This is a genomic window from Streptomyces sp. NPDC048275, from assembly GCF_040652275.1.
In the GTDB taxonomy this organism is placed as follows: Bacteria; Actinomycetota; Actinomycetes; order Streptomycetales; family Streptomycetaceae; genus Streptomyces.
This window is the reverse complement of record NZ_JBEZLR010000021.1, coordinates 55,000-109,015: the sequence shown is the minus strand read 5'-3', so window position 1 is coordinate 109,015 and position 54,016 is coordinate 55,000. Positions and strand designations below refer to the sequence as shown.

Below are 54,016 nucleotides of genomic sequence, written 5' to 3'. Positions count from 1 at the left end.
GTCGGCCAGGATGAACCGGCGGCGCGCGGTCGCGAAGTAGCGGTACGCCACGTCGATGGTGATGCCCTGCTCGCGCTCGGCGCGCAGGCCGTCGGCCCGCGCCCTCGCCGACCCGCTTCGGCGGGGGCGCACGTCCGCCGCAGGGAATTCCCCGAAGCGCCGGACTTCTCGATCCAAGGAGCATGCGCGCATGGACCTACCACAGCAGCGGCAGAGCATGGCGGAGCGGTACCGGGACACGGCGGACCAGCGCGAGGACATCCGGCGTCGGCAGGTGGAGGCCGGCACGCGCTTCGCCGGTGACAGCGAGGAGCAGCTGCGCGCCCGCGCGGAGCGGCTGCTGAGCAACGGCGAGGTCGGAGCGGAGACACTGCCCCCGATGCCGCCCGCCGGGAGCCCGGTGCGTCCCGCCGTCGTCTTCGAACGGATCCTCGGCGCCGCGAGTGAGCTGCAGAGCGTCAACTTCCTTGCCCGCGGGGCGCGCGCGGCGCGCACGGTCGCGCGCATCTCCGTCGTCGAGGACGGACGGCGGGCGGGGTTCGGCACCGGGTTCCTCGTGGGGGAGCGCTTGCTGCTCACCAACAACCACGTGCTGCCCGACGTGGCGACGGCGACCGGGTCCTTCGCGGAGTTCGACCTCGAACTCGACGTCGACGGGGTCACCGAACCCGTCGACACCTACGACCTCGACCCGCACGCACTGTTCGTCACCGACGCCGAGCTCGACTACACACTCGTCGCGGTCGCTCCGGGCTCCGACGGGAGGAGGCCAGGCTCGGTGCACGGCCGGCTGAAGCTGATCGCGCAACAGGGGAAGATCGTCATCGGTGAGCCGGTGAACGTCGTCGGTCACCCGGACGGGCGGCCGAAGGAGGTCGCGGTCCGCGACAACGCCCTGCTCAACCAGTTGCCGCAGTTCCTGCACTACCGCACGGACACCGAGCCCGGGAACTCCGGCTCGCCCGTGTTCAACGACCAGTGGGAGGTCGTCGCGCTGCACCACGCAGGGGTGCCCGACCCCGACGGCGAAGGGTGGATCGCCAACGAGGGGATACGGGTCAGCGCGATCCTTCGGCACCTCGCCGCAGCCGAGCTACCGGCGGAGCAGAAGCCGCTGCTCGCCGAGCTGGGCGCACAGGCGGTGCCGAGCGAGGCGGTAGCGAGGGTGCCTGCGCCGACCGGGGCGGTGCGAACGGACGACCGTTCCGGTGGGCCGGCCGCAGGCGTGTTCCCCGCTCAGGCTGCCGCACCTGCCGCGGACGCCGCCGTGGGCGTTCGTGAACGGCGGGGCCTCACCGGGCGGACCGGCGCCGGTCGGCGGGTGGTGTTCCTGCACGGTCGCGGCCAGCAGGGCCGCGATCCCGCCGCGCTGCGCGCCGGGTGGTGCGGGGGGCTGGCCCGCGGGCTGGCGGCGGCGGGCCTTGCTCCGCTGGCCGCCGCCGACGTCTGGTTCCCCTTCTACGGCGACGCGTTGGCCACCGCGTCGGCCACCCGCGAGGGTGTCGTCCCCGCCACGGCGGCGACGACGGCCGAGGCGTACGCGCCCGTCGATCCCGGCGCCCGCGCGGTGTACGCCGCGCTGCTCGACGAGGCCGCCGAGACCACCGGGATGCCCGCGCAGGAGCGGGAGCCCGTGACGGCGGGTGCGCACGCGACGCAGGGCGTGCCCGCGCAGGAGTCGGGCCTGCTCGGCGGGGCGGTCGCCGCACTGCAACGACCGCTGTCGTGGATCGCGGCGCGCAGCGGGCTCGACGACGTGGTGATCGCGACGGTGTTCCGCGACGTCGCGGCCTACCTCGACAACAAGGGAGTACGCGACGCCGTGCTCGACGCGGTGCTGACCGAGGTGCCCGACGACGGCGAGATCGTGCTGGTCACCCACAGCCTCGGTACCGTCGTCGCGCTCGACCTGTTCACCAGGCTGCCCAAGCGGGCCTCGGTGCCCCTGCTGGTGACCGCGGGCAGTCCGCTCGGACTCGACGCCGTGTACCGGCGGCTGCTCGCCGGCGGACCGGTCCGGCCAGGTCAGGTGGGCGCGTGGATCAACGCGTGGGCGGCGGCGGACGCTGTCGCCATAGGCTGCCCGCTCGGCGACACCTGGCCAGGGGTCCGCGACGTGCTCTGCGCCAATCCGAAGGATCGGGCACACGACATCACGCGCTACCTTGCCGACGCCCGAATCGCAGCCGAGATCGGCCGCGCTGCTCGCCCGTAGCCCGGCACCGGCTGCCACCGGCCACCGGCCCCGGTTCTCGCGCGGTCCTCAGCCGTGGCAGCAGCCCTCGGCGGCGGGGCCGGCGACCGTCTCCAGGCGGCAGAAGCAGGACGCCTCGATCGGTACGTCGGCCATCGCGGCCGCGATTTTCAGCTGCTGGGCCACGATGAGGGCCTCTCCCGCCTTTCCTTGGCGCACGAGGCATTCGTGGAAACCGTGCAGGGCCCACACGTTGCCCGGGTGCTGCACGGCGCGGGGCAGCGAGTCGTCCAGGCCCAGGTCGGCCCGGTAGACCGCCTCGGCCTCGGCGACACGGCCCTGCTCCAGCAGCAAGGCACCGTAGGCGTGGCGGGTGGGCTGCATCCATCCCCAGGGCTCGTCGTAGGGCAGATTGTCGTCCAGCTCGATCGACCGTTCCAGGGCGGCGAAGGCGAGGTCGAGATTGCCTTTGCGGTATTCCAGTTCGCCGTCGAGCATCGCGGCCGCGATCCGGAGGATGTCCACGCACGTGTTGTTGAACAGCATGCGCGACTCCGGGACCCTGTCGGCCGCCTCGCGGAACAGCTCGCGTTCGGCCTCCGCCTCGCCGGTCCGGCCGGTCGCGGAGAGCGCGACGCCTCGGGCGTAGTGCAGCATCGCCGTGGTCGTGCAGTACAGCTTCCGGTCGGCCGGCATCGGCAGCGTCAGGATGTCGGCCCAGCGTCCGAAGCGGATCAGCACATGGACCCGCATGGCCAGGAAGCCCTCGAGCCAGTCGGCCATGGGCGGGCTCTCCACCCGCAGCAGGTCCTCCGGAATGGACGCTTCGAGCTGTGCGGCGGCCTCCAGGGCGGTCCGGGACTGCCCGAGGAACATCGCGCCGTAGATCTTGAAGTGAAAGTTGTGCGAGCGGTAGAGGGTGTAGAAGTTCATCGCGCCCGCGCGCCGACGGAACTTCTCGTCGGCGACGATCGCGTTGTTGTTGTCCGACACCACCCGCCGGTAGTCGCCGCACAGCACGTCCAGGTGCGAGGGCATGTGGTGCAGGTGCCCGGCGTCGGGGACGGCCCCGCGCAGTCGGTCGGCGATGGGCAGCGCCGTCTCGGGAGTCGGCGACATCTCCATGAGGTGGATGTACAGGTGCAGCGCTCCCGGATGGGCGGCGCCGGCCTCGGTGCCGACGGCACGATCGAGGACGGCCTTGGCTTCCAGCGTGCGGGCACCGGCGGTCGGCCGACCCGTCGGCAGGTCCCACAGCTGCCATGGCGTCAGGTTCATCAGCGCGTCGGCGTACAGGGTGGCGACGTCGAGATCGTCGGGGGCGAGGTCGTGGACCGCGCGCATGCGCTCGGCGTAGGGCTCGTTCCACACCGAGCAGTCCTCCACCGCTCGCGACTGGGGGTAACGGGCCCGCAGCGCGTCGATCAGAGCCTGTTCGACCGGGGTGGCGCCGGCGGCCTTGGCGTGCGCCCGCTCGACGGCGGCATGGGTGCGGTCCACGGTCCGCTCCAGGTCCTGGCGGTCGAAGAACTCCCACGGCTTGTTGTAGTTCGGGCCGAGCGCGTAGGCGATGCCCCAGTCCGCCATCGCGCACTGCGGGTCGGCCGCGGCCGCGGCTTCGAAGCACCTGACCGCTTCCTCGTGGTGGAACGCGAACGTCCAGATCAGCCCGCGGTCGAACCACATCTGGGCTTCGGCCGACGATGTCGTGACCGGGCGGCTGTACGTACCGAGATCGTAGTAGTCCATGCCGTACCTCTCCTGAGCGGGCAGTCGTCCCGGACGCCACCGCGGGTCGGCTCTGCGCACCCGGCGGTCGAGCGTGCAGCAGTCGGCACGCCGACCTCGATCATGGCGGACATCCCGAGGGAACAGCCGATACCCACGGTAGTTCTCGCCGACCGGGGCGGACGGCCCGTAGGGCGCTGTTTCAGCCGCCGTACGGGCTGCCCGGGATGCCATCGCCTGCCGCGCCCCCGGAGATATGCCGCCGGCCCGGCGCGAACGCCGGGCCGGCGGCAACGCACAGCGAGACGTCCGGCTCATCCGCTGAGTAGTCTCCAAGACATGCGGATCTCTGTTTCCTCGGACATGGACGAACCCGTGGCCCGCTTTCTTGTGACGGAACTGCGCAGCCGCGGCCACGAGGTGCTGACGCACGGGGCGCTGCGCCCCGGAGAGGACGCACGGTGGGCCATCTGCTCGGAGGCGGCGGCCCGCGAGGTCGCCGCCGGGACGTCGGACGAGGCTGTCGTGTGCTGCTGGACCGGCACGGGCGCGTCGATCGCCGCGAACAAGGTGCCCGGGGTACGAGCGGCCCTGTGCACGGACGCGCATACGGCGGACGGCGCCCGCCGCTGGAACAACGCCAATGTGCTGGCGCTGAGCCTTCGGCTGACGTCCGAGCCGCTGCTCAGGGAGATCCTCGATGCCTGGTTCGCCGCCGAGGCCAGCGACGAAGCCGATGACCGCGAGAACGTCGCCCACATAGGACGGCTCGACCGCGACAGAAACGATCCGTAGCCGAGTTCCGCAGGTACGCGGGTTGCCGGGCCGCACCGTCCACGAGACGTGCACCGTCCACGAGACGTGAACCGTTCTCGTAGCCGTGCCAGGACCGGATGTCGGACGCCCCGACCGGGGTCCTCTTCAGCAGGGATGTGCCGGCGTGGTCTCCAGGACCTCGTCGGCCATGCGGCCGGCGGATTCCTCGGTCTGTTCCGCGATGCGCCGGAAGGTCTCCTCCGCCGAGCGGGCCGGCCAGTCGGGCGGCAGGTGCCGGACCGGGAGACGCGGGTCCGTGCGGATGGTGCCCAGCCACTCGGCGACCAGGCGCAGCCGGGTCCCGAGCGGGTCACCGGAAGCGTTGCCGACGTGAGCGGTCCAGCGTGCGTCGAAGGCGCTGTAGCGTGCGGCGATGGTCTCCAGGCTCCAGGTGTCGCGGATCATCAGGTCGATGTCGGTGGCCGGGTCGGCGTGGGCGTGGAAGAGCTTGACGTGGGCGGTGAGGCCGAGTTCGGCGATGATCTCGGAGATGTCGACATCGCCGGGAGCGATCCACAGGCCGCTGTACAACGGGCCGAAGCCGGACCACGTGAGCCGGGAGCGCAGGTCGTGGCGCTGACGCTGCCAGGACTCGGGCAGGGAGAAGCCGAGCAGGGTCCAGGTTCCGTCCCAGTCGTCGTTGACGGCGCTGGTCCGCCAGAGACGTTTCTGCCCGTCGTGGAGGATCTGCGTCGCGTGCGTGGTCAGGCCGAAGTACATTTTGCGGCCCTGCCGTTGGCGTCGCAGCAGACCCCGGTTGACCATCCGGGTGAGGGTGGAGCGGACGGCCTGCTCTCCGACCCCGACGCGTCCGAGGACGTCGATGATGCTGCCCGAGTACACACACAGGGGACCCTCGTCGAGAACATGGCCGCCGAAGAAGGCGAGCATCAGCGACTGGGGGCGCAGTTGAGGGCCGGCCTCAGCGTCCGCGGAGGTGCGGGGGTGTCTGTCGTCCACGCCGGAAAGGGTACGGCCGCCCGCCGCGGACACGGCGGGCGGCGCGGGCTCAGGGCCGGCGGCCGTCGGCGGGATGGGCCAGGTCATAGGGGCGCGGGTACGGTGTCGGGCGGTAGGACACGTAGCGTGCGGGTACGGAGGAATCGGCCTCTGCGGAACGGGAGTTGAGGGATTCAGGGTCGGTGCCCCGCCAACGGCCCGTCGTGACGCGGTCCTCCAGGGTGTGCAGGGCGGCGGCCAACTCGGCGCTGCTGAAGGTGCAGTGCCCCGGATTCTCGACGTAGGCCTGGCGCAGCAGGGGCGCGGAGCCCGCGGCTGTGACCGCTCGGCGGTGGGCGTTCTCGGCCTGCACCGGGATCAGACCGTCGCCGGTGGTGTGGATGTCCAGTTGCGGCTTGGTCAGTCGGCCGGTGAAGGAGCTCGTACGGCCCATCCGCTGGACGGCGCCCGCGTCGGCGTTGATCCGCGGGGCCCGGTTCAGGGTGCCGAGGTCGCCTTTCAGGGACAGGCCGGCCTTGGCGTACAACTCCTCGACCTCTTTGTAGAGCGGTGAGCGGCCGAGCATCGTGGAGTAGTCGACTCCGGTGTTCCAGGACATGTTGCCGCCGACCCTGCTCTCGGCCTCCTGTCGCCAGGAGAACGCGGGCATCATCACCAGGCCCATGACGGCCTGGAACTGGTTGGCCTGCTGGGTGTCCCAGTCGGTCGCGCCGGGGCGGGGCTGGGAGGGGTTGTTCCAGCCGGGGATGTTGTGCAGGGCGGCGGCCAGGGCGATGCGGGCCCGGCCAGAGGCGGTCTGCTGTGCCTCGGTGACGACTCCGGCCATGGCGCCCGCCGCGTCGGCGGCGGCGCTCTGGCTGACCAGCCCGGTCAGGGGGATGTCCGAGCCGGGGGCGAGCAGGGCTTTGAGGGCGAAGACCGGGTCCAGCGTGCTGTTCCAGTTGGCGACACCTCCCTGGAGCAGACCGCACGTGGCCAGCGACCCGTCGATGCGGCCCGCATGGCGCTCGGCAATGGCGGTGGTGACGAGACCGCCGTAGGAGGTGCCCCAGGCGATGGTGCGGCGGGCCGGGCCGAAGCGGCCGGTGAAGACGTCGAGGGTGGCCAACTGGTCGGGCACCGCGTCGGTCACCGCCCAGCCGTTGCTCGCGTACGAGGAGCCGATGAGCGCGTACCCCTGACCGAGCAGGAGCGTCTTCGTGGCGTCGTCGGGCGCGTTTCGGGCGGAGTTGGGGGCGCCGGCTGGGGTGTAGCCGTGGCTGTAGAGCAGAACCGTGCCGTTCCAGGACTCCGGTACGTCCATCAAGTACGCGGCACCGGACGGTAGTTGCCCCTCGACGTGAGCGGCGGCCTCGGCGGCCTCGGCGGCCTCGGCGGCCTCGGCGGTCTGGGCAGTCGGGGCGAGGGGGGCGGCGAGCAGTAACGCCGCCAGGGCGATGAACGTACGTCTGGGGATGCGGGTGTTCACGCAGCGAGCTCCTTCTTCCTCGGTGGGGGAGAGACGAGGAGGCCGCACGGCCGATGGTGGCGCCGGCTGCCCGGAAAGCAGGTCTCACTCGGTTCGGAGCGATGACACCGCGAAGGTAGGTGTGTAGATTGCTGCCGTCAAGAAGGTGCACAACGTTCTCGGTAAAGGGTCGCCGCGATCGGCGAGCCGCTCGGAGCGGCGACCTCACAGGTGCACGACCCCGGTTCGTTCTCCCGCCCGGAAAATCCGCGCAACCGCTTGTGACGGCTTCCCGACGACCTTGTGACCTCGCCCAACTCCCTCTCTCCCCCTTCCCGTTCTCGTTCTCGTCAGGAGGGCCCATGCGACGGCGCATACTCGGGCTTGCGATAACAGTGGTGACGGTCGCCGGTGCGGCCGGATGCGGGTCCTCGTCCGCTGGGGCAGGTGGTTCAGCGTCGTCGGGCGGGAGCAGTACGACGCAAGTCAAGGTCGGCATCATCCCGATCGTCGATGTCGCACCGCTCTATCTGGGCCAGAAGCAGGGCTTCTTCAGCGACCGCGGCATCGAGTTGACGATGGAGAGTGCCCAGGGCGGCGCCGCGATCATTCCCGGTGTGGTGAGCGGTCAGTTCCAGTTCGGGTTCAGCAACACCACATCGCTGATGATCGCCCAGACCAAGGGGGTGCCGGTCAAGTCGGTCGTGAATGGTGCCGCCACCACGGGAGACACCACGACCGACGTCACCGGAGTGGCGGTCAAGAAGGACAGCTCGATCAAGTCGGCCAAGGACCTCGCGGGTCGCACGGTGGCGGTGAACACCCTGCAGAACATCGGAGACACGACCGTGCGCGAGTCGGTCCGTCAGGCCGGTGGCGACCCCTCGAAGGTCAAGTTCGTGGAGATTCCGTTCGACCAGATGCCGGCCGCGCTGGACGGCGGCCGGGTGGACGCGGCCTGGATGGGCGAGCCGGCGCAGACGATCGCCAAGGCCCAGGGCGCCCGGGTCGTGGCGGCACCGTTCGCCGAAACCGACCCGAAGCTCACCGTGGCGACGTACTTCACCTCGACCAGGCTGACGAAGGAGAACCCCGACCTGGTGAAGAAGTTCACCGAGGCGATGAACGAATCGCTGCAGTACGCCTCCGGCCACCCGGAAGAAGCGCGCCAGATCCTCACCACCTACACCAAGATCGACGGTGCGGTGCTGAAGAACCTGACGCTGCCGAGTTGGCCGACGCAGATCGACATGGGCTCCCTGGAGAAGCTGGCCACGCTCGGTGAGGCGGACGGCCTCTTCGGCGACGGGAAGCCCGACCTGGACGCTCTGTTCTCATGACACCGTCCGGCATTCTTTTCGCTCGGTTGTCGGACCTGCGCGTGCCGTCGTAGTCGAGGCACCGGATGATCTCAAGCACGCGTCATCTCGGCTGCCTTCTCCACCAGCAGGTCCTGTTCAAGTCACCCGGTCGAAGAGGGTCAGCAGGGCATCGGGCGAGTCCGGGCCGGTCAGGATCTGTTCCGTCCAGATGCACTTGCCCGTCGAGGTGTAGCGCGCACCCCAGTGCTGCGACAGTGCGGCGACCAGTTGCAGGCCCCGGCCGCCTTCGTCCGTCTCGGACGCCCGGCGGATCCGGGGTGTGGTGAGGCTGCCGTCGGAGACCTCGCAGATCAGGGTGCGACTGCGCAGCAGACGAAGTGAAACCGGCCCCTTGGCATGGCGTACGACGTTGCCCACCAACTCGCTGACCAGCAGTTCCGTCGTCATGGCCAGGTCATCGAGGCCCCACTCGGACAGCTGCTCCCGGACCAGCTTGCGTGCCTCGCCCGCCGCTTGTGGCTCGGTGGCCAGCGGCCAGGCGGCGACCGACTCGGCAGGAAGCCGGTGCACACGCACGACCAGCAGGGCCGCGTCGTCGGCGGACTGCTGCTGCGCCGGGAGCAGGCCGGAGGTGAGCCTGTCGCAAAGAAGGTCGAGATCGACTCCGCGGTCCCCGGCGAGCAGTTGGGCGAGACGGGCCATGCCCGCGTCGATGTCGCGGCTGGCGGACTCGATCAGCCCGTCGGTGTAGAGGACGAGGAGGGAGTTCTCCGGCAGCGTGAGTTCGACGGATTCGAAGGGCGGGTCCGCGGCGCCCAACGGGGGATTCGAGGCCACTTCGGGAAACTCGACCGTACCGTCGGGGTGGAGGATGGCAGGCGGCGGATGCCCGGCGCAGCCGAGGGCGCAGACGCCCGTGGTGGGGTCGTACACCCCGTAGAGGCAGGTGGCGTACGAGTCGTCGCCGAGCTCGGCGACGACGTCGTTGAGGTGAACGAGGATCTCGTCGGGAGGCAGCTCCAGGTCGGCGAGGGTGTGCACAGCGGTACGCAGCCGCCCCATGGTGGCCGCCTCCGACAAGCCGTGGCCCATGACGTCGCCGATGACGAGGGCGACCCGGTCACCGGAGAGCGGGATGATGTCGTACCAGTCGCCGCCCACATCCATGCCCTGCTGGGCGGGCAGGTAGCGGGCGGCGGACGTGCACGCCGGCAGGGGTGGCAGCGTCCGGGGGAGCAGGCCGCGCTGCAATTGCTGGGCGCGGTTGTGCTCGGCGTCGAAGAGCCGGGCCCGTTCCAGCGCGTGGGCGACGAGACCGCTGATCGCGACCAGAAGTGTGCGCTCCTCGCTGGAGAACGGGCGCGGTTGGTCGAGGGAGATCACGCATACCCCGACCGGGTGGTCGGATGCGATCAGGGGCAGGAACGCCCATGCCTTTTTGCCGCCCGCCGTGGGATGGCCGCTCAGCTGCGGGTAGTGCGACGCGAACTCCTGCGGAGAGGAGAAGAACTGCGGGATACGGCTGAGCATGGCGTCCATGATCGCGCTGCCTGCCGAGACGGGCTGGTTGTTGAAGAGATCGGTGAACTCTTGCGCGTAGCCGACGCTGCCGACGACACGCGTTCGCCCGTCCTCGACGACCTGCACCATCAGCCCCGCCGCGCCGAACGGTGGCAGTACGTGCCGGGCGACCGCGTCCACCACGCCCTGCGCGCCGATCGCCTTGGCGAGCGCCGCTGTCAGTTCCCCTATGCGGGCGGCCCGGTCGGCCTGCGCGCGGGCGGCCGTATCGCGCTCGACGTCCCGCATCAGCTTTTCGTGGATATCGGTGAAGAAGAAGGCCAGGCCGTCAGGGAGCGGGACCAGTCGCAGGTGGCACCAGCGCCGGGTCCCCGGTGCCAGGAAGTCCAGGCCGGTGGGCTTCGGCCGTGCGGCGGTCTCCTCGCAGAGCGCCCGCAGACCGGGGACCTGTAGGACGGTGACGTCCCACAGCAGGCGGCCGACCAGTTCCTGGCCCAAGCCCAGTACTCGCTCCCCCTCCTCGTTGAGGAAGGTGATGTGCCACTGGTGGTTGAGGGTGAGAAAGCCGTCGCTCATATGACGCAGCGCGTGGCTGATCGTGTCGCGAGCGCTGCGGGACCCGGTGGAGTCCCATACGGTGCCGACCACGCCGACGGGCTGATCGGCGTGCGCCAGTTTCACCTGGCCGCGTACCTGGACCCAGCCGATCGTGCCGTCCGGGCGCCGCACCCGGTACTCGGTGCCGTACGGGCGCCGGTCGCGCAACGCCTTGTCGACCTCGGCGGTCACCAACGGCCTGTGTCGTCGGGATGGATGATGTTCAACCATGTTTCCGCCCGCCCGTCGAACTTCTCCGGATCGAGCCCGAGCACGCTCATCGCCGCCTCGTCCAGGTCCACCTCGTCGGTGGCCATGGTCCACTCCCAGGATCCGACGCGTACGGCCTCCAGCGCCTGTTGCAGAAGCGGTCCGGGCCGCAGTTCCCGAGGTGGTGGCTCCTTGGGCAGGAGGGGGCGGCCCAGTCGTACGGCGATCCAGGCGGCGACGGCGTCCAGGAAGGCCCACTGGTCGGGTTCGGGGGCGCGGCGAGCGTCGGTCAGGACGGTGAGTGCGCCCAGTGGACCGTCAGGGCCGGGCAGCGGGACGGTGGCGACGCTGTCGGCCGAGTCCGGGCCCGTGGTCGTCCCGGGGGCCGGTTCCGCCTGCGGGGCCGCGGCCAGCCAGACGCTCGTTTCCTCGCGTACGGCGCGGACCGGTGGCAGGCTTCCGTAATCCGGGACGCGCTCCCAGCGCTCGGTTATCGTCGGGGGCAGCCCGCTGCTTGCGAGGAGGTGCAGCCCGCGCAAGCCCTCGGGCCCGCCCACGTGAACCATGCCGCCGACCCCGCCGAGCTCGGCCACAGCGTGTTCCAGAGCGAGACGGAGCGCCTCGGTCACCGCCACGTCGTCGTCGATCGCACGGAGAAGGGCCATCCGCGGATTCATAAGATGAATATACCGAGAGCGGAAAATCCTGGTGATGTGACGGTGGGTATGTATGTAGTCCAGTCGCCGCTGGGCTATGATCGATCTTGTTGAGCGGCCCGCCGGAACTCCGGTGGTCAGCCTGGCGTTGGTGGTCCAAGGAAAGACGTCCCGCTTCCTGCGGGGAGATGCAGGTGCAAGGCCTGCCCGGCGCTCCATACAGCCCCGCCTCCGGTACTCCGGAGGCGGGGCTTGCTTGTTACTGATGTCGTGGTGCCGCTCGCGTCTGAGCGGACCGCGGCGCACCGGCGGCCTGGCCCTCGGCTCACGCCGGACCCAGTGCCGACCGGGTGCTGCCCTGGGCTTCAGGCCGGCCGTACGGCACTGTGGATCGCCGACGATCCAGCGTAGAAGATCGACTCCTCGCGTATGGACGCCCCCGGGCTCGGCGCGTGGATCATCATGCTGTTGCCGGTGTAAAGGCCGACGTGGCCGACATCGCCGGAGAAGAAGATCAGGTCGCCGGGCTGCATGTCGGCGAGGGCGACCGCTGTGCCGGCGCTCGCCTGATCGTGCACGGTACGGGGGAGTGCGACCCCGGCGGCCTTCCAGGCGGACTGGGTGAGACCGGAGCAGTCGTACGAGTCCGGTCCGGTCGCGCCCCAGACGCACGGTCTGCCGATCTGTCCACGGGCAAAGGCGACTGCCTCCGCGCCCTTCCTGCCGTACCCCGACTCCGAGCCGCTGCCGGTGCTGATGAAAGCTGCGGCGCCGGTTGAATGGGCTGCGGCAGAGGTTGTCAAGGCTGCGTCGAAGCTTGTATAGGCGGCGTCGACGCTTGCATAGGCCGTGTCGACGGTTGTATTGGCCGTGTCGACGGCCATGTCGGCGCCGAGGCCGGCCGGTTGCTGCCACAGCCACTCCTCGCCGGCTTGGCGGGGAGCCTGTTCCTCGGAGGTGCGCCAGGTGTCCTCGGCCCGGGGCTCGATCGCCGGGAGTTGCGCACTCTGCTGTGCGGCGTGCTTGGACAGCAGTCCACGGGCTGTTGCGAGCTTTTGCTGGATCTGTTCTTTGGAGGTCCTCAACGAGGTGTGCGGAGGCTCGATGGCCAACGCGGGCAGGGCCTTTGTGGCCTCCCCCTGATGTGCCTCCTGCGCGACCGGCAGCGCGGCCATGGGCCCGGCGGTCAGCTCCGCCACGGGACCGGTGGGCACCCCGGCGGCGGGCCCGGCGGTCAACTCCGGGACGCGCGAGCCGGTCACTTCCCGTCCACGGCCGGTGCGTTCGTCCTGCGGACGCCCCGCAGGGCCCGTGGGCCGCGCGTTGGCCGCGCGGTTCGGCATTCTGTCGGCCGGCAGCCGGGCCGGCACGGTCGGGCCCAGCCGCGCGCGCCCCACGTCGAACCACCGCTTGGCCACGTTGTTGTCGAGGGCGGGATCGGTGCGCGGGCGCCCGTTGCCGGGTGCAGGATTGCCGCGTTGGCGTGATCCGGTGGTCGTGGCGCGGGTCGCGTTGTAGGTCCCGGTGGCGGTCTCGGCCTGGTTGTAAAGGCTGTTGATCCGCTGCTGGACCTCTTCGCGGCTCGGCTCGTCGTTCCCTGCCGAGGGCGTGGCGCCGGCAGTCCGGGAAGCCTGGGCCTCAGAGGTGAGGGCCGCGGCCGAGAGGGCGGAGTCGCGCATGCCAGGGAGGCTCATGCCTCCAGGACGCGGGGTGCGTTCCGGCGCCATGGGGGGACGTACTCCTTCCGTGCTCCGCCTACCGAGTTGGCTGTCTGGTTCGGGCGAACAGTGTGGAAGGTATGCCCTACAGCCCGTGCCCTGATGGGCAGTTGGGCCGATTCACCCCAAGATCGGTTGGGTCTCCGGCTGTTTTGGGGTGCAGCGGACTCGGCGGAGGTCGCACAACCCGGCGAGGTTCGCCGGAGGGAGTCGTGCGGCCTGCCTGCCAATCTAGCCAACTTGTGTGCCTCACGTGAAGGTTGAAGTGTGAAATGTCCCATATGCATTTCGGACCTGCTGAATTGGGCATGAGGAGAAGGTCTCCGTGCCCCGGCCGGCGACTCCTCGACCCCGCTCTCAAGGCCGCACCGGCGAGTGGGGCAGGTCACCTCGGGATCTGCTGCTCGAACCAGACGACCTTGCCGGTGCTCAGTCTCGTAGCTCCCCAGCGCCACGCGAGTTGATCGACCAGGAACAGGCCGCGGCCGCCCTCGTCGCCCGGCTCGGCGTGCCGCATCCGGGGCACCTGGGGCGAGTCGTCGGTCACCTCGCAGCGGAGCACGTCCGAGCGGAGCAGCCGCAGGGTGATGGGCCGGGAGGCGTAGCGCACGGCGTTCGTCACGATCTCGCCGACCATGAGTTCCGTCGAGTCGAGCAAGGATTCCAGGCCCCAGCGGCGCAGTGTCCTGCGGGTCAACCGGCGTGCCTGTCCCGCGGTCAGCGGGTGGGGGGCCAGGAACCAGTACCCCACGCTGTCCGCGGGGAAGCCCTCGAATCGCACGATGAGCAGCGCGATGTCGTCGTCCCGGACACCCGGGCCCAAGGTGTCCAGCACTTGGTCGCACAGCGGTTCCAGTGAGGAGGTGGCGAGCCTGTGGGCTGCGCCTTGGAGGTGGGTGCGCAGAGCCGCGACGCCTGTACCCACGTCTGTTTCATGGGACTCGACGAGGCCGTCGGTGTACAGCAGGAGGGTCGCTCCGGTGGGCGCGGGCATCTCCACCGATTCGAAGACGACGCCGCCGACGCCGATGGGAGCGCCCGGCGGGACGTGCAGTACCTCCGCGCGGCCGTCCGGGTGCAGGAGTATCGCGGGCGGGTGGCCGGCGTTCGCCAAGAGCAGTCGCCGCGATATCGGGTCGTAGATCGCGTAGAGGCAGGTCGCCATGTGGTCGCCGCCAAGACGCTGGGCCTGCTCGTCGAGGTGGTGCAGGACCTCGTCCGGAGGCAGGTCGAGCCCGGCGAGGGTCTGCACGATGGTGCGCAGCTGGCCCATGATCGCGGCGGAGGCCATGGAATGGCCCATGACATCGCCGACGATCAGGGCGATGCGGTTGCCGGGCAGAGGGATCGCGTCGTACCAGTCGCCGCCGACCCGCGCGGTCTTCGAGGCCGGCAGGTAACGACTGGCCAGTCGGACGCCGGTGGGCTCGGGCAGCGACGACGGGAGCATGGTGCGCTGCAGCGTGTCCGCCACGGCGGCCTCGTGTCCGTACATCACCGCCTTTTGGACGCCGAGAGCGGTGTGCGTCGCGAGCTGGGAGGCGACGAGCAGGTCGTCACCGGTGAAGGCGGCGCGCTCCGGCCGGCGCAGGAGAACGACGATGCCCATGGCGTGGTGGCGGCCGTGCAGCGGGGCGATGATCAGCCTGCGGCCCGGCGGGAGCGTCCCGGGCGCACTCGCCACGGGCCCGAGCAGCTCGGCCACCGCGGGCGCGATCCCCGGTACGTCGCCGAACGCCGGCCCTTCGGTCAGCAGCAGCTGTGCGAGTCGTCCGGTGACCGTCGGGCACACGCACTCGGCCACACCCGAGGGCGGGGGGAGGATCTTCGGCGCAGGCCTCCAGGAATGCTCGGCGTCCGGAGTCGCGGGCGCCCGGTCGATGCTGTGCAGCTGGAGGACGACGGGTGCGGCCGACTTCTCGTCCCCTACCGGCAACGGGTCCCGCAGATGGATGAATATCGCGTCCGCGAAAGCGGGGACGGCCGCCCGGCGCAGTTCCCGGAGAGTCTCGTCCAGATCCATACCGCGGGCGATCCGCCGAGTTGCCACGTCGAGATACCGAAGCCGGTCGGTCTGCGAGCCGGTGCTGACCGGCACCGTGCCCTGCGAAGGGTGTGGTGCCGGAGCTTCGGTGCCCGGCACGCGTCGCCCGGTGTCGGAAGGGGAGGGGGAGGTGGGCGCCATTTTTGGCTGCGTGGTCCGGTATCCGGCACGAGGGCCGGGCGGTGGAGGCGGCTGGGGTGTCTGAGGCGTCCGGGCGTCCCACGAGCCCATGGGTGCGGCGGGTGCGACAGACCTCGGCCCACTCACCGAGCCGTCCGATCGCCGGGCGGCCTCGGCGGGGTCTCCATGGGGGGCGTCGTGCTTCGTCACGCCTTTTGTCCCGTCGAGTGGGTGCCGCGGCCCGTGGTGGTCGATCGTGCGTTCTCAGTCGCGCCTCCTGCAGCAGAGGAAGACCTGTTCCTCGGGCGGGACGTCGGTGGCCGCCGGGGCGAAAGTGTAGGAGGACTCCTTGACGATCTCGAAGCCTCCGGACTCGATGACCTTGCGCAGGTCCTCCTTCAGGTAACCCGACACCCGGATCGTGTTGCCGAGGAACGGGATCGAGAAGTCGTCCACATCGGCTTCGACCATCGAGAGGATGAACAGGCCTCCGGGGGCCAGCAGGTGGCGGACCGTCAGCAATGCGAGGGGGATCTCCGCGCGCGGCAGCATCAGTAGGGAGAAGAAGGCGGCGACGGCGTCGAAGCGGCCCAGGTCGCGAGGGCCACCCGGTCGCAGGTCCGCGAGATCCAGCTGGTGGAACGTCGCACCGGGGACGTACTCCTGGGCGAGTTCCACCATCCCGCCGGACAGGTCGATGCCCACGACCTCGAAACCGGCGTCCGTCAGCTGGCGTGCGGTCGGCACTCCGGTGCCGCAGCCGAGATCCAGCACGCGGGCGCCTGCCTGCAGGGAGCCGATCAGCCATTCGCCGGCGGACACCTGGCCCTCCTTGTGCGGGAAGGCCTCGTCGTAGTGATCGCCGATGGCGTCGAAGGCTTCGGCCTGACCTGTGCGGTCGAGTCGTATGCTCGCGTAATGATCCAGCCCAGTATTCCCATTGGTCATGAAAGTAACCTTTCAGTGGGCATATTGGAGTATTTCACACTCGGATGAATGATTGCGGAGGTCGGACTTCGTCGGATCAGGCACGAATGGTAGCCAGCCGCGCACAGTGCGTAGCCACAGGCCTTTCCCTTTCCTGATCCGCTTGTTCATCCGCAGCAGTGGTCCGAAGTCGCAGGGGCCTGAGCGGTGGGCGTAGTGCGCGGCGTATGGCACGAGACAGGTGCGGGGACGTCGAGGGCCGGGTTGCGGTCGAAGAATCCGTCGGGTTCCAGCCGCAGCCGGGCCCGGGCCACCGGCATGACCGGCCATTCCTCGGGGCGCGGAAAGTGGTGGGAGCCGACCGTGGCCCACAGCACCAGGTCCGTGCCGTCCAGGGACCGGTCCTCCTGCTGCCACTTGTGCACTCCGTCCGCGCCCGGCTCGGCCTGGTTGGGGTACTCGCCGGCGACGAACCGCCGGTCCGGGTCGTAGGCCGTCGCCCACAACTGCCGCCCCACGAACGGGGCGCGGCGGGCGCACACGCTGTCCTCCCGCACCGGCAGCACCGCGGTGTTCTCCAAGTGCACGCGGTACGCGGTCGGTTCACCCATCCGGTTGACGGCCTCGGCGCTCTCCACCCGCCAGTGCAGGGCACGGGAGGGATCGGTGCGCCGACCGCCCTCCGCCTCGCTGAGGATCGGACGCAGCACGGTTCGGGCGGCGTTGCCGTACGGGTCGAGGTCCGGGTCGGTCTCGTGCTCGGCGGTCACCTCGACCAGGCGGTTGCGGGGGCCGTCCACCGCCATGTCTAGGCGGACGGCGAAGAAGTGCTGGTGGTTGGTGACCGCGACATTCGGGGCGACCCGCCGTGCGTACGGGGTCTCCTCGCCCTCCGCCACACCCGTGGCGGACAGGATGCCGGTCATCTTGATCTCCAGCATCACCGAACCGTCCTGGTACAGCGACCAGTAGAAGCCGTAGTCGTAGTTGGCGACGGTGGCGAACGCCGAGATGATCAGTCGGCGGGAGCGGCGCACCTCCGTGCGGCCGGTACGGCCGTCGTGGTGCTTCCACAGGATGCCGTCGTCCTCCTCGTGCACGCATACGGCGTTGGGGATGAGGCGGGGCACGCCGTCGCCGCCGAGCACCGCAGCGTCGAAGTACTGGATGACGCCCAGGCAATCGCAGCCGAGGGCCAGCGAGTTGGTGAGCGGGCCCGCCCCGTACTCGCCCCAGTCGAAGAAGTTCTTGCGGTACTGCGTGGAGGCGGTGTCGAAGTAGGGGACGTACATCTCGTTGACGGCCGCACGCCGGAGCACCTGGCGTGGGCCCTTCCCGGCCGCGTCGAAGGTCAGGTCGTGCAGCACCAGGCCCTCGCGGTGGCTGAAGCCGACCCGCACCGACCAGCCCTGCCAGTCGATCCGCTGACCGGTGACGGTGAAGCTGGGACCGTCCGCCTGGACGACCTCCAGCGGCTTCAGACCCGGCCGCTCAGGCACCACCCCGGCGGCGAACACCCCGGACTCCTCCGACAGCGGGACCACGCCGTGGTCCTCGATGTGCAGGATCTCCATGGCCTCCATGTCGATGATCGGCACCACGCCCTGCACCGGGCGCGCGTAGCCGTTGTCGCCCTCGGACGTGCGGTGCCAGACGCTGCCCCAGGTCAGTCGGCGGCCCGCGTACGCGGGCGGTTCGAAGCCACCGATCGACTCCGGGTCCACCATCACCAGCGACACGTCGTGGATGCCGCGCAGCGCCAGCGCCTTCCGGAAGCGCGGGTCCGCCCGGCATGCGGCCGCGGCCTGGCGGGCCTCCTCGGAGGAACAGCCCGGGCTGCGCACATCCAGCTCCCGCCAGGCGGTGCTCCGCGGCTTGTCGCCGAGTTCGAGATCGACCTCGTAGGCGATGCGGGCCGAGGGGCAGATCACGACCGCGCGGGCGCGCCGGGCCTCGCCGGGGGCCGCACGGCGCGCGTGGTCCTCGTCCAGGGCCACGCCCCAGAAGCGCGCGTCCTCGGCGACCCGGGTGTCGGACCTCAACACCTTGACGGCCAGTGCCAGTTCGGTGGCGGTGAGCGGGTCCAGCGGGTGCGGTGCGGCGACCGGTACGGGTTCGGGGGCGAGGGTGCTCATACGGGGTTCCCTTCCGTGGCGGGGCTCGTTGCGGGGGCGGCAGGGCCGTACAGCACGGTGCCGCCGTCGGCGCGCGGGTCGGAGGCGCCGTCCAGTCGGCCGTCGGCGGAAAGCCGTACGACCTGGGTGTGGCCGGCCAGATCGGTGCGGCCCGGCGCGACGACGACCGGTACTCCCGGCGGGCGCGCGTCGGACAGGGCACCGGGCTCGGCCAGCAGGGTCTGCGTCCCGTGCCCGATGTCGCGGGCGCCGATCACCCAGCGCGGGCGGTCCAGGACGGCGGCCGGGTCGGTGGTGGGATCCATCAGGCCGGGCACCGTCTGGGCGAGGATCTGCGGCTGGGCCCGGCCGCCCTGGCAGCCTGCCGCCAACAGCAGGTCGGCGGACCGTCCGAGCACGGGGCACAGGGTGTGCGGGGGCCGCACTCCCGGGCCGATGACTGCCGGGTGGCCGGGCAGCAGGCTGAACGCCGAGCCGCGGTTGTGCAGCACGACGCCGGTGTCCGGTTCGCAGATGCCGGAGCCGAAGGTCTGATAGACGCTCTGGATGAGGGAGACCGCGAGGCCCGAGGAGTCCACGGCGGTGACCGCCACCGTGTCCCCGGCGGGCCGGATCGGCGGATGCGGAGGCTGCGCGCCCGCGAGCGATATCGGCCGCAGCAGTCCGTCCAGGTCCAGCTCCCCGCCGCGCGGGTCGCCCAGCAGCCGGTCACGGGCGGCTGAAGCGTCCTGGCAGCGGGCCGCCAGGGCGCCGGTCCGCTCCGGCTCGGGGAGTTCGGCGGCCTCGGCCGCGGTCGCCAGTACGGCGAGCAGGGTCGCGCCCTGGCTCGGCGGTGGCGCGGTCCACCAGCGGATGCCGGCCATGTCTAGCACCAACGCCTCGACGCTTTCCGCCCGGTGGGCCGCGAGGTCGGCGGCCGTCAGCGGGCTGCCGGCCCGGCGCAGTCCGTTCGCCAGCGCGTCGGCGACCGAACCCCGGTAGAACGACGACGGATCGTCGGCCAGGTCCCGCAGTACGGCGGCAAGACGCGGCTGGGGGAGTGGGGCACCCTCGCCGAGCGGCGCCCCGTCGCGACCGGTCAGCAGCGCGGTCAGGCCGGGGTCCGCGGAGATCCGCGCGGCCTGCTCGCGTATGGCGCGTGCCAGGCCCGCCGAGACGGTGGCGCCCTCCTCCGCGAGCGTGGCGGCGTCCCGCAGCGCGGCCGCCAGGGCACCCGGAGTACCGTGGGCCGCGGCGAGCGCTGCCCAACCGGCCACCGCCCCGGGAACGGTGACCGTCTGCGGCCCCTGCGCCGGCATCCGCCGGTCCGCGGCGCGCAGCGCCTCGACGTCCACGTCCTGCGCGGCGGCCCCGGCCGACACCACCGCGCGCACCGCGCCGTCCGGGGCATGGACCAGGGCGATCAGATCGCCGCCCAGGGAGCACTGGTGCGGATAGACGACAGTCAGGGCGACGGCCGCCGCCAGGGCCGCGTCCATCGCGTTGCCACCCCGCTCGGCCGCCTGCCGCGCGGCCGCCAGAGCCGCCGGATGCGGGGCGGCCAGAACCAGCCGGGATACGGCGGTGACGGCCGGCGCCGGCCGGGGCACGGCGCTCACGCCTCGTCCCGCGGCAGCAGCACCGTGCGCGACGGGGCGGCCTCGGCACCCTGCAACGGCACCGGCAGGGAGAGCATGTCGTACACCCCGGCCGGGGTGTGCAGCAGGTCGACCACTTCGAGGATCAACACGTCGGCGCCGCACAGCAGTTGGTGGGTCTCCCAGTGGGTGGTGTAGGCGGTGGCCTCGATGCTCAGGTAGTCGATGCCCGCGGTGCGCACCCCCGCCTCGATGAGCCGTTCAGCGCCGTCCGGGGCCAGTCCGACCCACTGCCGGGCCTTCCACGGGCTGCGCAGCACACCCTCCGAGTTGCTGGTCCGCAGCAGTACGCGCTCCTCGTCGCCGAGCCCTGCCGCGTCGAGATCGGCGGCGGTGATCTGCTCCTTCACATGGGTCAGGTCGAGCACCCGCGCCGTGCCGTTGAGTGCGGACAGGTCGAGCCGGTCCACCGTCTTTCCCCCGTCGATGAAGTGGGCGGGCGCGTCGATGTGGGTGCCGGTGTGGGCGCCGATGCGCCAGCGGCTGACATTCGAGGCGTCTCCGGCGGTACGGGACTCGACGATCTCCACCTCGGGGCGGCGGCCCCAGTGGAGCATCCCGGGGTGGATCGGGACGGACACATCGATGGCCTTGGCGAAATCGAGGTTCATGCGTTTCTCCCATTGGATGCGGATATCCTAGAAGTGGATCCAATAATGAGTGCCTGTGGACGCCGGTGGCGGCGTGGGACACTGCTCCACCACCGCGCACCCTCCGACCGCCCCCGAGAAGGGTTTGAGCGACTCCGATGACGCCCCACACAGACGACGGCCCCCTCGTCGACGACATCGCGGCCCGCATCCGCGCGCGGATCATGAACGGTGAGCTGGCGATCGGCAAGCCGCTGCGCCAGGCGGCGCTGGCCGCCGAGTTCGGGGTCAGCCGCACTCCGGTGCGCGAGGCGCTGCGGCAACTGCAGAACGGCGGGCTGATCGAGATGCAGCCCCATCGGGGCGCCGTGGTCCGGGTGCCCGCACCGTGGGAGGTGCGCCAGGCGTACGAGGTCCGCGCCGAGCTGGAGGGACTGGCTGCCCGACGCGCCGCCTCCCGCATCACGGAGCGTCAGCTTGCGGCACTGCGCGAGCACAACGCCGTCCTGCGCGAGGCCGCGGAGCGGGCCGCCGGCGAGGAGAGCGCGGGAAGCCCGGCCACCACGGCCGCCAACGACTGCTTCCACACCGTAGTCTGCGAGGCGGCCGACAACCCCTGGCTGAGCCGGATGATCGGCCGGATCAACGAGAGCTTTCCGCGCAATGTCTCCTCCCTCGCCCTCGCCCACGACGAACGCCACCGGCAGCACAACATCCGCGAGCACGAGGCGATCATCGACGCGCTGACCGCCCGGGACGCCGACCGTGCCGACGAGGTCATGCGCGACCACGTCATCAGCTCCGGCGAACATCTGACGGCCTGGTACGAGCGCCGTTCGCAGACCGTCTTCCACGGCTGAGACATCCGTACGCCACCCGCCGGCGACTCTCACCGGGCCCCACCCGTGAACAGGCGGGCCGGAGACAGGAAGTCCAGATCCGGGCGGGTGGTGCCGCACACGAGGTCGGCCAGCGCCGCGCCGATCGCCGGTCCGAACTTGAAACCGTGCCCGGAGCAGGCCGACGCCACCAGCACCCGCGCCGCGCCCGGCACCTCGCCGACCACGAAGCGCCGGTCGGCCGTCATCGTGTAGAGGCACGTCAGGCTCTCGGTCACCGGGCCCGCACCGGGCAGCACCTGGGCCACCGCCTCGGTGAGCAGGGCGAGTTCCGCGCCGGTCGCCGGCGGACGGGCGGCGTCCGGATCCCAGGCCGGGCCGGTGTCCAGCCCGGCCTTGAGACCGCGACCGTCGGCCGCGGGGAACCCGTACAGCAGTCCCTGCGGCAGGTCCACGGAGAAGCTGCCGAGACCGGAGGGTCCCAGCGGGCCGGTGGGGTCGGCGGCGAAGTACGCGTTGACGATGCGCGTGACCGTCAGATGTGAGGTGAGTGAGGGGACTTGGGCCGCCGTCCAGGGGCCCGTGCACAACACCAGGTGCCGCGTGCGCAGTTCGCCGACGGCGGTGCGTACGACGATCTGGTCGCCGTTCGGTTCCCAGCCGACGACCGGTGTCCGGTCCAGGATCGCGGCGCCTGCCCGTGCGGCCAGCGTGAGTTGGGCTCGTAGCGTTTCCCGCGCGTCGATGATCCCGGCCCGTGGATCGTGCACCGCGCCGAAGCCCGCGGGCAGCCGAAGCCCCGGGAAGATCAGCGCCGCCTCCTCGGGGCCGACCTCCCGGCAGCCGGGGCCGCGCAGTGGATCGGGCCGGTCCAGCGGGGCCGCGTACAACCCGCCGGTGACGTCGATCAGTTGCCTCTGCGCGGCGTCCTCCAGCTCCGCCCATGCCCGGTAGGCGGTGTCCACCAGGCCGTCCCAGTCGGGGTGGGGATAGGCCCGCCGGATCATCCGGGTGGCCCCGTGCGAGGACCCCAGGTCGTGGCCCAGCGCGTACCGCTCCAGCCCCAGTACGTCGAGTCCGCGCACGGCCAGCCGGTGCAGGGCGGCGCTGCCGTGCACGCCGAGGCCGACGACGATCGCGTCATGGCACGGCGAGCCGCTGCGCGCGGCGGGCGACGCGGGAGTGGGAGCAGGAGCGGCCGTGGGGGTCGCGGGTGCCGGAACGGCTGCTGCGGCGGTGGGGACGACGGGAGCGGTGGGAGCAGCGGCGGTGTCGGGGTTCGTGGTTGCGAGGGGGACGGTGGTTGCGGTGGGAGCGACGGCGGTGGTGGGCGACGCGGACCCCGTCCCCGACGGGAAGGCGGCCGGGCGGTCGGACGTGGTCGCCGCGCCCCGCGAGGTCACCCCGTACCGCTGGACGATCTCGCCCGCCGCCTCGACCAGGGCGTCCAGGTCGGACCGGTCGTTGTAGACGTGGACCGAGGCCCGGACCACCTCGGTCAGCCCCCGGGGATCCATGTCCCAGCGGCCGTGCCCCGCCGGCACCGCGACAAGGTGGACCCGGCGGCGGGCGAGTTCGCGCTGAACGTCGGCGGCGTCGAGCCCGTCGATGACGAAGGTGACGATGGCGCCGCCCGCGGCGGGCGGGTCGGTGACGCGTACGCCCGGCAGTTCCGCGAGGCGCTCGCGCAGGCCGACGGCAAGCGTCGACAGGTACCGGGAGACGGCGTCCACACCCAGGGCGCCGGCGTCGGCCAGGGCGGCCCCCAGGCCGAGCCGCAGGGCGTGCGCGGCCTCCCACAGCTCGAACCGCTTGGCGTCCGGCACCAGTTCCCAGCTCCGCTCGGCGGTCCACCGGGCGCCGCGGATGTCGGGGGCGTCCGGGGCGAGCCGGTCCAGGAGCGGGCGGCGGACCGCGAGCAGGCCCGTGCCGCGTGGGGCGCGCAGGAATTTGCGGCCGGTCCCGATGAGCAGATCGCAGCCAATGGCACTGATGTCCACGGGCAGTTGGCCGAGCGACTGCGTGGCGTCCAGGAGGAACGGCACTCCGTGGGCCGTGGTCAACGTCCCGATTCCGGCGACGGGTTCGACCAGACCGGACGAGGTCGGCACATGGGCCGCGGTGACCAGGGCGGCCGGACCGGCACGCAGCGCCGCCTCCAGTGCCTCCAGGTCCACCGCGCCGTCGGGGCCGTTCGGCAGCAGTTCGACCCGGACGCCGTGGTCGCGTTCGGCCGACAGCAGGTGCAGGGCGCTGCTGACATAACTGGAGCGGGCGGCCAGCACCCGGTCGCCGGGGCGCAGCCGTAGCGCGGACACGGCGCGTTGCCAGCCGGCCGTAGCGCTCTCGACGAGGGCGACCTCCTCCGGCGCGGCGCCGAGGAGTGCGGCGGTACGCGCGTAGACGGCCTCCAGGGCGGGGGCGGCCTGCTTGGCGGCTTCGTAGCCGCCGGACAGGCTCTCGGCGCGCAGATGATCGATGACCGCTTCGACGGTGCCGGACGCGAGCAGGGCCGCACCGGCGGCGTTGAAGTGATGGCCGGTGACGCAGCCCGGGGTGCGGGCGCGCTCGGCCGCGACATCCAGCGCGCGGGGAGTCAGGGGAAGGGCCGGAGGCATGGCGGTACCGGTCGTCAAGGGGGCGCTCACAGGGCGATCGTGATGCTCTTGAGCTCGGTGAACCCGTCGACGGCGGCGTCGCCGAGGTCCCTGCCGAGGCCGGACTGCTTCATTCCGCCGAAGGCCACGGCGGGATCGAACTCGTTGTACGTGTTGACCCACACGGTGCCGGCCTCCAGCGCGGCGGCCGTGCGGTGGGCGCGTCGCAGACTTTCGGTCCAGACACCCGCGGCGAGCCCGTAGTCGCTGTCGTTGGCCAGGGCGATCGCCTCCTCCTCGGTGTCGAAGGGGATGACCGTGGCGACCGGGCCGAAGATCTCCTCCCGGGCGATCCGCATGCCGGGGGTGACCTCGGTGAACACCGTCGGCCGCACGAACCAGCCGGGACCGGGCAGCGGTTCGCCGCCCACGGCCACCTCGGCTCCCTCGGCGCGGCCCAGCTCGACATAGCCGGTCACCCGGTCGTACTGCTCCTGCGACACCAGAGGACCGATGTTGATCCCGCCCTCCAGGCCCGGACCGATCCGCAGCGCCTCCACCACGGGGACCAGCCGTTCGAGGAACTCCTTGACGACCGTGCGCTCGACCAGCAGGCGGCTCCCCGCGGTGCACATCTGCCCGGAGTGCCCGAACACCGCTCGGACCGACGCCGGTACGGCGGCGTCCAGATCGGCGTCGGCGAAGACGATGTTGGGGGACTTGCCGCCCAGCTCGAGGGTCAGCCGCTTCACGGACGGTGCCGCCGCGGCCATGATCAGCCGCCCCACCTCGGTGGACCCGGTGAAGGACACCTTGGCGACGTCGGGGTGGCCGACCAGTTCCGCCCCCGTACGCCCGTCACCGGTCAGCACGTTGACCACGCCCTCGGGCACGCCCGCCTCCAGACACAGCGCGGCCAGCCGCAGCGCGGTGAGCGGGGTCTGCTCGGCCGGTTTCACGACGACCGTGCAGCCCGCGGCCAGGGCAGGGGCGATCTTCCAGGCGGCGATCATGAAGGGGAAGTTCCACGGCAGTACGGCGGCGACCACGCCGACCGGTTCGCGCACGCTGTAGACATGCCGGTCGGGACCGGCGGCGTGCACGGTGCCCGCCAGCCGGGTCGGGGTGCCGGCGAAGTGGCGGATGGCCTGGAGGCCGAGGTCCACATCGCCACGGGCCCGCTCGATCGCCTTGCCGTTGTCCAGGGTGTCCAGGACCGCCAGTTGCTCGGCGTCGCGCTCCACCAGGTCGGCGAGGCGCAGCAGCACGTCACGGCGCCGTCGGGGTGGCAGCCCGCGCCAGCGCCGGTCGCGGTGCGCGGCGGTGGCGGCGGCGACCGCGGCGACCACTTCCTCGGGTCCGGCCTGGGCGATGGTGGTGAGCTGTTCACGGGTGGCGGGGTCAAGCACCGGGATCCGCCGCGGCGAGGTACCCGTGGTCCATTCGCCGCCGATGAGCATGGGCTCGCAGTCCGGCAGCCGGGGGAGAGCGGTGGTGGGGTCCAAGGGGTTCTCCTTCTGGGTCGGGTCGCTCGCGTCGTTCACGCACGTCCGCCGGGCCGGTGGGCCGGATCGGGCCACGGCTCACGGACCGCCGCGGAAACGGCCCGGGCGGTGGTCAGGACGCAGCGGTCGAACTCCGCGCCGCCATGCTTCGGGTTGGCGTCGGTCACGTCCCTGCCCCACACGCCGGTCTCACTGACCTGGTCCATGCGGTAGTCCCAGAAGGAGTCGACGTCGACGTGGGAGGTGGCCCGGTCCATCCGCACGAGCTCCGGAGCCAGGTGCAACATGACCGAGGTCTCGAAGAAGTTGGCGTGCATCAGCGCCCGCCCGTAGGTGACGTGCCCGTCGACTTCCGGCCCTGGGTACATCGTCACGTATCCCAACGCCCGTACCCGTGCGTCGCGATGACGGACTCTCAGTTTCTCCGCCGAGACGTCGAGCGCGCCGTTGTTCCAGATGTGTCCGTTGAGCAGGATGAACTGCCGTACCCCCGAGGCGTACAGCGAGTCGATGACGTCCTCGACGACGGCGATCATGGTCTCCGGGCGCAGCGCCACCGTACCGGCGAAGTCGCCGTGCGACGCGGACACCCCGAAGCTGAGGGGAGGCAGGACGGGCACACCGGTCAGGGCGGAGACTCCGTGCGCGACCGCCTCACAGATCCGGGTGTCCACAGCCAGGGGCAGATGCGGGCCGTGCTGCTCGGTGGCGCCCACGGGGATGATGACCGCGTCCTGGCGGCCGGCCGTGGTCTCGGCCTCCGTCCAGGTGAGCTCTTCCCACAGCAGGGGGGCTCCGGTCCCGCCGAGCTGCGCGGCGAGTTCCGCGAGGTCCAGGCCCGTCGGTACGGTCCGTCCGGACATGTGTTTCCTCTCCTCGGGGCCGGCGGCGCTCACCACCGGCGTCGGCTTTTCTCGGGCAGCAGGTCGAGGGCGCGCAGCGGGACGGGTTCGTTCCCGTCGACGGTGGTGACCCACACGGTGGCGTCCGGGCAGTAGTCGCTGATCAGTTCACGGCACACCCCGCACGGAGCGATGATCCGGAACTGGCCGGCCGGTTTGATCTGCACCGAGACGATCGACGCGATGTCCAGCGCCGCGTCGGTCGGCAATGTGCCCCGAGCGGTTCCCATGGCGACCCCCTCGGCGCAGATCGAACTGCGCCGGCAGGACCCCTCCACATGGACGCCCGTGTGGATGCGGCCGTCCGCGGTCCGCAGCGCGGTCGCCACCTCGTGCCGACCCGGCTGCCAGACCCGGGCCAGCAAGTTCTGTGCGAGGGCGAGGAGTTCGGCGTCGTCCGCGCTCATCGACGGCGGGGCGAGCACGGACCTGACGTCGGCCGCGCTCACGCGGGCAGCCCCAGCAGGCGGGCCATGTTGCCGCCTTCGATCAGCGCCCGGTCCTTCTCGTCCTCGACCGCCTTCGCGATCTTCATGCGTTCCAGGTCGAAGTCGGAGCCGGGCCACTCGCTGCCCATCAGGATCTTCTCGGGCCCCAGCCGCGCATAGGCGCGCTTCACATCGCTCATCAGGGTCGCCGACGTCTCCAGGTACACGTGCGGCTGTCGTTCGGCCACGATGATCGCCTCCGGCACGTTCCACACCGCCCCCATGTGCGCGATGATCGTGGGCACTCGGGGATGGTCGCGGGCGATCTCCTCGATGGCCAGCGGCGCGCAGAACGCGTCGTCGAGGGCGTTGACCAGGACCAGCAGACCGCGCCGGGCGCAGGCCTCGAACACCGGGTCCAGAAGTCCGTGGTCGGCGACGTGGTAGCCGTGCAGGCTCGGGTGCAGCTTCAGGCCGACCAGGCCGGCGTCGGCCATCCGGTCGATCTCGTCGATCGCGTCGTCGGCCTGTGGCAGTACCTGCCCGAAGCCGAAGAAGCGGTCCGGGTGCGCGGCGACCAGGGAGCTGATGAAGTCGTTCTCGATGCGCTGGGCGAGCGAGCACACCATCGCCATGTCCACCCCGGCGGCGTCCATCCGGTCGAGGATGCGACGGGGCTCGAACGGCGTGTACGGCGGTGGGGCCTGGCCCTTGCGTGCCCCGGTCAGGTAGTCCGACCTGCCCCGGACGTCCTGCGTGGTGTTGTAGGCGTCGATGATCAATGCGTTTCGTCCTTACTCGCTGGACATCGGACGGGACATCGGACGGGACATCAACTGGAGGCCAGGGGGAGATGGCAGCGCACGGTCCGCCCCGGCGCGATCTCACGCAGCTCGGGTCGGCTCGTACGGCACTCGTCCGTGGCGATGGGGCACCGGGTACGGAACAGACAGCCCGAGGGCGGATGCGCCGGGTCGGGCAACTCGCCCTCCAACACCCGCTGTTCGCGCTGCTCGCCGGGCCGCAGCGCCGGTACGGAGGACAGCAGTGCCCGGCTGTAGGGGTGCGCGGGCGCGGAGAAGAAGTCGTCCCGGGAAGCGACCTCGATGATCTGCCCCAAGTACATGACGGCGATCCGGTCGGCGATGTGCCGGACCACGCCCAGGTCGTGCGAGATGAACAGCATCGTCAGACCCCGGTCACGGACCAGGTCCGACAGCAGGTTCAGCACCTGGGCCTGGATCGACACGTCCAGCGCGGAGACGGCCTCGTCGGCCACGACGAACCGCGGCGAGGACGCGAGCGCCCGGGCGATGCCGATGCGCTGGCGCTGCCCACCGGAGAACTCGTGCGGCCTGCGCGCCCCGGCCTCGGCGCCGAGACCGACTAGGTCGAGCAGTTCGGCCACGGCCCGCACGGCCTCGGCGCGCGTGGCGCCGCGCGCCCGCAGCAGCGGTTCGGCGACGATGTCGGCGATCCTGCGGCGTGGATTGAGCGAACCGAACGGGTCCTGGAAGACCATCTGCAACTCGGCCCGGGTACGGCGCAACCGCCGTCCGCGCAGCCGGGTGAGGTCGGAGCCGGCGAACTCGATCCGGCCCGCGGACGGTTCGATCACCCGGAGCAGGGCCCGGCCGAGCGTGGACTTTCCGCAGCCCGACTCGCCGACCAGGCCGAGGGTCTCGCCCTGGAGGATCTCGAGGTCCACGTCCCGCAGCGCCGGGACCCGGCCACCTGCCCGTCCCGGGTACTCGACCCGTAGTTGCCGTGCGGTGATGAGTGCGGCGGCGGTCATGCGCTGCCTCCCTGGGAGCGGGCCGCGGCACGCGCCGGGCCGGGCAGTACGCAGGCGTCGACGTGCCCGTCGTCGCCGTGCCGCCGAAGCAGGGCCGGACGTTCGTCGCACGCGTCGTGGACGAACGGACACCGCGGCGCGAACGCGCAGCCGGACGGTCGGTCCACGCCGGTCAGCGGACTGCCGGCGATGGTGGGCAGCCGTCGTACGACCGGACCGTCGATCGGCGGTACGGAACCCAGCAGCCCCATCGTGTACGGGTGCTGGGGGCGGAACAGCACCTCCTCGCGCAGTCCCTGCTCCACGATCCGGCCCGCGTACATGACGGCCACCCGGTCGGCGACCTCGGCCACGACCCCCAGGTCGTGGGTGATCAGCAGCACGGAGGTGCCGTGATCGCGCTGGACGCGCTTGAGGACCGCGAGGACCTGGGCCTGGATGGTGACGTCCAGCGCGGTGGTGGGCTCGTCGGCGATCAGTACGGCGGGGTCGTTGGCCAGGCCCATGGCGATCATCACGCGCTGGCGCATGCCGCCGGACAACTGGTGCGGGTAGGCCCGCGCCGCGCGCTGCGGGCCGGCGATCCCGACCTCGCCGAGCAGTTCCACGGCGCGGCTTCGTGCCTGCTCGCGCGGCACGTCGCGGTGGGCGCGGATCATCTCGGAGACCTGGGCGCCCGCCCGGTGCAGCGGGTTGAGGGCGGCCAGCGCGTCCTGGAAGACGACCGCGATGTCCTTGCCGCGGATCTTGCGCAGCTCTCGCTCCGAGGCGGCGGCCAAGTCGCTTCCACCGAAGGCCACTTCCCCGCTGATGTGGGTGCGCGGACCGCGGTTCAGGCCGACCAGGCTCATCGCCAGGGCGGACTTGCCGGACCCCGACTCACCGACCAGCGCCAGGAGTTCGCCCTGCCGCAGGGTCAGATCCACGCCGTCCACGGCCGGCAGGCGGCCCGCCGGTACGTCGAACCCCACGCGCAGGTCGCGGATGTCCAGCACGGTTGCGGGCGTGACACGCTCGGGGGCGTGTTCGAGCGCAGCCGTCATGAGCTCACGGCCACCGCGGCCGTGTGGATCAGGTCGGCGACGCGCTGCGGCCACACGAGCGTCGTGTAGTGGCTTCCGGGCACGTGCTCGACGGTGGCTTTCATCCGGCCGGCCATGTCCCGCTGGGTCTCGGGGCGCAGGGTGCGGTCGTCGTCGGCGACCAGGTACCAGCTGGGCAGGGTGCGCCAGGCGGGCACCCCGCTGGGCTGGGTGAAGATGAGGTTCTCCGCCTTGCGGCCCTCGGCCTCCACCACGGCCCGCTGCTCGGCGGAGAGGTCGGGTCCGATCTCGGCCCAGAACTCCGGGCCGGGCTCGGACTTCCAGTCGCCGTTCGGACCGCGCCGCATGTACTTGGAGATCTCGGCCTCTTCGTACCGTTCGACGATCTCGTTGACCGTCTCGCCCTCGTCGGGCCCGAACGCGGCGATGTAGACGAGGCCCTTGACCCGCGGGTGGCGGCCGACGTTGCTGATGACCGCGCCACCGTAGGAGTGCCCGGCCAGCAGTACGGGCCCGGCTGTCTCCGCGACGGCTTTCGCGGTGTGGGCGACGTCGTCCTCCAGCGAGGTCATCGGGTTGGTGACGGTGAACAGCCGGTGACCGAGGGCGGTGAGCAGGGGCTCCACCGCCGACCAGGTCGTCGGCCGTCCGCCGGCGCCGTGGACCAGCACGATGTCCATGCGGCTCATCCTTTCCGTATGCGCGGGTCGAGGACCGTGTAGAGCAGGTCCACCGCGTGGTTGACCAGGGTGAACAGGAGGGCGATGGCGAGAGCGGCGCCCTGTACGACGGGGTAGTCGCGCTGGAGGACGCCCTGCACCAGCAGCCGGCCGACGCCCGCGTACGAGAAGACCGTCTCGGTGATCACCGAGCCGCCCAGCAGGGAGCCGAACTGGAGCCCCAGCACCGTCACGATGGGCAGCCAGGCGTTGCGCAGCACATGACGACGGATCACCGCTCCTTCGCCGAGGCCCTTCATACGCGCGGTGCGTACGAAGTCGTCGCCGAGCACCTCCAGGACCGAGGCGCGCACGATGCGGGTGATGAACCCGGCCATCGACAGCGCCAGCGTGACGGCGGGCAGGATCAGGTGCTCGATCCAGGGCCACACCAGCTCGGGGCGGTTCTGCAGGATCGCGTCCAGCAGGACGAAGTTGGTGGTCGGGTGGTAGTCGAGCGAGCTGGGCAGTCGGCCAAGGACCGGCAGCCAGCGCAGCCACACGCCGAACACGACGATGGCGAGCACACCGAGCGCGAACCAGGGCAGCGAGAAGCTCACCGTGGCCACGACCCGGGTCGAGGTGTCGATCCAACTGCCCTTGCGCAGTGCGGCGTTCACCCCGGTGGCGACTCCGAGCAGGACCGCGATCGTCATCGCCGCGAGGGTCAGCTCGATCGTCGCTGGGAGAGCGTCCCCGAGCAGGCCGAGCACGCTGTTGGAACCGAAGAACGAGTCCCCCAGCCGTAGATGGACGAGGTCGTTCAGGAAATCGCCGTACTGCGTGAGCAGTGGCTGGTCCAGCCCGAGTGCCTTGGTGACGCGTTCCTCGTTCGCGGACACCTCGACGGCGGACAGGTCGCCGCCGCCCGCCGAGAGCGAGGTCGCGGGTGAGCCGGGCAGCAGGCGTATCGCGAGGAACACCAGGGTGGCCAGTGCGAACAACACGACGGGGATGACCGCGAGTCGCCGTACCACCAACAGGGCGGTGTCCGTGGCCCACTTCGGCAGTTGAATCGGGGGTGCGCCGGTGGACGTACTCATGCCGTCCCCCGCGGATCGAGCGCGTCGCGCAGGTCGTCGCCCACGAAGTTGCAGGCGACGACGAACAGCAGGGTGAGCGTCGCGGGCAGGACGACCAACCGGGGCGCCGAGTAGAGGAACTCCTGTCCCGCTTGGACCATGTATCCCCAGTCGGGCGTCGGCGGTTGGATGCCCAGGCCGATGTAGGACAGTCCGGCGGCGAAGCCGGCCGCGATCGACAGCGTCATGACGACCTGGGCGAGCATCGGTCCGGCGATGTTCGGCAGCAGTTCCCGCACGAGGATGCGCGCGGTGCGCGTGCCGCCCAGCCGACAGGCGACGACGTAGTCGCGGGCCGCTTCACGCGCCGTCAGCGCGCGGGCCAGCCGTGCCAGGCCGGGCGCGAGGGAGACGCCGATGCCGACGATCAGGCTGACCGTGCCGGGCCCGGCGGCCGCCACCAGCAGGATGACGAGCAGGATGGAGGGGAAGGCCAGGGCCAGGTCCACGAGCCGCATCAGGGCCTGCTCGACGACACCGCCCGCATACCCGGCGACGAGCCCGATTGCGGTGCCCACGACGGCGGCCAGCGCGGTCGCCGCGAACGACACCAGCAGCAGGGGGCGCGCCCCGTGCACCAGCCGGGCCAGCTCGTCGCGGCCCAGGTCGTCCGTGCCGAGCGGATGACCCGGGGAGCCGAACGGCAACAGCGCCGACGGGGTCTGGCGCAGCGGGTCGGACTGGACGAGGAGGGGGCCGACGGCGGCGACGAGGAGTACGGCGGCCAGGACGAGCCAGGACAGCACGGCCGGCCAGGACCGGGCGAGCCGACGGCGGTGCAGGGCGACCCTGACGGACGACCGGCCCGCGCCTGTGGCGCCTGCCGCGAACGTCGCGTCAGACACTGGCCTTCTCCATGTAACACCGGTGGTTGGCCAGCGCGCTGGTGTTCATGTCCTTCACCTGCGAGCCACTGACGACGAGGTTGGTGAAGCAGGCCAGCATCGACAGCACCATGTACTCCTCCGCCCAGCGCCGCTGGATCTTGGTGTAGGCGGCGGTGCGCTTCTTGCCGTCCGGGAGGTTCTTGGCCGCGAACAGGTCGTCCGCGAGCGAGTCGACGCCGTCGAGGGTGTCCATGCCGGTGATCTTGGAGCCGTAGATGCCGGTGGGGCCGGCCATGGCGCCGACCATGTCGTTGGCGTCGGGGACGTACGTGTTGCGTTCCCAGATCATCAGGTCGTGGTACTCGTCGTCCGGGTCGAGGAGGCGGCTGAAGTACGTGGCCGGGTCGACGGAGGTGGTCTTCACCTTGAATCCGACGTCGGTCAGGTTCTGGGCGATGATCTGTGCGGCCTTCGGGTGCCACGAGTCACTGGCCGCCATGATCCGGATCGTGCGGCCTTCGGCACCGGCCTCGGCGACGAGCCGCTTCGCCTGGGCGGCGTTCTGGGTGCTGAGGTCGGCGAGCGCGGTGTCGTAGCCGTTCTGGGCGGGCGGGATGGTGTAGCCCTTCGGCTCGCTGCCCATGCCGAAGAACGCCTGGCTGAGGATGGCCTTGCGGTCGACAGCGAGGTTGATGGCCTTGCGCACCTTGAGCTCGGGGATGCGCCGGGCGTCGATCATCATGATCGCGTCGGCGTTGTGCGGGGTGTCGTAGACGGTGACCGAGTCGTCGCCCCGCAGCTGGTCGGCCGCGGAGTACGGCGTGAACTGGGTCGCCGACACGTCGCCGCTGAGCAGCGAGCTGACGATGGCCGACGGGTCCTGGACCTGACGCAGCACCAGCCGGTCGATGGGTGGTCTGCCGAGCCGGAAGCCGTCGAAGGCCTCCAGGGTGATGGCCTGGCCGGAGGTGGCGGAGGAGAAGGCGAAAGGGCCGGTGCCGACGAGGTGCTTGCCGATGTCGGCGCCGTACTTCTCCAGGGCGGCCTTGGAGATGATGCGGCCGCCGATGTCGGACAGTCGGCCGAGCACGGTCCGGTCGGGCTGCTTGAGGACCATCTTCACGGTGAGGTCGTCCTCGGCGGTCAGCGAGGCGACGTTCGTGCCGAGGCTCGCCAGCGGCCGGGTGCCGCCCTTGGGGAGGGTCTTGTCCTCGGGGTCGAACTGCCGGCCGAGGCTCGCCAGGACGTCGGCGGAGGTCAGGGTCGTGCCGTCGTGGAACTTGACGCCTTCGCGCAGGGTGAAGGTGTAGGTCAGCAGGTCGTCGGAGATTTTCCAGCTCTCGGCGAGGTCGGGCGTGGGCTCGTTGGTGTCGAAGGAGATGAAGGTCAGTCCACGGCAGATGCAGTCGACGGCCATCCAGTCGCCCAGCGAGGTGTAGAAGGCCGGGTCGTTGACGGCGCTGGTGGCGTCGACGGCGAGGGTCAGGGTGCCGCCCGCGCCGCTTCCCCGGGCGTCGTCGGCCGCGGCGCCGCAGGCGCTCAGCAGGGTGGGGAGCCCGAAGCCGACTCCCACTCCGAGGAGCCCGGCGCCCCGGAGCATGGTGCGGCGCGAGACCTCGGACGGGGTGGAGCCGGGCGGGAGCGATCCAGGGGACTGGTCCGGCATGTGGGCCTCCTTGGGCACCGATCCTCGGATAATGGATCTAATGTGTGCTGGATTGGATCCAAAAATATGCTCAGCGGTAACGAAATCGTCCTCGTGTCCCGGGAGTTAAAGGCGTGTGAACCGGCGCTGCATCAACTTGGGCCAGACAACAGGGTCATGACCGGGGATCAGTTCGTATCCGCGCTCGGCGGCGATGCGCTTGAGTCGACGGATGTTCTGTACGGTCTGCTCCGCATCGACCCCGATGAAGGCACCGATGGGTCGCTCGTGCTCGATGTTCTCGGTGAGGTCGGCGGCGTCGAACGCGAACACGAAGCCGCCGCCGTCCGCGAGGTCCACTACGAAGCTCTGGTGTCCCGGGGTGTGTCCGGCGGTCAGTACGGCCGTCACCCCGGGGGCGATCTCCACATCGCCCTCGGCCTGGCGCCAGTCGATGCGGGGATCGTCGAAGTCGACCCGGAAGATCGAGTTGCGCTCCACCTCCGGTCGCCCCGAGAGGCCGTAAGCAAGCTCCGCACGCTGCACATGCACCGGCACCCGGCCCGCGAAGTGCTTCAGCCCGCCCGCGTGGTCCGCGTGCAGATGGCTGACGGCCACCGCCTGGATCGCGTCCATCGCGACGTCGGCCGCGTCGAGGGCTTCTTCCAGCGGCTCGCCGGGGCCCGGCAGGACGGGCCGGTAGGCAGGGGAACCGTAGAAGCGGCGTCGCAGCGAAGGGTCCCTGATCAGTGCCGTGTTGAAGCCGGTGTCGAGCAGCACCCAGCCGCCGTCGCACTCCAGGAGAACCGCGGGTACCGGTTCGCGCAGCCGCTCCTCGTACGGGGCGCCGTGCACGGAGACCGACTTGGGGAGTTCCTCCCAGCCGAGCAGCAGCGGCACGATCCGCCGCACGCCGCGCCGTGTCACGAGTGGTCCGGATGGGGGCGCAGGCGCATGGGCATGGTCTGATCGGGACCTTTCCGGAGAGTCGGCCTTCGAGGATCCACAGTCTAGGTATTTGGATCCAATAAGTGGTTGCAGGGAAGTAAACAAGCTGCGGATCGCGGAAGTGGACACGGTCTCGGCCCAACAGGCACTGTCGGGCACGAGATCGACGTCGACGTCGTCCGGCCCGTTCGACTCATAAGTCGGCCTTATGAGGTCATAGATCGACCCCGCCTACCGACTTAGGTTTGCCTTAGTTTAGGCTTCCGGGCGAGTCCCCCTGTCGCCCCTCGAAGGGAACCTGATCATGCCTCGCCCTCTGCGGGTAGCCATTGTCGGAGCCGGCCCCGCCGGAATCTACGCCGCCGACGCGCTGCTGAAGTCCGCAGTGGCCATCGAGCCCGGTGTGTCCATCGACCTCTTCGAGCGGATGCCGGCCCCGTTCGGCCTGATCCGCTACGGCGTCGCCCCCGACCACCCGCGGATCAAGGGCATCGTCAAGGCCCTGAACCAGGTGCTCGACAAGCCTCAGGTCCGCCTCTTCGGCAACGTCGACTACCCGGGCGACATCAACCTGGACGACCTGCGTGCCTTCTACGACGCGGTGATCTTCTCCACGGGCGCGACGGCCGACCGGGCGCTCGACATACCCGGCATCGACCTCGACGGCTCCTACGGCGCGGCGGACTTCGTCTCCTGGTACGACGGGCACCCGGACGTGCCGCGCACCTGGCCGCTCGAAGCGGAGAAGGTGGCCGTCCTCGGCGTCGGCAATGTCGCCCTCGACGTGGCACGCATCCTGGCCAAGACCGCGGACGAGTTGCTGCCGACGGAGATCCCGCCGAACGTCTACGACGGCCTCAAGGCCAACAAGGCGCTGGAGGTCCACGTCTTCGGCCGCCGTGGCCCGGCGCAGGCGAAGTTCAGCCCGATGGAGCTGCGGGAGCTGGACCACTCCCCGAACATCGAGGTCATCGTCGACCCCGAGGACATCGACTACGACGAGGGCTCGATCGCGGCCCGGCGCGGCGAGAAGCAGACCGACATGGTCGCCAAGACCCTGGAGAACTGGGCCATCCGCGACGTCGGCAACCGTCCGCACAAGCTGTTCCTGCACTTCTTCGAGTCGCCGAACGAGATCCTCGGCGAGGACGGCAAGGTCGTCGGCCTGCGCACCGAGCGCACCGCCCTCGACGGCACCGGCAACGTCAAGGGCACCGGCGAGTTCAAGGACTGGGACTTCGGCGCCGTGTACCGCGCCGTCGGTTACCTGTCCGACAAGCTTCCCAAGCTGCCCTGGGACGTCGAGTCGGGCACGGTCCCCGACAAGGGCGGCCGGGTGATCGAGGAGACCGGCGAGCACCTGCAGTCCACGTACGTCACCGGCTGGATCCGGCGCGGACCGGTGGGTCTGATCGGCCACACCAAGGGCGACGCCAACGAGACGGTCGCCAACCTGTTGGACGACCACGCGAACAGCCGTCTGCACACCCCCACCTCGCCCGACCCGGAGGCCGTGGACGCGTTCCTCAGCGAGCGGAACGTCCGCTTCACCACATGGGACGGCTGGTACCGGCTGGACGCGGCGGAGAAGGCGCTGGGCGAACCCCAGGGCCGCGAGCGGGTGAAGCTCGTCGAGCGTGAGGACATGCTCAAGGCAAGCGGCGCCTAGGGCCTGTCCGGCGGATCAGGTCGCAGACGCGGGGTCTGGTGCGCCCATCTGCGGCGTTGTCGTCGGTTGCCGACGCTCCGCGTCGTCGCCCTCCTCCGCCTTGCAGCTGGACGCACCAGACCCCGCTCACCTGGGCTATCAGGCGCCGTTGCTTCCCTGCGACCTGATCCGCCGGACAGGCCCTAGCCCCCCAGACTCCTCCCCGGGGCAGGCGTCACGAACCGGAGCAGGCGTCACGAGCCTTTGAGCGTACGCAGGACCGCATGGGGGAGTGGGGCCGCCGGGTCCGGGACGGCGCCGTTCCCCGTCCCCACGGGTCCGGCGCGGCGGGGCCGCCTCCGCTGTCGGTGGCCCCGGTCTTCCGGGATCGACGATCCCGGCGCCGGCTCGCCGCCACGAGAGAGCGCACCCCCGAACCGATGGTGTAGCGGGTTACACCATCGGCTCGGCGGCGATCTTCCGGACCAAGGTCGATTACCTTGTGGACGTCGACGCGTGGGCCGAGCGCGTCGACGCGCTCGGCCTTGCACCCGCCGCCCACAACCGGGCGCCGGGCGGATCGCTCACGAGGGAGATGACGTACGCAGGTGAACCACACCCCTGTCATCCGCAACCCGGTCCTGCCGGGATCACATCCGGATCCGTCAGTGCTGCGCGTCGACCATGACTTCTATCTGGCCACCTCGACGTTCGAGTGGTACCCGGGCGTCCGGCTGCACACCTCCCGGGACCTGGTGCACTGGCGGCCGTTGGGCGGCGCGCTCGACAGCGGCGCACTGCTGGACCTGACGGGCTGTCCGGACTCGGGCGGTGTCTGGGCCCCGAACCTGAGCCATGCCGACGGCCTGTTCCACCTCGTCTACGCCAACGTGTCGACGTACGCCGGCGGCTTCACCGACTGCCCCAACCACCTGGTGACCGCGCCCTCGATCGACGGGCCGTGGTCCGAACCGGTCCTGCTGCACTCACGCGGGTTCGACGCCTCCCTCTTCCACGACGGTGCCGACAGCTGGCTGCTCAACCTGGTCCACGACTGGCGCCCCGGACACGGAGGCTCGGCCGGGCTGGAAGCCACCCGCTACGACCGCACCGCCCGCCGCCTGGTCGGTGAGCCCGTCACCATCGCGCTGGCGCCCGGGGCCGGCTGGATCGAGGGCCCCAACCTCTACCGCCGTGGATCGTGGTACTACCTGATCACCGCGGACGGCGGCACGGGATACCAGCACCAGGTCACGGTGGCCCGCTCCCGTTCACTGGCCGGGCCCTACGAACGCGACCCGCACGGTCCGCTGCTCACCGCGCTCGACCACCCCGCACTGCCCCTGCAGAAGGCCGGACACGGCAGTCTCGTACGGACGGCATCCGGCCAGTGGTACCTCGCCTACCTCGCCGCCCGGCCCATCGGCACACACGGTCCCTGCGTGCTGGGCCGGGAGACCGCGCTGGCTCCCGTGACCTGGACGCGCGACGGCTGGCCGCGCATCGAAACCGGCCTGCCCCAACTGCACGTACCCGGCCCGGACCTGGCCCCCGCGGCAGAGGATGGGCAGTGGCCGGAGGACACGGGACGGGATGCTCACGAACCCGAAGGAGCCGAGGACGGCTTCGAGCTCTGCGAGCTCGGCCCGCACTGGTCGACCCTGCGTCGCCCCGCGTCGCCCGACTGGCTCTCGCTGACAGAGCGTCCTTCGCATCTACGGGTGCGCGGAGGCCGTTCGCCGCGGAGTCTGGTCGGCCCGAGCCTGGTGGCCCGCAGAGTGACCGCCGCGCGCTGCTCCTTCGAGGCCGTGATGGAGTACCAGCCGCGCGGATTTCAGCACCTGGCCGGGATCACGGCGTACTACAACACCCGGAACTGGTACTTCCTGTACGTCACCGCGGACGACGACGGCAGTGCCGTGGTCCGCCTGGCCACCTGCGACCGGGGCCGCACCACGGTCGACGCCGCACACCAGGCAGTGGTCGAAGACGCCGCACGCGTGCGCCTCGGGCTGGACTTCGAGGGACCGGTCCTGAGTTTCCGCCTTCACACAGACACGGGCTGGCAGCCCTTCGGTCCCCCGCTCGACGCGACCGTGCTGTCCGACGAGAACGCCGAGGAGTTCGACGGGGACGAGATCCGCTCCCTCGGCTTCACCGGCGCGTTCGTCGGCATGTGGGTGTGGGATCTCAACGGTCACGGCCACCATGCGGACTTCGATCAGGCCAGCTACATCTCGCGGGAGAGCGTCGATTCAGTCGTCCATAGTTCGACGCATGGGTGAGAGCAGGGACAAGGAAAACCCAAGGGGTACAGCCATGCCCAAGCTGCGCTTACACAACCTCACCGCGCTCCGGCGGGACCGGGTCCCGGGGCGCCCGCGCGCAGCCCGTCCATGACGAGGTCCAGGAGTCGGGCGGCGCGGGTCTGCCAGTCGCCGTGCGGGTCGATCTGCCACAGACCGGCGATGGCGAGGACGAAGTCGTCGGAGGTGAATCCCGGGCGGATGGTGCCCGCCTCCTCGTTCGCCTTCAGCAGGAGCGTGACGGCCGACTGGATCGGACCGTGTCCCAGTCCGGTCAGGGTGCCGCGCGCGGCGGTGGCGGTGGTGGACGTGCGCAACGCGTCGGCCAGGCCCGCCTTGGCCATGGCGTACTGGGCGAGGCGGGCCATCCACTCCCGCAGGGCCTGGTCCGGCGCGCGGGTCTCCAGCAGTTGGGCCGCGGTGTCGGCGACCTGCTGCATCTCGTAGCGGTAGACCTCCAGGACGAGCGCCTCGCGGTTGGGGAAGTTGCGGTAGAACGTGCCCTGTCCGACGCCCGCCTTCTTCGCGATGACGCTGAGCGGGATGTCCGCCGTTTGTGTCAGTTCCACCAGGGCCACTTCGAGGATGCGCTCACGATTGCGTTGTGCGTCCGAGCGCAGGGGGGCTTCCTTCTTCTGCCGCACTCGTCCTCCATCCGGATCGACGGCCGGAATCCTGCGGGACCCGAAGGCTCCTGCCGGAATCCCGTGGAGCTCCTGTCGGAATCATGGCTGGGCCGCCCTTGCTAAGCGGACAGCTGTCCGTTAGGTTCATTGATAACGGACAGCTGTCCGCTTAGAGCTCACTCTAGCGGTTGGGGCGTTCCGTGTAGATGGCCGGAACTGATCGCCGACCGCATTCTCCCGCACCGTGCAGATTTTTAGGCCGCATCTCCCGTTCGACTTCGACGCGCACCGCAAACGCGAAAGAAGGCTGACCATGGCCCCATCGACGTCCAGTGCCATCACCCTGAACATCAATGGCGAGAAGCACACGCTGCCCGTCGACCATCGCACCACCCTCCTCGACGCGCTGCGCGAGCATCTCGATCTCACCGGTACCAAGAAGGGCTGTGATCAGGGCCAGTGCGGCGCCTGCACGGTGCTGCTCGACGGGCGCCGGGCCGTCTCCTGTCTGCAACTCGCGGTCGCCGCCGAGGGCCGCGTGATCACCACCATCGAAGGCGTGGCCGACGGTGAGCGGCTGCATCCCGTCCAGCAGGCCTTCCTCGATCTCGACGGCTACCAGTGCGGCTACTGCACACCGGGGCAGATCTGTTCGGCCCTCGGGGTGATCGAGGAGCACGCGGCGGGCTGGCCGAGCGCCGTCACCGACGATGTCCGGCCCGAAGCGGGACCGCCACCGCTCACCGCCGAGGAGATCCGCGAGCGGATGAGCGGCAACCTGTGCCGCTGTGGCGCGTATGTGTCGATCGTCCAGGCCGTGGCGCAAGCGGCGCAGACACAGATGGCCGATGCTGAGGAGACGGGGGCATGAGGGAGTTCGGCTACGAGCGCGCTGTCGACGTGTCCGGCGCGGTCGCCCTGCTGGGCGCCGACCCCGACGCGCGCTGTCTCGGTGGCGGTACCAATCTCGTCGACCTGATGAAGAGCGGGGTGGAGCGGCCCGCCCTCCTCGTCGACGTACGCGAACTTCCCCTTGACCGGGTCGAGTCCATGAAGGGCGGCGGGCTGCGGATCGGCGCGACCGTGACCAACAGCGACCTCGCCGCCCATCCCGAAGTCCGGCGTCACTACCCGGCGTTGACACAGGCCGTCCTGGCCGGTGCCTCCGGGCAGCTGCGCAACATGGCCACGGTCGGCGGAAACCTGCTCCAGCGCACCCGCTGCGGCTACTTCACCGACCTGGCGAAGCCCTGCAACAAGCGTGTCCCCGGCAGCGGTTGCCCCGCTGTCGAGGGCGAACACCACAACCACGCCGTCCTCGGGGCCTCCGCGCACTGCGTGGCCACGCACCCCTCGGACATGGCCGTGGCACTCACCGCCTTCGACGCCGTGGTGCGGTACGAAACGGTGGACGGTCCGGGCGAGTTGCCGCTCGCGGAGTTCTATCTGCCGGTGGGTGACACTCCCCATGCGGAGACCGCCCTGCCGCCGGGCGCGCTGATCACCGGCGTCACCCTGCCGGCCGCCCCGGTCGCCGCCCACTCCCGCTACCGCAAGGTGCGCGAGCGCGCCTCGTACGCGTTCGCGATCGGCTCGATCGCCGCCGCGCTCGACGTCCAGGACGGTGTCGTGCGCGAAGTGCGCCTCGCCTTCGGGGCGGTGGCGTCCCGGCCGTGGCGGGCCCGGGCGGCCGAGCGGGAGCTGACCGGGGGACCGGCGAGCGCCGAGGCCTTCGCCGCCGCCGCGGACGCCGAACTGGCGGCCGCGAAGACGCTGCCCCACAACGGATACAAGGTGCCCCTCATGCGCAATCTCGTCGTGGCGACGCTGACCGAACTCGCAGCGGAGGCCGCCCGATGACCTCCACGACAACGACCACGGTGACGAAAGCCGTCGGCACGGCGCGCACCCGGGTGGAGGGCCGCGAGAAGGTCACCGGCGCGGCCCGTTACGCGGGCGAGGTCCCCTACCCCGAACTCGCCCACGGCTGGCTGGTGTTGTCCACCGTGGCCCGCGGACGCATCCGCGCGATCGAGTCCGCCCCGGTCCTCGCGATGCCCGGAGTCCTCGCCGTCCTGCACCACGAGAACGCCCCGCGCCTGAACGGGAACTACATGAATCCCATCGGGCAGCCCGACCCGATCGCCCAGGTCTTCCAGCACGACCGGGTGCCGTACGCCGGCTGGCCGGTGGCGCTGGTCGTCGCCGAAACCCCCGAGCAGGCGCGGGAGGCCGCCGAGGCACTCGTCGTCCAGTACGACGCGGAGCCGCACGACGTCGCGTTCCACCCCGGGCGCCCCGACAGCTACACGACGGAGAGCGCCCCCGCCGTCCAGAAGGGGGATCTGGAGGCCGAACTCGCCGCCTCCGCCTTCGTCGTGGACGCGCGGTACAGCACCCCGGAGGAGCACCACAGCCCGATGGAGCCGCACGCCGCGATGGCGCGCTGGGACGGTGGCCGCCTGGAGGTCGTCGACTCCAACCAGGGCAGCCGGTTCGTGGCGGACGAGCTCGCGAACCTCTTCTCCCTCGACCCGCAGTCGGTGCGGGTGCGCTCCGAGCACGTCGGTGGCGGCTTCGGATCGAAGTCCACCCGCCCCCACTCGGTCCTCGCCGCCATGGCGGCCACGGTCCTCCAGCGCCCCGTACGCGTCGTACTGACCCGCCGTCAGATGTTCTCGCTCGTCGGCTACCGAAGCCCCACCGCCCAGCGGGTCAGGCTCGGTGCCGACGCCGACGGCCGACTGCGCGCGTTCGACCACCAGGCGGACAGCCTCACCTCGACGGTCCATGAGTTCGTCGAGCGGAGCGCCGAGTACGGGCGGGCGATGTACGCCGCCGACGCACACCACTCGGTCAGCCGCGTCGTACGGCTCGACGTGCCGACCCCGAGCTGGATGCGCGCCCCGGGCGAGGCACCGGGTTCCTTCGCGCTGGAGTCCGCGCTCGACGAACTCGCCGAGAAGTGCGGCATCGACCCGATCGCGCTGCGTGCCCGCAACGAACCGGATGTCGGGCCCGTCTCCGGGCTGCCGTTCAGCAGCCGCAAGCTGCTCGCGTGCTTCCAGGAGGGGGCCGACAGGTTCGGCTGGGCGGACCGCGACCCGCGTCCCGGCATCCGCCGCGAAGGGCGCTGGCTGCTGGGGACCGGTACGGCCGCGTCCACCTTCCCGACGCTGTCCGCCCCGTCCACGGCGGCCGTGACGGCCGAGGCGGACGGCACCTTCACCGTACGGATCACCGCGGCGGACATCGGGACCGGGGCGCGGACCGCGCTGACCGTGATTGCCGCGGACGCGCTGGAGGTGGAGCCGGAGCGGATCCGGATGCGGATCGCGGACAGCGACTTCGGCTTCGCGATGATCGCCGGCGGCTCGATGGGCACCCGTTCCTGGGGCTGGGCGATCAGGGTCGCGGCAAGTGAGCTACGCGAGCGGCTCGCCCTGGGCGGCGCGATTGCGCCGGAGGGGATCACCACACGGTCGGACACCTCCCAGGCCGTCGGCGCGCTGACGCAGAAGGAACGGCACGCCTTCGGGGCGCAGTTCGCCGAGGTCGCCGTGGATGTCACCAGCGGGGAGGTGCGGGTGCGGCGGATGCTCGGCATCTTCGCCGCGGGCCGGATCGTCAACCCGCTGACCGCACGCGGGCAGTTCGTCGGCGGGATGGTCTGGGGCCTGTCGATGGCGCTGCACGAGGAGGCGGTCAGGGACCGGGCCACGGGTGGCCATGTCGGCGCCGACCTGGCCGGTTACCACTTCGCCGCCCATGCCGACGTACCGCACATCGAGGCGGACTGGGTGGACGACCCGGACCCGGACGACCCGGTCGGCATCAAGGGCATCGGCGAGATCGGAGTCGTCGGAGCCGCGGCGGCGGTCGCCAACGCGGTCTGGCACGCGACCGGCGTACGCCACCGGAACCTGCCGATCCGCCCCGACCGCGTGCTGCTCGCGGGTACGGACCTCGCGGGCGTGGACGGAGACCGGGATGCTTGACATCGCCGACGAGCTGCATCGGTGGGTCGAGGAGGGCCGGGACTTCGCCGTCGCCACCGTCGTGAGCGTCGGCGGCAGCGCGCCGCGCGGTCCCGGGGCTGCCCTGGCGGTCGACAGCCGCGGCACGGCCATCGGCTCGGTCTCCGGCGGTTGCGTGGAAGGCGCTGTGTACGACCGTTGCGTCCAGGCACTCGAGGACGGCCGGACGGTGCTCGAACGATTCGGCTACAGCGACGAGGACGCCTTCGCGGTGGGGTTGACCTGCGGCGGGGTCATCGAGGTCCTGGTCACGCCGGTGGGCGCGAACGCGCCGGGCCGGCCGACGTTCGCGGCGGCGCTGTCGGCCGCGTCCCGGGGAGCGGCGGCGGCCGTCGCCCGGGTGGCCCGAGGTCCGGTGGAACTGCTCGGCAGGGCGCTGCTCGTCCACCCCGACGGGTCGTACGAAGGAGACCTGGGCGGCCACCCGGACCTGGACCGGGTGGCGGTGGACGAGGCCCGCGCGCTGCTCGCCATGGGCCGCACCGGCACCGTGGACGTCTCGGAGGACGGTGCGCGCTGCCCGGGGGGCCTGACACTGTTCGTCGAGTCGAGCGTGCCGCCGCCCCGCATGATCGTCTTCGGTGCCGTCGACTTCGCCACGGCGCTGGTACGCGTGGGCAAGTTCCTCGGCTACCAGGTGACCGTCTGCGACGCCCGCCCCGTCTTCGCCACCCGGGCCCGCTTCCCCGAAGCCGACGAGATCGTGGTCGACTGGCCGCACCGCTACCTCCGGCGCACCGGGACCGACGACCGCACGGTCCTGTGCGTGCTCACCCACGACGCCAAGTTCGACGTACCGCTGCTGGAGGTGGCTCTGCGGATGCCGGTGGCGTTCGTCGGCGCCATGGGCTCGCACCGCACTCACCGGGACCGGGACCGCCGACTGCGCGAAGTCGGGCTCACCGAGCGGGAGTTGGCCCGCCTCAGATCCCCGATCGGGCTCGACCTCGGTGCCCGTACGCCCGAGGAGACCGCCCTGTCCATCGCCGCGGAGATCGTCGCGGTGCGAGAGGGTGGAACGGGTGCGCCGCTGACCGGCTCCCGGACACCCATTCACCGTGACAAGGGTGGCCGGGGGACCGAAGGGGTCGGGACGCGGGAGGCCGCCTGACTTCTGCGCGACGGATCCCGAACGGTCGTTCTGGTGATACCGCCGGTCACCCGCCGGTCGGCGCGGGCCGGGAGGTCGGGGAGGCGTGGTGGCGGAGCTCGGTCCCGGGGTGTCGGACTGGCAGGTCCTGGTCGTGCCCCGCATCTCTTGAGGGACGCGCCGGGAAGTTCAGGCCCCCGAGGCCGAGCTCGCGAGCCAGTCGTACGCGACGCGCGCCGTGAACTCGGCCTGGCCGCCGCGCAACAGCAGCCCGGCGTCGGCGAACGCCGGGTCATCGGCCTGCGCGGCGACGTACGGGATCGCGATGCAGCGCATCCCGGCCGCGTGCGCGGCGGCGGCGCCCGGTGCGGCGTCCTCGAGGACCACGCAGTCCGCCGGGGCGGCGCCCAGTCGGCGGGCCGCCTCCAGGAAGACGTCGGGGGCCGGCTTTCCGTGCGTGACCTCGTCGGCCGAGACGACGGTCGGCAGGTGGGCGGCCAGGCCCGTGCCCGTCAGGATCGCCTCGATGGCGGCGGGCGAGGAGCCCGAGGCCACGGCCATCGGGACGCCCTCACCGGCCAGCAGTTCCACGAACCTGCGCATCTGCGGGTACACGCGCGTGGAGGCGCGGGCCAGTTCCAGATAGCGGCGGTTCTTGTCGGCCAGCAGGGTGTCGAGCGGGGCCCGCAAGCCGTAACGCTCCTTCCAGAGCGCGAGCGTCTCCCGGGTGCTGATGCCGACGTACTGCTCGTGGTCGTCCCAGGTGAAGTCCCTGACGCCCTGCGCGGCGAGCGTCAGACGCCCGGCCTCGAAGTAGTTCGGCTCGCTGTCCACGAGTGTTCCGTCGAGATCGAAGATGACCGAGGTGCTTTTGAGAGTGCTCATGGGGTCCAGGATGCCAAGGCGCTACCGGTCGCAGTCGATCACCCTTTCGAGGCGCGGCCGATCGACTCCACCAGCGGCAGCACCCGATGCGGGACGCGCTCACGCAGCGCCACCTCGGTGCGGGTGCGTACGACGCCGGGCATGCTGATGAGCGCCTGGATCACATCCTCCAGGTGTGCGTTGTCGCGCGCCACGACCCGCGTGAGCAGATCGCCGCCGCCCGTGATCGAGAACGCCTCGATGATCTCCGGCACGGCGGCGAGCGCGTCGCCCACCTCGTCGAGATGGCCCTGCGTGACCTCGATGTGCACAAAGGCGAGGACAGGGTGGCCGAGTGCCGCGGGGGACAGTGAAGGGCCGGAGCCGGTGATCACGCCGTCCCGCTCCAGCCGGTCGAGCCGGGCCTGCAGGGTGCCGCGGGCGACGCCGAGCGTACGGGCGTACTCGCGCACGCTGGTGCGGGGCTGCTCCAGGAGCAGCCGCAGGATGCGGGTGTCGAGCTCGTCCACGGCCACGGTTCGTCGGTCTCCCTGCCGTCAAGGTGATCTTCAGCGACTGTACCAATGGCTCAGGCCGGCCCGAGACCGCTGAGCCGGTTCACGCGGCGTGGGTGCGGAAGGCCGGACCCACGACGGTCGGGGTCAGGTGCTGGGTCAGCATTTCGGGACGTCGACGTGACTCCAGTGGTCCATTGGCTCCGACCTGGTGATCACACCGTCGAACCGCTGAGCCAATGGTCCAGTAAACATGGCGCCACTTGAGCCAGTGGGTCCGAGGGTGCTGTGATGTGCGTGTCGATGGCGCTGCGGGTCCCCGCGGCGCCTTTTGCGTGCCGGAACTCGTGCACCGGAGCGTACCGAGGCAAAAGGGGCGGGAAACAGTGCTGAAGAGGATGTTCGTGGCTCCGGATCCGGGACGGCTGCGCCTGCGCGGTGCGACCCGGGCCGTCCTCGGCATCGGTCTGGCGGTAGCCCTGTGCGGCCTCGCCGGTATCTCGCTGGTGGGGGCTGTCACCGGTGGCCTCGCGGCGCTGCTCGCCCTCTTCACGGTCACCGACGCGACCGTGCGCGGACAGATGGCCACGACCGCGCTGCTGCCCGTCGTGGGCCTCCCGGTGCTGAACCTCGCGGCCGGCCTGCACGACCATCCGGTGGCGAGGGGCCTTTTCTGCCTCGCTGTGGTGGGCGTGGGGGTGTACGCCCGACGCTGGGGGCCGCGCGGTCACTCGCTCGGCGTGTTCGCGTTCATGGCCTTCTTCGTGACGCAGTTCCTCCACGCGGCACCTGGACAGCTGCCGGAGCTGTACACGGCCGTGCTGCTGTCCCTGGCCGTTTCCTCGACGGTTCGGTTCGGCCTCTGGTGCTACGAACGTCGGCTGCCGCCCGCCGCGATACCCGCTCCGCCGTCCGGCAGGGGCCTGGCTCGGCCGACCAGCCGCCAGGCGGTCCAGGCGACCGCCGCTGCCGCCTTCGCCCTGCTGGCGGGGCAGTTGCTGTCTCAGGAGCGCTGGTACTGGGCCGTCGGCGCCACATGGTGGATCTTCGTGAACACCACGTCACGAGGCGAGACCCTGATCCGGGGTTTCCGTCGGGTGCTGGGCACGGTGCTCGGCATCGGCCTCGGGCTGGCGGTCGTCATCCCGCTACAGGGTGCGCCCCTGCCCACCGCCGCCCTTGTCGCCGTGTGCGTGTTCGGCATCTTCTACACCGCCGCGGTCTCGTACACATGGATGATGCTCGCGGTGACGGTGATGGCCGAACTGCTGTACGGGCTCCTGGGCGTACTGGATCCGCAGCTGGTCGCACTGCGTCTGGCGGAGACCGGAGTCGGCGCCATCGGTGCCGCGCTGGCGGTCCTGTTCGTGCTGCCCATCACCACCCATGCCACCACGGACGCCTGGATAGCGCGGGCCCTGCGCTGTGTCCATGCCTGCACGGCCGAGGCCGCGACCCGCCTGCAGGGCTCCACCACCGCCGACCCGGCCGCACGGGTCGCGGAACTGGAGGTATTGCTGAGCAAGGTCCGGCTCTCCGTCGTGCCCCTGGTCCACCCGCTCAACCCGATGCGCGCCCGTGGCCGACGGGCACGTCACGTCCTTGCCGCACTGGACAGCTGCGCTCACGAAGTGCGTGGGCTGGCCGTCATCGCCGCGGATCCCGTGGCTTCCTGGGATGCCCGACTCACCGCCGCGTGCGAGCGAGTCGAGAGGGCCGTCGAGGCGCTCACCTCGCCGGGGAGTCCGTGGGCCGAGATCCCGGTGAACGCCCGGGCGGCCGTGCTCCCGGCGGAAGAGCCGGCACTCGCGCACGTTCACGGGCTGGAACGGGCACTGGACGAACTCGCCGCGCCGTTGCGCCACTCCCAGGAGTCGAGACTGGTCCGTGCGTGACGTACGGCGCTGAAGCGATCGACACCGGCGCACGCTGATCGTCAACGCCGGTTTGCCGTACGGGCCGCTCGGCGCACGGCGGCACCGCGGCGGCGGTCGTACGGACCACAGGCAACGCTGCCGCGGACGCTGCGCCGAGTGCGGCAGAGCCCGAGGCACTACCGGGGCGCTCACGGACATGCCTCGCGCCCCAGGTGTATCCGCTCAGCCCGATGCGGGCGCATGGGGCGAGGCCCGCGGGCTTCTGGTCCGGACCACAGATCATCCACTGCTACCGTCGGCGCCGAACAGCGCAGGACCGAGAGGGGACGACAGTGGCAGACGGCGGCGGGCGGGAGCAGCGGGCGTTCATCGGCTCGTTCACAGCGGCGGGAGGCCTGGGCGTCCTCACCGCGGCCGTGCACCGAACCAGCGGCGCGCTGACCGTCCTGAGCGTGGTGGACGGCGTACCCGACCCCTCGTACCTCGCGCTGTCGCCCGCGCGGGACATGCTCTACGCGGTCAGCGAGACGGCCGACGGCGCCGTGGCCGCGTACCGCGTGACCGGCGACGAGCCCGAGCCGACGGGGCCCTTGGTGTCGGTCGGCGGCAGCGGCCCCACGCACCTCAGCGTCTTCGCCGGACACGTCCTGACCGCCAACTACGGCTCCGGCAGCGTCACCGCCGTGCCCGTCCGCGGCGACGGCGCACTCGTCGGCGCCGCTTCCAGCGTGCTCCAGCACACCGGCTCGGGCCCGCACACCCCGCGCCAGCAGAGCCCGCACGTCCACCAGGTACAGCCGGACCCGACCGGTCGCTGGGCGGTGAGCGTCGACCTCGGCACGGACTCCGTGCGGATCTGCGCCCTGGACGGCGGGACGCTCACGCTGCACCGCGAGATCGCGCTGCGGCCCGGCTCAGGGCCCCGCCACCTGGCCTTCCATCCGCGTGGCGAACACGCGTACGTACTCAACGAACTGGCGCCCACCGTCACGGTCTGCCGCTGGAACGCAGCGGAGGGCTCGCTGCGGCCCGTCGGTGAGACGCCGGTGCTGCCGGGTGTCCCGGACGGTGACGCCTACCCCTCGGGCATCGTGGTGTCGCCCGACGGCCGCTTCGTGTGGACCGCCACACGCGGCCAGGACGTCGTCTCCGTGCTCACGCCCGACGCGGTGGGCGAGGGGCTGAGGCTGGTTGCCACGGTGCCCTGCGGGGGCACCTGGCCACGCGCGCTGGCACTCGACCCCTCGGGACGCTTCCTGTACACGGCGAACGAGCGCTCCGGGGACGTGACCTGGTTCGCGGTCGACCCGGACACGGGTGTGCCGCGGCGGGGCGGCTCGGTGAGGGTCCCGGCGGCGTCCTGCGTGGTCTTCGGCTGACCCAGGGGGTGTCGTTTGGATCACCCCGGGTCCGCGACGCCTGGCACGCCACCTCGCCGCATCGGACGGTGATACGAGACGTCGTGATACGCGGCAAGGGCCCGCTCCCAAGAGGAGCGGGCCCTTCTGCCTTACCGGAGGCGGCTGGGTCAGCGGACCGGCGCGCCCTGGGGCTGCTGCGGCGCGATGCCCAGCGCCGTCGTGTACTGGGCCAGCGCGAGCTTGCCGATCGCCGGGTACGGGCCGAGCGCCTCGGCAGCGGCGCAGCCGACCTCCTTGGCGGCCGCGTCGAGCAGACCGGCGTCGATCTCCGGGCCGATCAGGTACGGCGCGAGTGCCAGCTGCTGGGAGCCCGAGTTGCGCAGCTGCTCGGCGGTGGCCGCGATCGCGCCCTCCTCGTCGAGCGCTGCCGCCATCACCGGCACGGCGAGCCGCGCGGCGAGCAGCATGCCGGTGATCCCGGCCGCCTGCACGGCCTCCTCGCCGCCCACGGAGGCGAGGATGATGCCGTCCGCGGCCGTCGCCACGGTGAACAGCCGGGCACGGTCGGCGCGCGCCAGACCCGCCTCGGACAGGCGCACGTGCAGCGCCTCCGCGAGCAGCGGGTGGGGGCCGAGCACATCAGCCAGGTCGGCCGCGACACGGCTCTCCATGACGGCCTGGCGGACCCGGCGCAGCAGCGCGTTGTCCGGACCGGCTAGCAGCGGGACGACGACGGCGACGGGGCCGTCGGGCCGGGCCACGTCCGCACCTGCGGCAAGGGCCTGCTCATAGCGGGCGGTGCGCTCCTCGGAGGCACGCGCGAGCACGGACTGCAGCGTGGGGAACTCGGCGTCGTCCCCGTCGAGGTACCCGATGCGGGCGTCGAGGCCGGGCAGCTCGGAGCGTGCGATGCTCACGACCTCCTCGGCGAGGCTGCGCGTGGCCGCGCTGGAAGTGCCCGGCACCGCGAGGACGAGCGCGGGCGCGCCCTCGGGAGCCGCCAGGGGTTCCGGACGGCGGTGCCGCCCGGGCTGGCGGGGTCGCGGCATTCGTACTGGCAGGCCGGACGCGGGCCCAGTGGGGGAGCTCATGGCGCCGCATGTTACTTGTTTCTTGGGCTCCCCTGTTCGGGGAGGGTGCAGGTGAGCGGTATCCGTCCGCTTTTGTCTGATGAGTTACGTGTGGATCAGAAATGATCAGTACCGTGGCACTTGCTCGTCCGGTACGGCGTTGCCTTACGCGGTCCTCTCGGACGTCCCGGTGACGATGTGCAGCATCCGTTCGTCGCGGGGGAGCGTGAATCGGTCGTCGGCCAGGTCGACGGCGATGCGCACGGCACCGTCCAGGGGGTCGCCCGCCGCCGGTACCTGCCGCGCATGCGGCAATTGTCCCGCCAGTTCCTCGCGCAGCGGTACGAGGAGGGGATCGCCCATCTTGAACAGGCCCCCGGTGAAGGCGACTTGGGCCTCGCTGACGTCCGGGCACACCGCAGCCGCGGACTCGGCCATGTGCCGGGCGGCCGCGCGCAGGATGTCCGACGCCACCGGGTCGCTCGCGGCGCACGCGGCCACTTCCGGAGCGAACGAGGCGAGCACGGCGGGCCGGTCGGGACGTGGGTAGAGCTTTCCCGGCAGTCCTGGCACCGGCCCGAATCTCTCCTGCGCCCGCGCCAGCAGCGCCACCGATCCGCCACGGCGCCCGTCGAACGCCCGTACGGCTGCCTCGAGCCCGGCACGGCCGATCCACGCCCCGCCGCCGCAGTCGCCGAGCAGATGGCCCCAGCCGTCCGCTCTGCGCCAGCTCGCCAGGTCGGTCCCGACCGCGATCATGCCCGTACCCGCGGCGATCACCGCGCCCGGCTGCCGACCGAGTGCGCCCGTGTACGCGGTCACCGCGTCGGCGGCCAGCGCGAGCCGCCGCACGCCCAGTTCGCGCCCCAGCGCCGACGGGAGTTCGGCGCGCAGCCTGTCGCCGAGTGTGGCCAGGCCGGCCGCGCCGACGGCGACGGCCGCGAGCTCGTCCACCCCGACCTCGGCCATCAACCGCCCTGCCATCGGGAGCAGTTGCTCCAGCAGGTGGTCGGCGTCGATGCCGCGAGGGCCGGTGCGTACCGGTTCCTCGGACGTGAGCGGACCCACGCGGCGCGTGCCGGGGCCGCCGCGCAGGACGAGCACCACGCGCAACCCCGAACCCCCGGAGTCCACGCCCAGCACTGCGGAGTTCGTCACCGCGGGCGCCCGTCATGACGGCGACGGTGGGGCGGCTTGTTCACTGGTCGCAACTGGCTCCCGTCCTCCCTGCTGACAGGCTCGGTGATCTGGTGGACCGGCTCGAAGACCTCGAACGAGGAGGAAGACTAGCGCCGTGCGGCGGCCGCGTGTGCGGCGGCTTCTTTGTGTGTAGGGCCCTGGTGTGTGCCAGTAGAGTGGCGCGTCGTGGCACCACGACCTTTGCATGAACTCATCGAAGCAGGCTGGGCGAAGGCTCTCGAACCTGCCGCCGGACGCATTGCCGCCATGGGGGACTTCCTCCGGGCCGAGATAGCTGCCGGCCGGACCTATCTTCCGGCGGGGGCGAATGTGCTGCGGGCCTTCCAGCAGCCCTTCGATGACGTCCGCGTGCTGATCGTCGGCCAGGACCCCTATCCCACACCGGGGATGGCCATCGGCTTGAGCTTCGCCGTGTCGCCCGAGGTGCGTTCGCTGCCGGGCAGCCTGGAGAACATCTTCCGGGAACTGCATACGGACTTGGGGCTGCCCAGGCCGTCCAACGGCGATCTGACGCCATGGACCGAGCAGGGGGTGCTGCTGCTCAACAGGGCGCTGACGACGGCTCCACGCAGCCCGGCTGCACATCGCGGCAAGGGCTGGGAAGAGGTCACCGAGCAGGCGATCCGGGCGCTGGCCGCGCGCGGCACGCCGCTGGTGTCGATCCTGTGGGGGCGTGACGCCCGCAATCTGCGGCCGCTGCTCGGAGATCTCCCGGCGATCGAGTCGGCCCATCCGTCGCCGATGTCGGCCGATCGTGGATTCTTCGGCTCGCGCCCGTTCAGCCGGGCCAATGAGCTGCTGGTGAGGCAGGGCGCGCAGCCGGTGGACTGGCGCCTGCCGTAGAGCACTGTCGTCGCAGCGGCCGAGTCTCTTCACCCAACTGACTCCTGGCCTGGTTGGAGACGGCTTGTATGACGTTCGGGGACCGTCCTTGCTCGTGCTGGGGCGGTCTCTGGCTTGCGCGGATCGATCCGTGGGGATCACGCGGTGCGAGACGCCAAGACCTGTCCGGCCGATCAATTCGCAGGAAAGCAGCGGTGCCTGCCACACCCCGCGACTGCGGCATGATCGGCCGGACAGGTCCTAGGGGAATCCGGCTGTAGGGGACTCCGGAGCCTCAGCCGACGACCGCGGCGCGCACGCACAGCACGTCCGGCAGGTGCGAGGCCAGCTGCCGCCAACTGTCCCCGTCGTCCGCCGACGCGTACACCTCACCATTGCGATTGCCGAAGTACACGCCCGCCGGGTCCGCGCCGTCCGTCCACAGCGCGTCGCGCAGCACCGTGCCGTAGTGATCCTCGGTCGGCAGTCCGGCTGTCAGCGGCTGCCAGCTCTTGCCCGCGTCGGCCGTACGGAAGACGCGACATCGCCGGCCGGCGGGCACGCGGTCCACGTCCGCGTTGATCGGGAAGACGTACGCCGTGTCGCCACGGTGCGGATGCGCGGCCACCGCGAACCCGAAGGTGGACGGCAGGTCCGCGCCGATGTCGATCCAGTGGGCGCCCGCGTCGTCGCTGCGGTACACACCCCAGTGGTTCTGCAGATAGAGCCGGTCCGGAGTCGACGCGTCCCGTGCGATCTTGTGCACGCACTGGCCGAACTCCGGGTTCGGATCCGGCAGGAACACCGCGGAGACACCGGAGTTGGACGGTGCCCAGCTCGCGCCGCCGTCGTGGGTACGGAACACCCCTGCCGCGGACACGGCGACCGTCACGGCCAGCGGGTCGCGCTTGTCGGTGAGGATGCTGTGCAGTCCTTCCCCGCCGCCGCCCGGCACCCACTTCGACCGCGTCGGGTGCTCCCACAGCGGGCGCACCAGCTCGAAGGACTCACCGCGGTCCTCGGAGCGGTACAGCGCGGCCGGCTCGGTGCCCGCGTACACCACCGCCGGGTCGGCCGCCGCCGGGTGCAACTGCCACACCCGCTCCAGCGAAGCCCCGGTGTCCTTGGGGAACTTGACCGCAGGCTGCGCCGGTTCGGCCCAGGTCCGGCCCAGGTCGTCGGAGTGGAAGACGGACGGTCCCCAGTGCGCGCTGTCGCCTCCGGCCAGCAGTCGTGGCGTCTCGCCACGGGTGTCGATCGCGACCGAGTACACGGCCTGCGCGTTGAAGTACGGACTCTCGTCGAATTCCCAGGCGCCGCCGCGCCTGCGCCCGATGAACAGTCCTTTGCGTGTGCCCACGGTGAGCAGTACGTCGGCCATGCCGACCACCTCCGCGACGTCGTTGTCCCAGACAACGCCAGTCTGCACCCCGGCACTGACAGTCTCCCTGAACGTGGCATCACCGCAGGCCGGGGGCAGTGTCGTCGATCACCGGCGGCGGGTTTCGCGGCCTGTGTGAGCGCCGGTACGGGGTGGTTGGACTCCTGGCACGGGCGGGTTGCCGGACTCGTTGTGAGCATCGGAGGGACCGCTCCCGTATGTGAGGGCGATGTGGCATGTCCGTGCGGTCGTGAGGAGGATGCCATT

At 71.2% G+C, this 54,016-nt stretch carries 42 protein-coding genes and 1 riboswitch; of the genes, 13 read left to right on the top strand and 29 right to left on the bottom strand.

Features of this window, described 5'->3' with window-relative positions; genetic code table 11:
• Window positions 1-190 precede the first annotated feature (190 nt).
• Window positions 191-2,215, top strand: a complete 2,025-nt coding sequence (locus AB0D57_RS15740; RefSeq protein WP_362072009.1) for a serine protease — start codon at window positions 191-193, stop codon at window positions 2,213-2,215.
• 48 nt (window positions 2,216-2,263) lie between these two features.
• On the opposite strand, the gene AB0D57_RS15735 is transcribed toward AB0D57_RS15740, so the two are convergent.
• Complete coding sequence (locus tag AB0D57_RS15735) at window positions 2,264-3,943, bottom strand: hypothetical protein (protein WP_362072007.1); 1,680 nt, start codon at window positions 3,941-3,943, stop codon at window positions 2,264-2,266.
• A 318-nt stretch (window positions 3,944-4,261) separates the two neighbouring features.
• Here AB0D57_RS15735 and AB0D57_RS15730 point away from each other — a divergent pair, with 318 nt between their 5' ends.
• A complete protein-coding gene (locus AB0D57_RS15730) occupies window positions 4,262-4,717 on the top strand; it encodes an RpiB/LacA/LacB family sugar-phosphate isomerase (RefSeq protein WP_362072005.1) in 456 nt (151 codons plus the stop codon).
• Between the two features lie 126 nt (window positions 4,718-4,843).
• Here AB0D57_RS15730 and AB0D57_RS15725 read toward each other — a convergent pair whose 3' ends face one another.
• Together AB0D57_RS15725 and AB0D57_RS15720 are read right to left on the bottom strand one after the other, a co-directional pair.
• The gene (locus AB0D57_RS15725) at window positions 4,844-5,698 is read right to left on the bottom strand and encodes a PaaX family transcriptional regulator C-terminal domain-containing protein (protein WP_362072004.1); all 855 of its coding nucleotides are present in this window, start codon (window positions 5,696-5,698) and stop codon (window positions 4,844-4,846) included.
• 49 nt (window positions 5,699-5,747) lie between these two features.
• Window positions 5,748-7,166, bottom strand: a complete 1,419-nt coding sequence (locus tag AB0D57_RS15720) for a hypothetical protein (protein ID WP_362072003.1) — start codon at window positions 7,164-7,166, stop codon at window positions 5,748-5,750.
• Between the two features lie 341 nt (window positions 7,167-7,507).
• On the opposite strand from AB0D57_RS15720, the gene AB0D57_RS15715 reads away from it, so the two are divergent.
• Complete coding sequence (locus AB0D57_RS15715; protein ID WP_362072002.1) at window positions 7,508-8,485, top strand: ABC transporter substrate-binding protein; 978 nt, start codon at window positions 7,508-7,510, stop codon at window positions 8,483-8,485.
• Window positions 8,486-8,602: 117 nt separating this feature from the next.
• Here the strand turns inward: AB0D57_RS15715 and AB0D57_RS15710 are convergent, their stop codons facing one another.
• The 8 genes from AB0D57_RS15710 to AB0D57_RS15675 all read right to left on the bottom strand — a co-directional run bounded on the left by AB0D57_RS15710 (window position 8,603) and on the right by AB0D57_RS15675 (window position 20,643).
• Window positions 8,603-10,777: a SpoIIE family protein phosphatase gene (locus tag AB0D57_RS15710; protein ID WP_362072001.1), complete on the bottom strand. Its 2,175-nt coding sequence runs from the start codon at window positions 10,775-10,777 to the stop codon at window positions 8,603-8,605.
• Window positions 10,774-11,460 carry a PAS domain-containing protein gene (locus AB0D57_RS15705; RefSeq protein WP_362071999.1) on the bottom strand — a complete coding sequence of 229 codons (687 nt, stop codon included), beginning with the start codon at window positions 11,458-11,460 and terminating at the stop codon, window positions 10,774-10,776. Before AB0D57_RS15705 ends, AB0D57_RS15710 begins: the two co-directional genes overlap by 4 nt.
• A 356-nt stretch (window positions 11,461-11,816) precedes the next feature.
• On the bottom strand, window positions 11,817-13,130 hold the full coding sequence (locus tag AB0D57_RS15700; protein ID WP_362071997.1) for an NlpC/P60 family protein: 1,314 nt from the start codon (window positions 13,128-13,130) through the stop codon (window positions 11,817-11,819).
• A gap of 57 nt (window positions 13,131-13,187) precedes the next feature.
• A riboswitch (cyclic di-AMP (ydaO/yuaA leader) is annotated at window positions 13,188-13,353 on the bottom strand.
• Between the two features lie 201 nt (window positions 13,354-13,554).
• Window positions 13,555-15,192, bottom strand: coding sequence for an ATP-binding SpoIIE family protein phosphatase (locus AB0D57_RS15695; RefSeq protein WP_362072017.1), 1,638 nt, complete (start codon window positions 15,190-15,192; stop codon window positions 13,555-13,557).
• 405 nt (window positions 15,193-15,597) lie between these two features.
• Window positions 15,598-16,281 (bottom strand): class I SAM-dependent methyltransferase, encoded by a 684-nt coding sequence (locus AB0D57_RS15690; protein WP_362071995.1) that lies wholly within the window; start codon window positions 16,279-16,281, stop codon window positions 15,598-15,600.
• A 146-nt stretch (window positions 16,282-16,427) separates the two neighbouring features.
• Window positions 16,428-18,395, bottom strand: a complete 1,968-nt coding sequence (locus AB0D57_RS15685; protein WP_362071993.1) for a primary-amine oxidase — start codon at window positions 18,393-18,395, stop codon at window positions 16,428-16,430.
• Window positions 18,392-19,993 (bottom strand): gamma-glutamyltransferase, encoded by a 1,602-nt coding sequence (locus AB0D57_RS15680; protein WP_362071991.1) that lies wholly within the window; start codon window positions 19,991-19,993, stop codon window positions 18,392-18,394. The genes AB0D57_RS15685 and AB0D57_RS15680 overlap by 4 nt, the downstream gene beginning before the upstream one ends.
• A complete protein-coding gene (locus AB0D57_RS15675; protein ID WP_362071989.1) occupies window positions 19,990-20,643 on the bottom strand; it encodes a cyclase family protein in 654 nt (217 codons plus the stop codon). Before AB0D57_RS15675 ends, AB0D57_RS15680 begins: the two co-directional genes overlap by 4 nt.
• Window positions 20,644-20,780: 137 nt before the next feature.
• Here AB0D57_RS15675 and AB0D57_RS15670 point away from each other — a divergent pair, with 137 nt between their 5' ends.
• Complete coding sequence (locus AB0D57_RS15670; protein WP_362071987.1) at window positions 20,781-21,482, top strand: GntR family transcriptional regulator; 702 nt, start codon at window positions 20,781-20,783, stop codon at window positions 21,480-21,482.
• A gap of 29 nt (window positions 21,483-21,511) precedes the next feature.
• On the opposite strand, the gene solA is transcribed toward AB0D57_RS15670, so the two are convergent.
• From solA to AB0D57_RS15610, 12 genes are all read right to left on the bottom strand, one after another.
• The gene (gene solA, locus AB0D57_RS15665; RefSeq protein ID WP_362071985.1) at window positions 21,512-24,109 is read right to left on the bottom strand and encodes an N-methyl-L-tryptophan oxidase; all 2,598 of its coding nucleotides are present in this window, start codon (window positions 24,107-24,109) and stop codon (window positions 21,512-21,514) included.
• Window positions 24,106-25,563 carry an aldehyde dehydrogenase family protein gene (locus AB0D57_RS15660; protein ID WP_362071983.1) on the bottom strand — a complete coding sequence of 486 codons (1,458 nt, stop codon included), beginning with the start codon at window positions 25,561-25,563 and terminating at the stop codon, window positions 24,106-24,108. The genes solA and AB0D57_RS15660 overlap by 4 nt, the downstream gene beginning before the upstream one ends.
• 35 nt (window positions 25,564-25,598) lie before the next feature.
• On the bottom strand, window positions 25,599-26,426 hold the full coding sequence (locus AB0D57_RS15655; protein ID WP_362071981.1) for a creatininase family protein: 828 nt from the start codon (window positions 26,424-26,426) through the stop codon (window positions 25,599-25,601).
• Window positions 26,427-26,455: 29 nt separating this feature from the next.
• The gene (locus tag AB0D57_RS15650) at window positions 26,456-26,914 is read right to left on the bottom strand and encodes a cytidine deaminase (RefSeq protein ID WP_362071979.1); all 459 of its coding nucleotides are present in this window, start codon (window positions 26,912-26,914) and stop codon (window positions 26,456-26,458) included.
• Window positions 26,911-27,675, bottom strand: coding sequence for an amidohydrolase family protein (locus AB0D57_RS15645; RefSeq protein ID WP_362071977.1), 765 nt, complete (start codon window positions 27,673-27,675; stop codon window positions 26,911-26,913). The genes AB0D57_RS15650 and AB0D57_RS15645 overlap by 4 nt, the downstream gene beginning before the upstream one ends.
• A gap of 50 nt (window positions 27,676-27,725) precedes the next feature.
• On the bottom strand, window positions 27,726-28,688 hold the full coding sequence (locus tag AB0D57_RS15640) for an oligopeptide/dipeptide ABC transporter ATP-binding protein (RefSeq protein WP_362071975.1): 963 nt from the start codon (window positions 28,686-28,688) through the stop codon (window positions 27,726-27,728).
• The gene (locus tag AB0D57_RS15635; RefSeq protein WP_362071973.1) at window positions 28,685-29,731 is read right to left on the bottom strand and encodes an ABC transporter ATP-binding protein; all 1,047 of its coding nucleotides are present in this window, start codon (window positions 29,729-29,731) and stop codon (window positions 28,685-28,687) included. The genes AB0D57_RS15640 and AB0D57_RS15635 overlap by 4 nt, the downstream gene beginning before the upstream one ends.
• Window positions 29,728-30,411, bottom strand: a complete 684-nt coding sequence (locus AB0D57_RS15630; RefSeq protein ID WP_362071971.1) for an alpha/beta hydrolase — start codon at window positions 30,409-30,411, stop codon at window positions 29,728-29,730. The genes AB0D57_RS15635 and AB0D57_RS15630 overlap by 4 nt, the downstream gene beginning before the upstream one ends.
• 5 nt (window positions 30,412-30,416) lie before the next feature.
• A complete protein-coding gene (locus tag AB0D57_RS15625; protein WP_362071969.1) occupies window positions 30,417-31,493 on the bottom strand; it encodes an ABC transporter permease in 1,077 nt (358 codons plus the stop codon).
• Window positions 31,490-32,377 (bottom strand): ABC transporter permease, encoded by an 888-nt coding sequence (locus tag AB0D57_RS15620; protein WP_362071967.1) that lies wholly within the window; start codon window positions 32,375-32,377, stop codon window positions 31,490-31,492. The genes AB0D57_RS15625 and AB0D57_RS15620 overlap by 4 nt, the downstream gene beginning before the upstream one ends.
• Complete coding sequence (locus AB0D57_RS15615) at window positions 32,370-34,025, bottom strand: ABC transporter substrate-binding protein (protein ID WP_362071965.1); 1,656 nt, start codon at window positions 34,023-34,025, stop codon at window positions 32,370-32,372. The genes AB0D57_RS15620 and AB0D57_RS15615 overlap by 8 nt, the downstream gene beginning before the upstream one ends.
• A gap of 105 nt (window positions 34,026-34,130) precedes the next feature.
• The gene (locus AB0D57_RS15610; protein WP_362071963.1) at window positions 34,131-34,931 is read right to left on the bottom strand and encodes an N-acyl homoserine lactonase family protein; all 801 of its coding nucleotides are present in this window, start codon (window positions 34,929-34,931) and stop codon (window positions 34,131-34,133) included.
• 325 nt (window positions 34,932-35,256) lie between these two features.
• Between AB0D57_RS15610 and AB0D57_RS15605 the strand changes: the two genes are divergently transcribed.
• Together AB0D57_RS15605 and AB0D57_RS15600 are read left to right on the top strand one after the other, a co-directional pair.
• Entirely contained in the window at window positions 35,257-36,621 is a 1,365-nt protein-coding gene (locus AB0D57_RS15605; RefSeq protein ID WP_362071961.1) for an FAD-dependent oxidoreductase, read from the top strand.
• A 587-nt stretch (window positions 36,622-37,208) separates the two neighbouring features.
• Window positions 37,209-38,885 carry a family 43 glycosylhydrolase gene (locus AB0D57_RS15600; RefSeq protein ID WP_362071959.1) on the top strand — a complete coding sequence of 559 codons (1,677 nt, stop codon included), beginning with the start codon at window positions 37,209-37,211 and terminating at the stop codon, window positions 38,883-38,885.
• Window positions 38,886-38,944: 59 nt separating this feature from the next.
• Here the strand turns inward: AB0D57_RS15600 and AB0D57_RS15595 are convergent, their stop codons facing one another.
• On the bottom strand, window positions 38,945-39,550 hold the full coding sequence (locus tag AB0D57_RS15595; RefSeq protein WP_362071957.1) for a TetR/AcrR family transcriptional regulator: 606 nt from the start codon (window positions 39,548-39,550) through the stop codon (window positions 38,945-38,947).
• A 295-nt stretch (window positions 39,551-39,845) separates the two neighbouring features.
• On the opposite strand from AB0D57_RS15595, the gene AB0D57_RS15590 reads away from it, so the two are divergent.
• The 4 genes from AB0D57_RS15590 to AB0D57_RS15575 are packed head-to-tail and all read left to right on the top strand — an operon-like array spanning window position 39,846 to window position 44,680.
• Window positions 39,846-40,403 carry a 2Fe-2S iron-sulfur cluster-binding protein gene (locus tag AB0D57_RS15590; protein ID WP_362071955.1) on the top strand — a complete coding sequence of 186 codons (558 nt, stop codon included), beginning with the start codon at window positions 39,846-39,848 and terminating at the stop codon, window positions 40,401-40,403.
• Complete coding sequence (locus tag AB0D57_RS15585; protein WP_362071953.1) at window positions 40,400-41,392, top strand: xanthine dehydrogenase family protein subunit M; 993 nt, start codon at window positions 40,400-40,402, stop codon at window positions 41,390-41,392. The genes AB0D57_RS15590 and AB0D57_RS15585 overlap by 4 nt, the downstream gene beginning before the upstream one ends.
• Window positions 41,389-43,530 (top strand): xanthine dehydrogenase family protein molybdopterin-binding subunit, encoded by a 2,142-nt coding sequence (locus tag AB0D57_RS15580; RefSeq protein WP_362071951.1) that lies wholly within the window; start codon window positions 41,389-41,391, stop codon window positions 43,528-43,530. Before AB0D57_RS15585 ends, AB0D57_RS15580 begins: the two co-directional genes overlap by 4 nt.
• Window positions 43,523-44,680, top strand: coding sequence for an XdhC/CoxI family protein (locus AB0D57_RS15575; RefSeq protein ID WP_362071949.1), 1,158 nt, complete (start codon window positions 43,523-43,525; stop codon window positions 44,678-44,680). The genes AB0D57_RS15580 and AB0D57_RS15575 overlap by 8 nt, the downstream gene beginning before the upstream one ends.
• 168 nt (window positions 44,681-44,848) lie before the next feature.
• Here the strand turns inward: AB0D57_RS15575 and AB0D57_RS15570 are convergent, their stop codons facing one another.
• Window positions 44,849-45,544, bottom strand: coding sequence for an HAD family phosphatase (locus AB0D57_RS15570; protein WP_362071947.1), 696 nt, complete (start codon window positions 45,542-45,544; stop codon window positions 44,849-44,851).
• A 38-nt stretch (window positions 45,545-45,582) separates the two neighbouring features.
• Window positions 45,583-46,059, bottom strand: coding sequence for an Lrp/AsnC family transcriptional regulator (locus AB0D57_RS15565; protein WP_362071945.1), 477 nt, complete (start codon window positions 46,057-46,059; stop codon window positions 45,583-45,585).
• A 365-nt stretch (window positions 46,060-46,424) separates the two neighbouring features.
• Between AB0D57_RS15565 and AB0D57_RS15560 the strand changes: the two genes are divergently transcribed.
• Complete coding sequence (locus AB0D57_RS15560; RefSeq protein WP_362071943.1) at window positions 46,425-47,933, top strand: FUSC family protein; 1,509 nt, start codon at window positions 46,425-46,427, stop codon at window positions 47,931-47,933.
• Window positions 47,934-48,247: 314 nt separating this feature from the next.
• Window positions 48,248-49,294: a lactonase family protein gene (locus AB0D57_RS15555; RefSeq protein WP_362071941.1), complete on the top strand. Its 1,047-nt coding sequence runs from the start codon at window positions 48,248-48,250 to the stop codon at window positions 49,292-49,294.
• A 149-nt stretch (window positions 49,295-49,443) separates the two neighbouring features.
• On the opposite strand, the gene AB0D57_RS15550 is transcribed toward AB0D57_RS15555, so the two are convergent.
• Window positions 49,444-50,367 (bottom strand): hypothetical protein, encoded by a 924-nt coding sequence (locus tag AB0D57_RS15550; protein WP_362071939.1) that lies wholly within the window; start codon window positions 50,365-50,367, stop codon window positions 49,444-49,446.
• 144 nt (window positions 50,368-50,511) lie between these two features.
• Window positions 50,512-51,504 (bottom strand): BadF/BadG/BcrA/BcrD ATPase family protein, encoded by a 993-nt coding sequence (locus AB0D57_RS15545; protein ID WP_362071937.1) that lies wholly within the window; start codon window positions 51,502-51,504, stop codon window positions 50,512-50,514.
• A gap of 207 nt (window positions 51,505-51,711) precedes the next feature.
• Here AB0D57_RS15545 and AB0D57_RS15540 point away from each other — a divergent pair, with 207 nt between their 5' ends.
• Complete coding sequence (locus AB0D57_RS15540) at window positions 51,712-52,389, top strand: uracil-DNA glycosylase (RefSeq protein WP_362071935.1); 678 nt, start codon at window positions 51,712-51,714, stop codon at window positions 52,387-52,389.
• 274 nt (window positions 52,390-52,663) lie between these two features.
• Here AB0D57_RS15540 and AB0D57_RS15535 read toward each other — a convergent pair whose 3' ends face one another.
• Window positions 52,664-53,749 carry an exo-alpha-sialidase gene (locus AB0D57_RS15535; RefSeq protein WP_362072015.1) on the bottom strand — a complete coding sequence of 362 codons (1,086 nt, stop codon included), beginning with the start codon at window positions 53,747-53,749 and terminating at the stop codon, window positions 52,664-52,666.
• Window positions 53,750-54,016: the final 267 nt, after the last annotated feature.

Bases quoted from the DNA above. Each gene is read 5' to 3' on its own strand.
- AB0D57_RS15740 (WP_362072009.1), top strand. From the start codon at position 191: ATGGACCTACCACAGCAGCGGCAGAGCATGGCGGAGCGGTACCGGGAC.
- AB0D57_RS15735 (WP_362072007.1), bottom strand. From the start codon at position 3,943: ATGGACTACTACGATCTCGGTACGTACAGCCGCCCGGTCACGACATCG.
- AB0D57_RS15730 (WP_362072005.1), top strand. From the start codon at position 4,262: ATGCGGATCTCTGTTTCCTCGGACATGGACGAACCCGTGGCCCGCTTT.
- AB0D57_RS15715 (WP_362072002.1), top strand. From the start codon at position 7,508: ATGCGACGGCGCATACTCGGGCTTGCGATAACAGTGGTGACGGTCGCC.
- AB0D57_RS15705 (WP_362071999.1), bottom strand. From the start codon at position 11,460: ATGGCCCTTCTCCGTGCGATCGACGACGACGTGGCGGTGACCGAGGCG.
- AB0D57_RS15700 (WP_362071997.1), bottom strand. From the start codon at position 13,130: ATGCGCGACTCCGCCCTCTCGGCCGCGGCCCTCACCTCTGAGGCCCAG.
- AB0D57_RS15695 (WP_362072017.1), bottom strand. From the start codon at position 15,192: ATGGATCTGGACGAGACTCTCCGGGAACTGCGCCGGGCGGCCGTCCCC.
- AB0D57_RS15690 (WP_362071995.1), bottom strand. From the start codon at position 16,281: ATGACCAATGGGAATACTGGGCTGGATCATTACGCGAGCATACGACTC.
- AB0D57_RS15685 (WP_362071993.1), bottom strand. From the start codon at position 18,395: ATGAGCACCCTCGCCCCCGAACCCGTACCGGTCGCCGCACCGCACCCG.
- AB0D57_RS15675 (WP_362071989.1), bottom strand. From the start codon at position 20,643: ATGAACCTCGATTTCGCCAAGGCCATCGATGTGTCCGTCCCGATCCAC.
- AB0D57_RS15670 (WP_362071987.1), top strand. From the start codon at position 20,781: ATGACGCCCCACACAGACGACGGCCCCCTCGTCGACGACATCGCGGCC.
- AB0D57_RS15655 (WP_362071981.1), bottom strand. From the start codon at position 26,426: ATGTCCGGACGGACCGTACCGACGGGCCTGGACCTCGCGGAACTCGCC.
- AB0D57_RS15640 (WP_362071975.1), bottom strand. From the start codon at position 28,688: ATGACCGCCGCCGCACTCATCACCGCACGGCAACTACGGGTCGAGTAC.
- AB0D57_RS15635 (WP_362071973.1), bottom strand. From the start codon at position 29,731: ATGACGGCTGCGCTCGAACACGCCCCCGAGCGTGTCACGCCCGCAACC.
- AB0D57_RS15630 (WP_362071971.1), bottom strand. From the start codon at position 30,411: ATGGACATCGTGCTGGTCCACGGCGCCGGCGGACGGCCGACGACCTGG.
- AB0D57_RS15625 (WP_362071969.1), bottom strand. From the start codon at position 31,493: ATGAGTACGTCCACCGGCGCACCCCCGATTCAACTGCCGAAGTGGGCC.
- AB0D57_RS15615 (WP_362071965.1), bottom strand. From the start codon at position 34,025: ATGCCGGACCAGTCCCCTGGATCGCTCCCGCCCGGCTCCACCCCGTCC.
- AB0D57_RS15605 (WP_362071961.1), top strand. From the start codon at position 35,257: ATGCCTCGCCCTCTGCGGGTAGCCATTGTCGGAGCCGGCCCCGCCGGA.
- AB0D57_RS15590 (WP_362071955.1), top strand. From the start codon at position 39,846: ATGGCCCCATCGACGTCCAGTGCCATCACCCTGAACATCAATGGCGAG.
- AB0D57_RS15585 (WP_362071953.1), top strand. From the start codon at position 40,400: ATGAGGGAGTTCGGCTACGAGCGCGCTGTCGACGTGTCCGGCGCGGTC.
- AB0D57_RS15580 (WP_362071951.1), top strand. From the start codon at position 41,389: ATGACCTCCACGACAACGACCACGGTGACGAAAGCCGTCGGCACGGCG.
- AB0D57_RS15575 (WP_362071949.1), top strand. From the start codon at position 43,523: ATGCTTGACATCGCCGACGAGCTGCATCGGTGGGTCGAGGAGGGCCGG.
- AB0D57_RS15570 (WP_362071947.1), bottom strand. From the start codon at position 45,544: ATGAGCACTCTCAAAAGCACCTCGGTCATCTTCGATCTCGACGGAACA.
- AB0D57_RS15550 (WP_362071939.1), bottom strand. From the start codon at position 50,367: ATGAGCTCCCCCACTGGGCCCGCGTCCGGCCTGCCAGTACGAATGCCG.
- AB0D57_RS15535 (WP_362072015.1), bottom strand. From the start codon at position 53,749: ATGGCCGACGTACTGCTCACCGTGGGCACACGCAAAGGACTGTTCATC.